Below are 57671 nucleotides of genomic sequence, written 5' to 3' on the forward strand. Positions count from 1 at the left end.
ATCCGGTGGCCAAGTCGGCAGTGGACATGGCGATCTGGGACGCCCTGGGGCAGACCCTCGACCTCCCCGTCACCGAGTTGCTCGGCGGATACACCGACCGGATGCGGGTGAGCCACATGCTCGGGTTCGATACCCCGGCTGCGATGGTCGACGAAGCCACCAGGATGCGGGAGACATACGGAATCGAGGTCTTCAAGGTCAAGGTCGGCCGTCGGCCCGTTGGCCTCGACACAGCAGTCGTACGTGCTCTGCGAGAAGGACTGGGCGACGGCGTCGAACTCTACGTGGACGGCAATCGAGGCTGGACCGCCGCCGAATCTGCGCGTGCCATGAAAGAGATGTCGGATCTGGGGCTCACTCTCGCCGAGGAACTGTGCCCGGCCGACGACGTCCTCGGCCGCCGCTGGCTCGTCCAGCAACTCGACATACCTTTCGTGGCAGACGAATCCGCGACCACCCCGGCCGAGGTCACCCGTGAAATTCTCGGTGGTTCCGCGACCGCAGTCAGCATCAAGACCGCACGCACCGGATTCACCACGTCACACCGCACGCACCACCTGTGCGAGGGCCTCGGCGTCGACGTGGTGATGGGAAACCAGATCGACGGACAACTGGGCACGGCATGCACCGTTGCCTTCGGTGCGGCCTTCGACCTGACGTCGCGTCGAGCAGGCGAGCTGTCCAATTTCCTGGACATGAGCGACGACCTCCTCACCGAGAGCCTCGAGATCCGGGACGGCACACTCAGCGTCCTGCCCGGTTCGGGACTCGGTGTGCGCATCGACCCGGACAAACTCGCCAAATACCGCACCGACCAGTGATTTTCAGCCCCCCGCAGCGCAACTTTCCTACAAGGAGTTCACGATGAGCATCGACCACGCAGCATCGACAGATCTGTCCGCCGAGGTGGCGACCGCCGCCGCGTCGGGCGCGAACGCCACCCAGCGCTTCACCTCCGACAAGCAGGCGGCTGCCGAGACCCCACCCGAGCGTGTCAGTCTTCTTGCTCGCCAGGTACTTTCGGCCGTCCACGACACGATCCGTGAACACAAGGTGACGTACGACGAGTACAACGCACTCAAGGCGTGGCTCATCAACGTGGGCCAGACCGGTGAGTGGCCGCTGTTCCTCGACGTCTGGGTCGAGCATGTCGTCGAAGAAGTGGCCGGCGAATCCCGCGAGGGCAGCAAGGGCACCATCGAAGGCCCGTACTACGTTCCCGGCGCACCGGAGTTGGGTTCGGCCGCAATCGTGCCGACACGCGACGGCGAGAAGGGCACGCCGTTGCTGTTCCAGGGTCAGGTGAAGGCCGTGGACGGCACGCCGCTGGCACATTCGGTCATCGAGATCTGGCACGCCGACGACGCCGGTTTCTACTCGCAGTTCGCCCCCGGCATCCCGGAATGGAATCTGCGCGGCACGGTGACGACCGACGATCAGGGCCAGTTCTGGATTCACACGATGAAGCCCGCGCCGTACCAGATCCCGACCGACGGGGCATGCGGCAATCTCATCTCGGCCGCCGGCTGGCATCCGTGGCGTCCGGCTCACCTGCACCTCAAGGTTGCAGCCGCCGGCTACCAGCAGATCACCACTCAGCTCTACTTCCCGGGTGACGCCCACAACGACGACGATGTCGCCAACGCCGTCAAGCCGGAACTGATGCTCGACCCGAAGGACGTCGATGGTGGTCAAGAAGTGACCTACGACTTCGTACTCGACAAGGACTGAGGCACATGCTGTTTGCCGTGAAGATGGATGTCGCGTTGCCGCAGGATCTCGACGCGGACGTACGGGCCGACACTCTCGCTCGAGAGAAGGCGTACTCGCAGGAGCTGCAGCGCGACGGTGAGTGGGTGAGCATCTGGCGGCTCGTCGGCCAGTACTCGAACCTGAGCATCTTCGATGTGCGAGACAACGAGCGACTGCACGAGATTCTGTGGAATCTGCCGCTGTTCCCGTACATGAGTATCGACGTGACTCCGCTCGCCGGGCACCCTTCGGACATCTCCGCGGGGTGAATCGTGGCGTGGCAGGGTGAGCAGTGGCGGGACGAGCTCGGCGACGTGTTCGCCGGGCTCGTACCCGAGCACATCGACGATCGTCCGTTGACCGGGTCTATCGAGGGCGTCACGCTCGGTGAGCTGGGTGCGTTCGAGGTCAACGGCTCACCCCAGACGGTCCGGCGTACCCGTGCGGCGGTCAAGAGGCTACCCACCGACGCCGTGAAAGTCTGTGTGCAACTGCAGGGTCGAGCGGTGGTGCGTCAGGGCGAGCACGAATTGGTCATTCGACCGGGGCAGCTGGGAATCTACGACACTCGGCGTGCCTACGATCTGCGGCTGGAAGGTCAGTGGCGCTGTGCGGTGATGGTGTTCCCGCCCAACGCTCTTCGCCTGCCACAGCGGTGGATCGACGGCGCGATGCAGCATGCGCACGACATCGGCTCCGGTCCCGGTGCCGTGCTCGAGTCCTTCGTCCGGGCTGCGCTGACGCAGACTGCCGACGACCCGGTCCATCCCGGCTCGGCTCTGCGCTTCGCCGATGCCGGACTCAGCCTCATCAGCAGTGCCCTCACTGCGGACGCACAGATCGTTCTCGACGAACCGGGGGAGCAGGCGAGGAAGCTGGCGGTCCTCACCTACATAGATCGACACCTCCTGGACCCCGGGCTGTGTCATCAGTCCGTTGCCACTGCTTTCGGTATGTCCGTGCGCAGTCTGGACAGGCTGTTCGGCGACGAGACATTCACTGTGACAGCAACTATTCGCGAGATGAGACTCGACGGTGCCAGGCGGGACCTGCTTGCGGATCGAACGTTGAGGTCCACTGTCGGTGCCGTTGCCGGGCGCTGGTGCTTCTCCGATGCGGCGCATTTCAGCCGGCTGTACAAGAGCAGGTTCGGACGCAGCCCGTCTACAGAACGTGCGGCGCTTCGCTGACCCTCTGGCCGCGAACGAAGTTGTTCGGCAACGGATCCGCCGATATTCGACGCGAATCGGCAAGAACCAGGACGGAAATCGTCAACTGCGACGCCTTCCCGCTCCGCACACTGGTGATCTACCGGTGTGGTGCCGGTCACTTGCGAGAGGATCGAACGAGATGGACCAAGTATTCGACTACGTGATTGTCGGTGGCGGATCCGCCGGCTGTGTACTCGCGTCACGGCTCAGTGAAAACCCCGATGCGACAGTGCTGCTGCTCGAGAGCGGTGGCCGCGACGATCATCCGGACCTCGCCGTCCCGCCGGCCTGGCCATCGCTCTGGGGCAGCAACGTGGACTACTCGTACGAGACGGTTCCGCAGCACGCAGCAGGCGGCGGTGCCCACAACTGGCCGAGGGGCCACACTCTGGGCGGCAGCAGTTCCATCAACGCGATGGTTCACCTCCGCGGTCATCGCAACGATTTCGACACCTGGGCGCAGGTCGCAGGAGAATCGTGGTCGTACGACGCGGTGCTGCCGTACTTCATGAAGTCCGAGACCGTGATCGGCGGAGACGCCAAGGTTCGCGGCGACAAGGGCCCGTTGCGCCCGGCTCCGTCGTCCTCGCCGAATCCGGTGTCACAGACATTTCTCGATGCGGCGGCCGAGGCCGGCCATCCGATCACCGACGATTTCAACGGCACCGAGCAGGAAGGCGCGGGGTGGCACGATCTGGCGATCTCGGACGGTGCCCGGCTCAGCGTGGCATCGGCGTATCTGGCGCCGGTCGAAGCGCATCGCCCCAACCTGACCGTGTCGACCGGATCGAGGGCGCAGTCCCTCGTCGTCGAGGACGGCCGCTGCGTGGCGGTGAGGTACCGCCGTGACGGCGAGCCGATGACCGCGTCGGGTCGGCACGAGATCGTTCTGAGCGCCGGAGCGGTGGACTCACCACGATTGCTGCTGCTGTCCGGAATCGGACCGGCCGAGGAGCTCCGGGAGCTGGGCATTGCCGTCGTCCGCGATCTTCCCGGTGTGGGACGGAACTTGCACGACCATCCTTTGTGCAGCGTCGTTTACGAAGCAGCGCAACCGGTTCCACCTGCGTCCACGAACCACGCCGAGGTGTCCATGCTGTGGCGCAGCGACGACGAGCTCGACGGTCCGGACATGCAACTGATGTTCATTCATGTGCCATTCCATCAACCGTCGCTTCGTGCGCCGGAGAACAGCATCACGTTCGGTGTCACCACAGTGCCCGACAGTCGCGGCAGCGTTCGACTCGCATCGGCGGATCCGGACGATCTGCCTCTGATCGACCCGGCCTATCTGACTGCGACGTCGGACGTGGATCGACTGGTCGACGCCATTGCGGTGGCCCGCACCATTGCGGCGACCGACGCTTTCGCGGAGTGGGGTCTGACAGAGGTACTCCCGGGTGTGGATGTCGATTCGGATGCAGCACTGCGGGATTACGTCGCTCGTGGCACCGGGACCTACTACCACCCCGTGGGTACCTGCGCCATGGGAACCGGGCCCGATTCCGTGGTCGGAGCCGATCTTCGGGTGCACGGGATCGACGGTCTGCGGGTGGTCGACGCGTCTGTGATCCCGCGGATCGTGTGTGTCAACACCAACGCCGCGACAGTGATGGTAGCGGAGAAGGCCGCCGATCTGATCGGTTGAGCAACAACAGATTTCCAGACCACGACGAGGAACGAAGAAAGAGGATCAGCGTGAGCAACACTCTGTTGGGTGCCGAATGGCACGGCCAGATCTACAGCGGCGGTTGGCGTACGGGTGGCGGTGGGACCACGACCACTGTGGAGCCGGCGACCGGTGCGAGTTTGGGCGAGATCGGTCTGGCGAATGCTGCCGACGTCGACGACGCAGTCGGTAGAGCGCGCGCCGCGCAACCGGCGTGGGCGGCTACGCCGGGTCACGAGCGCGCTGCAGTGATCCGGGAGATCGCGAAGTTGCTCGAGGCCAACCGCGGTGAGTTCGAGGAATGGCTCATCCGTGAGGGCGGGTCGGTGCCGGGTAAGGCTGCCTTCGAGGTCGGCCTGGTGTTGTCCGAGCTGTGGGAAGCGGCAGCGCTGCCTACCCAGCCGTACGGCCATCTGCTGCCCACCAGCGAGGCCGGGCGCTCCAGCGTCGGCCGTCGCGTGCCTATCGGCGTCGTCGGCGTCATCAGTCCGTGGAACTTTCCCCAGATCCTGTCGATGCGTGCCGTCGCACCCGCTCTGGCCCTCGGCAACGCCGTCGTACTGAAGCCGGACGTACAGACCGCGGTGTCCGGCGGTCTGTTGTTCGCCCGCCTCTTCGAGCGAGCCGGAGTGCCCGAGGGTCTCTTCCACGTGTTGCCGGGCGACTCCGAGCCCGGTGCCGCAGTTGCCGAGCATCCCGCCATCGGCATGGTGTCTTTCACGGGATCGACCGCTGTCGGTCGGAAAGTCGGTGAGGCAGCAGGACGCACGCTCAAGCGCGTCTCTCTCGAACTCGGTGGCAACAACGCGTTGATCGTGCTCGACGACGCCGACCTGGACGCGGCGAGTTCCGCGGGTGCGTGGGGCTCGTTCCTGCACCAGGGGCAGGTCTGCATGACGGCCGGCCGACACATCGTGCTCGAGTCCGTGGCGGACGAGTACCTCGATCGTCTTGCCGCTCGGGCGAAGAACCTTCCTGTGGGCGACCCTTTCACCGAACAGGTGGCGCTCGGGCCGCTGATCAACGAGACTCAGCTGAAGAATGTGGACCGCATCGTCTCCGAGACCGTTGCGGCCGGAGCGGAGGTCCGCGCCGGCGGAAAGCATCGCGAATTGTTCTACGAGCCTACGGTTCTCGCGGGTGTCACATCGTCGATGGCGGCATTCCGGGAGGAGATCTTCGGGCCGGTGGCCCCCGTCGTCGTCGTGCGCGACGAGGACGAGGCTGTTGCCGTTGCCAACGACACCGAGTACGGTCTCGTTGCCGCGATCCAGACAGGATCGGCCGATCGGGGCAGGCACCTGGCCGACCGCCTGACCACTGGAATCGTCCACGTCAACGATCAGACCCTCAACAACGACGCATACGCGCCCTTCGGGGGAACCGGGGCCTCGGGCAACGGCGCTCGATTCGGAACTCAGAGCAGTTGGGACGAGTTCACGCAGTGGCAGTGGCTCACCGTCCGCGACCACGCGCATCCGTTCCCGTTCTGACCCCCTGAGCTGAGTTCGGCGGCCACCGCGGCATCGACCCTGTCGTTCGTTACCCTGGAAGAACAGCGAGAGAACAGGGTAATTCACAGTGTCTGATATCGACGCCGCCTCGGCGCGCACGGCCGTGGCGGTGCGGGCGACCTATGCAGCGTTCATCGGGGCCGGGTTCGCCTTCGCCAGTTGGGCTTCTCGGATCCCGCAGGTGCGTGATCGCCTCGAACTCACCTCGTCTCAACTCGGAATCGTGTTGCTCGCCATCGCAGTCGGATCCCTGCTCGCGCTGCCGATGTCCGGAATTATCATCAACCGCTTCGGGTCTCGGCTCACGGTTACCGTGATGTCCCTCGTTCTCGCGGCCGGTCTGACGATCATCGCCACCGGCTATCTCGTGGGTGTAGTGCCGTTGCTCATCGGATTGTTCGTGCTCGGATTCGCCAACGGTGCTTGGGATGTCGCCATGAACGTGCACGGTGCGGTGGCGGAACGTCGGCTCGGGCGCTCGATCATGCCGCGGTTCCATGCGGGTTTCAGCGCCGGCACTGTGGTGGGAGCCTTGATCGGCACTGCGATGGTGGCGCTGAACATCTCGGTCACGGTGCATCTGCTGACGGTCGCAGCCGTGATCGCCTGCACCATTCCGTGGGGAGTGCGCCGCTTCCTGAACGAGTCCGATGCCGAACCCGATCAGCGTGCGGCCGACGCCTCGCGACCGCACGCCCTTGCGCGATGGAAGGAACCGCGCACCCTGCTGATCGGCGTCGTTGCCTTGTCGTTCGCGTTTGCCGAGGGCAGCGGAAACGATTGGCTCAACATCGCATTGATCGACGGATACGACGCGTCGGCCGTGGCCGGGACCCTCGCGTTCACCACGTTTCTGGTCGCCATGACCGCTGTGCGATGGTTCGGTAACGGACTACTCGATCGCTACGGTCGAGTCGTTGTACTCCGAGGATTGGCAGGCGTCTCGGTGGTCGGAGTGCTGCTGTTCGTGCTCAGTCCGATTGTGCCGCTGGCTTTTCTGGGCGCATTCCTGTGGGGATCGGGCGTGTCGCTCGGCTTCCCTGTTGCCATGAGCGCGGCGGCCGACGAGCCCGCCGCCGCAGCCGCGCGAGTGAGTGTGGTGGCCTCCATCGGGTACTTCGCCTTCCTGGGCGGCCCACCCCTGATCGGTTTCCTCGGCGGTCATGGAGACGTGCTCCACGCGCTGCTCGTCGTAGCGGCCCTTCTTGCGGCTTCGCTGCTCGTGATGGGAGCGCTGCGACCACTCCCGGGGTCGAACTCCCGACACTGATCCTGTGACGCGGGCGAACATGCCGTGTCATCAGCGGACTCCGCACGCCCGGGAAATCGACTCCGTAACGCTTCGGCAGCGATGCGCGCCGCACTAAGATGTCGCCATGCGAAGCGACGAGTATCGGAAGTTCGACGGGCTGGGGCTGGCGGAACTGGTCGTCACCGGCGAGGTCACGCCTCGTGAGCTTCTCGATTGCGCACTGGCGCAGGTCAAGTCGATCGATTCGCGGCTCAATTCTGTGGTGCGGGTGATGTCGGAGCAGGCCGACGACCGGTTGACGCGACCGCTGCATGGCCCGTTCGCCGGCGTGCCGTTCCTGATCAAGGATCTTTCGCAGGACTATGCAGGACTGCCCACGTCGAGTGGATCGCGTTCGTTGACGGACCTGCCGATGCCGGAACATTCCACCGTGGTGCAGCGCTGGCTCGATGCAGGCCTGGTGATCTTCGGAAAGACCAACACTCCGGAATTCGGGGCGAAGGGAATCACCGAACCGGCGGTGCACGGCGCGACTCGAAATCCCTGGGATCGCACCAGAACTCCCGGTGGATCGTCGGGTGGATCGGCCGCCGCGGTCGCGTCCGGCATCGTCCCGGTGGCGGGAGCCAACGACGGCGGCGGTTCCATTCGGATTCCGGCGTCGTGCTGTGGGCTCGTCGGGCTCAAGCCGGGACGCGGACTGGTGCCGTCGGGTCCCACGTTCGGTGAAGCGATGCACGGGGCAGCGGTGCAGGGCGTCGTGTCGAGATCGGTGCGCGATACCGCCGCGATGCTCGACGTGCTCGCGGGCGGCGAGGCGACGTCCGGCTACCTGCCCGCGCGTCCGGACGGAACGTTCCTGTCTCGAACGGACATGGACCCGAAGCCGTTGCGCATCGGCATGTATGCGGTGACATCGGTCAATCCGTCGCCCCACCCGCAGGCCGTCGCCGCGATGGAGTCGGCGGCGAAGACACTCACTGAGCTCGGACATACGGTGGAACTTCTCGACGCCCCGCCGTACGACGACGCGAACCTCAATCGCGAATTCCTGCTGGCCTGGTTCACCTACCTGGCGTGGGAAATGGACGAGGTGAAACGCAGAACCGGTTGCGGCGACGACAAATTCGAGCGGGATACCCGAATCATGGCGGCGCTGGGCAGATCCGTCAGCGGTGTCGACTACCTCGAAGCGGTGGAAGGTCGCCATGTGCACGTGCGCGCGCTGGCCACCTTCTTCGAGACCTACGACCTGCTGCTCACGCCCACTCTCGCGGAGCTGCCTCCGAAGATCGGTGCCTTCGATCTCGCGAAGCCGTTGGAACTGGCATCGGAGTTGTTGTTGCGCAGCAGAACTGCCGGGGTCCTGCGCTACACCGGCATCGTGGATCAGATGATCGACGACAACATCTCGTGGATTCCCTACACCCAGCTGGCCAACGTCACCGGGCGTCCGGCGCTGTCGCTTCCCGTGCACTGGACCCCCGAGGGTCTTCCGATGGGCGCGCACTTCACCGCGCCGCTCGGCGGCGAAGCACTGCTCGTCCAACTGGCCGGACAAATCGAACGAGCAGCACCCTGGGCGCACCACTACGCCGATATCGGTTAGCGGGTCACTCCGAGCAGCGCCTTACCGACGATGCCCGACGGTCGTTGCCGCACATGGCCGTCGACGATGTCGACGACCCCGCCTGCCCACTCGGGATCGGTGTCTGCAGCAGCCTGGGGATCGGCGTGGGCGTCGGTGCCTTCCTCGGCGGTGACGGTGATCGAACGCTCCAGGGCCTCTCGGACGCTCATCAGCGATGCGCCGGGCTCGGTGAACACATCCGTTGCGGCATTTCCTCGGCGCACCACCATGTCGTGGGTGAGGCTTTCCACCAGCGAGATCACCGTGCCGGGAGGCATGGCGGTAATGGTGGCGACGGCGCGCCCCACCAGACCGGTCGGCAACAGCGGAACCGGAATCTGTGCGCGACGCAGACCGGCAACGCTGCCGTACGCCTTCAGCAGCTCCGGGTAGCTCATCGTTTCGGTTCCGCCGATGTCGAACGTTCCCGGGCGTGCGGTGCCGCCGAGGGCACGGGCGATGATGGCGACCACGTCGACGACGGCGATGGGCTGCACCTGCCTGCGCATCCACGTGGGGATGGGCGTGAGCGGCAGACGCTCGGTCATCCGGCGCACCAACTCGAACGAGGTCGATCCCGAACCGAGGATGATCGCCGCCCGCAGCACAGTGGCGTCGACGGAGCTGTCGAGGAATGTCTCCTCGACCTGCAGGCGAGAGCGCAGATGATCGGACAACGGGGTGCCGTCGTCGGGGATGAGGCCGGAGAGGTAGACGATCCGGCGCAGGCCGTTGCGCTCCGCGGCGGCGGCCATGGACTGCGCGGCGTGGCGATCCTTCTCGACGAAGTCGCCCTCGTCCATCGAGTGCACCAGATAGACGACTGCGTCGACATCCTCGGTCGCGGTGTCGAAGGTCTCGTGATCGTCGAGGTCGAAGTGCACCGCGGTGACATGAGCACCCCATGCGAAGCGCGACTTCTTCGCGGGGTCACGCATCGCTGCGTGGACCTCGTGGCCCTGCTCGAGGAGCACGGGGATCAGCCGAGACCCGATGTATCCGGTTGCGCCGGTGACCAGTACTCGCATGATGAATCTCGTTTCTGTAGGTACATGCGATACCCGGTCGGAGCAGTCTCACTCCCCGCTGTCGGCGACTGATGACAGACTGTGCGGGTGAACGCACGAACCAGGAACAACGTCAGGGTCGTCGGGGCTGCCGACGGGCCCGTGGTGATGCTGGCTCACGGTTTCGGTTGCGACCAGACGCTGTGGCGTTCGGTGACCGATATCCTGGCTCCGGATTTCTCGGTCGTGCTCTTCGATCACGTCGGGTCCGGAGCGTCGGATCCCTCTGCCTGGGATGCCGACAAGTACGCGCCGCTGGACGCCTACGCCCGCGACATCGTCGACATTGCCGAGGAACTCGATCTTCGTGACGTGACGTTCGTCGGTCACTCGGTGGCGTCGATGATGGGTGTTCTCGCGGTCCAGGCGGCTCCCGAGCGATTCAGCAAGCTCTTTCTCCTGACGCCGTCCCCCCGGTACATCGACGACGGCGACTACTGCGGTGGGTTCAGCCGTGAGGACATCGACGAGTTGCTCGAGTCGTTGGACAGCAACTATCTCGGCTGGTCCGCATCGATGGCACCGATCGTGGTGAATGCGCCGGATCGACCGGATCTCGAGAACATGTGGACCGCGAGCTTCTGCCGAACCGATCCTGAGTGCGCACGGGTGTTCGCCCGCACCACGTTTCTGTCCGACAATCGCGCGGATCTGGCCGGGGTAGCCCTGCCCACGATGATCGTCGACTGTGCGCGGGATTCGCTGGCACCGCCTCAGGTCGGTAGATACGTCCACGAACACATCGCCGGCAGCACTCTGAAGACCCTCGACGCCAGCGGGCACTGCCCGCACGTCACCGAACCCGAGCAGACCGCCGAGGCGATTGCGACCTTCGTGAGATCGTCGTGATCAACGACCTCGACATAGAGGATCTCTACGAGAACGCGCCGTGCGGTTACCTGTCGGTCTTTCCCGACATGCGGATCGCGAGACTCAACGCGACGCTGGCGGGTTGGCTCGGTTTCGACGTCGACGCGTTGATCGGCATGGATTTCACCGAGCTGCTCACCGCTGGTGGACGCATTCACTACGAGACGCACTTCGGCCCCATTCTGCGTATGTACGGCCAGCTCGACGGGATTGCGTTGGATTTCGTGACGTCGGATCGTCGTCGGCTACCGGTGTTCATGACCGCGAACGTCAAGACCGACGAGTCCGGCACGCCGGTGCTGATCCGTATCACTGCGCTCGATGCCCGGGATCGACGCACCTACGAGCGGGAACTGCTCGAATCCCGCACGCGGGCAGAACTACTCGCGAAAACACTGCAGCGGTCGCTGTTGCCGCCGAGTCTGCTACCGCCGTCGGGAATGACCGCAGCTGCTCACTACCACGCGGCGTCGAGCGACGAGGTGGGCGGCGATTTCTACGATCTGTTTCCGCTCTCGGACGACCGGTGGGGATTCTTCCTCGGTGACGTGTGCGGCAAGGGTGCATCGGCCGCAGCCGTCACATCGCTGACGCGGTACACGTTGCGCGCAGCGGCGGTATACGACCACGATCCGGTGGCAGTGCTGCAGAACCTGGATTCGGTTCTGCGTCAAGAATTTCGCGAGAGCAACGCGCAGTTCTGTACGGCGGTGTTCGGTGTTCTCAGCCGTTCGGCCGAGGGATTCGAAGTGTGCATGGCCAGTGGCGGCCATCCGCCGCCGTTGGTGATTCGGGCCGATGGCAGCGCGCACTACGTACTCATGACCGGCGGTCAGCTGGTGGGAATACTCCGCAACGCGCGCTTCGTGCCTGCCACCGTGACATTGAGCGCAGGCGACACCCTGATGCTCTACACCGACGGCCTCACCGAGGCCCGGGTGGACACGGGTCGTTACGACGACGACGGCGCACTGCTGGATTTCGCGACCGAGCATGCTCCCGCAGCGCCGGCCGTCCTGATCGACCATTTGCGGAAACTGCTCGACAGCTTCGGCGACGGTCTGGTCGACGACGCGGCGGTCATGGCATTGGGAGTCTCGTCAGTCGAGAGCAGCGCGCGCTGACGCCAGGTCGGCATGCAGTGCGAATTCCTGGTCCAGGCCCATCAGTTTGATCGGACGGCTGGTGGTCGGTCCGTCGGCGACGACCGAGAATGCCACGGTGTCTCCGTGATCTTGCTGCGTCGTTGCCAGCACGGTCATCGCGGCCGAGGCCAGGAACGAGACGGCGGACAGATCGATGATCAAGGCCGAGGGCGTGGACTCGATCTGCCCTTGGATGGCGGTGGCGAGAGCCGGTGCGGTGGTGATGTCGAGTTCGCCGGACACCGCAACGACGGCTACTCGGCCATCGTTGCTGGACTGAATCGAGAACCCGGCGTTCGTATCGGCAGACATATGTACTCCTGAATCGTTACCCGCCGCGCTCGTCGACGGGGTTGCGGACCATTCAATCAGTAGGTCCTATTGGAACGTGACCTGCGTTCCTCTGAGTGCGGGAGCGCCGACCGTCGTCGTCCAGGACGGCACTGCGTCGGGCTCGATCCCCGTGGCCCCGCCGTAGACGACGGCCAAGGTCTGCTGTTCGGCGACCGAGTTCGCGTACGAGGCGGGCACGGGGGAGAGCTGCGGAACCGGAAGTGACGGAATGTCCTGTTCTCCGGGGTTTCTCGACGGCACCTGGTACGAGCCGTCGTTGGGGGAGCCGCCCGGGTACTGCGGAAAGTATTCGCCCGCCGAGCGGTCGAGGGGGGAGTAGCAGGTCGGTCCGCGGTCCTGCTCGAACAATCGCGGCTCGTCCTGGTTCGGTAGGTACCGACCCTTCGGGTTGACGAACGGCATCGAGACGTTGATGCCGGGGTACTCGTCGCCGTCGCCGAGCAGGATCTTGCCGCGTCTGGCACCCTCGGCGAATTGGGCGACGGTGCAGCCGACGGCCGGCGAGAACTCGGCGAGCACCTCGAGTGCTTCGCGGGAATTCGCGGCCAGCCCGATGAGATCGGCAGAGTTGGCATCGAGGAAGTCGGCAGTCGTACCCGAAGCCGACGTCAACGACGAGTACAGGGATTCGAGGGCAGGCCGCTTCTCGACGACGGTATTGCCGGTGGTCCGCAGGTTGTCCAGTGCGTTGATCAACTCGGGAGCCGCATCGGAGTAGGTCTGCGAGAAGTCGGCGAGCCCGCGCAGGTCCTCCTGGATTGCGGGCAACTCGGTGTTGAGCCCGGCAAAGATGTTCTCGAGTCTGTCGATCGAGAGTCCGAGTTCCTCACCGCGACCGCTCAGACCCTGCGCCAGTGCGCCGAGGGTGTTCGACAGGTCCTCCGGCGGTACGGCCTGGAGCAGCGGCAACAGGCCGTCGAGCACCTGTCCGACCTCGATGGCGTTGCCGCTGCGATCTTGCTTCAACACCGAGCCCTCGGTGATCGGCGACCCGGGCCTGCCGTTCGGCAACACCAACGCGACGTACCGCTCGCCGAACAGTGTCTTCGGCAGCAGTCGCGCGGTGGCGTTCGACGGAATCATCTCGGCCATGTCCGGTTCGATGGCCAACTCCGAGGTGACGACGCCACCGGCCGTCGTCGCCGATCGCACTTCGCCGACGATCAGGCCGCGTACCTTGACGTCTGCATTGCGGGGAAGTGCGTTGCCGACGCTGTCGGTCTCGAGGGAGACTGTCACCACGTCCTTGAACGTCTTGTTGTACGAGGTGACGCTCCACCCGACGAACACGACGATGAGTACGACGAGACCGATCCCGAGGAGTCGGTTCTGCACCGGCGAGGGGGAGCCGGTCATGGAAAAGTCACAACGACAACAGCAGTCATGTCGCGAACCTTAGTGGTACACAACGTCACACTTACTACTGAAGATTGCTTTGTGAGATGGACCTAGCACTTCGGCAACAATGTGACGGGAACCACTATTTTCAGTCGGCGATCAGCTGAGGCGCATGGAACCAACCGCCCTGCCCGCCTTCGCGCTGCCGACCGATGACGTATGTCCCCGGCGCGATTCCGGTGGCTCCGTGTTCGGGATGAATGAGGTACGCCGTCTGCGAGTTGGTCAGGATGCCGAGGGCGAGACCTCGGACGTCGTGCACGGGACTGGCCCACGAGCAGATGCCGCCGTCGGCCACCAGGCTGTGCGGGTTGCCGCCTGCTGCGCTGCGCAGTAGTTCGATTCCCGTCAGTGGCACGTTCTCGCGCCGGGTCTGTTCGGTGGGGACGACTATGCCGTCCAGCAGTACGTACGGTACGACGATCAGATCGCCTTGGGCTTGCAGGCCGTCGATGACGGGCACGGAGATCTCCTTGTCGAGATAGTCGAATACGTCGAGGCCGGTGAGGTCGGTCAGTGCGGACAGGGTGATGTTCGAGTTCATGTGGGTCACCTTGGGTGTGTTGTCGGGGTGTGTTGTCGAGGTGTGGTGTCAGGTTCTGCGGAGTAGTCGGCCGTAGTCGGCTCCGGCCAGACCGTAGGTCCAGCCCGCGGCGTCCACCGCGGACGAGAACGCGCCGGGGACACGAAGCCCGTAGCGTCGGCGCTCGCCGTCCCGTTCGCGAGAGCCGTTGACGGCAAGCAGTATTCGACCCTCGTCTCCCCAGCCTGCGGGTGTTGCGAACAGCTGGAGGGTGCAGCCGGGATTGCCCGGATCGTCGTCGGTGTCGACCAGTCTCAAACCGGCTCGGTCCAAATAGGTATCCCAGCCGATTCGTTCGATGGCGCTTCGTCGGATCTCGACGTTGCGTTCGACGGTGATGCGTTCGACCGTCGGATCGTGGATCACCCAGTGGGGAACCACGGTCCCGTTCAGGACGTGGACACCGCTGCCGTCGCCGAACTCGACCGCTGGAGAGGACGAATTGTGCAGTCGCACTTCACCGTGCACCGGATCGGGTATCGGTTCGGTGTGCAGAGCCGTCGGCCGTTCGGACATCACTGCGAGGTCGTCGAACGCCCACCACCATCCCGTCGACTCGATGAGGGCCGATTGAACATCGAGAAGTTCGGTGTCCTCGGGCCCGAACTCGAGCAGGTCGAAGTGTCGAAAGACGTCGTAATAGGCGACGCGATGAGCCTCCTGTTGGCCGTACCAGGTGATACTGCCGAAGGGGCGCGGCGTGAGGGATCGGACAGCCGTGGCTACGCCGTCGAAAAGGCTGGTGTGCAACGACTTCCGGACGGTTCGGCGGATGATCGGATCCGGACTGATGCCGGCGCGGGCCGCGTCTGTCGGTGAGCGGCGTGCGACGGCGACACGCGCTTCCAGATCGCGCTGTGCATTGCGGTCGGAATAATAGTACTGCTGCGGCCATTCGATCTTTCGTCGATCGATTCGTCGGTCCATCCGGTGCCGGGAATCGGACAGAATGGTAGCGATTCGGGCTGGCACGCCTGCATTCTTCGCCAATTGTCGGGCGGTGATCAATGCTGCTGCGGCCGGAGGAGAGGGCACCCAGACGAACTTCGGCTCCTGGTATCCCGATCGCCGATATAGTTGTGCCACTGCGAATTCCGCGGTAGTTCTATCGGAGGGGCCGGCCTTCAGGCCGTAGCCGAGCCATCGATCGCGCTGCGCGCAGACCGCACGAATGCTCTCGGCGTATTCATCGGGGTTGTCACTGAATGTGCCGCGACGGGGAAATGTCGACGGCATCGGCACGGCGCTCACGTGAGGGAGGCGGTGTCCGCCTTTCCGGTTGTCATGAAGAAAAGAGTGACACGAGAATCGGATGAGCGCAAGAGGGTCAGCCACGCGAGCGAAGGATCAACTGGGCCGCGCTGATGTCGTCGATGACGAGGTCGGTGATCAATCCGCCGCGCAGCGCGGCGGTGAGGGCATCGAGTTTGGATGCTCCCGCGACGATGCAGACTCGGCGCGGTACCGCCTTGAGACGATCCAGACCAGGTCCACTCGATCTGTCGTTCAACGCAATTCGGTCGTGGCTGCCGTCGGAGCGCAGGAACACGGTGGCGATGTCTCCGACGACGCCGTCGCGTTGGAGTTCGGCTCGATCCTCGCGCTCGAGGTAGCCGGCGCTGTAGACGTGACTCGGAACGGCACCGCTCATGACGCCGATGCTGAACACGGCAAGGTTCATCCGATCCTGCAGTTCGAGTACTCGCTTGATGCTGCGTTCGCGCCACAGGTGTCGGCGGGTTTCGGGGTAGTCGAAGAATGCGGGCACCGGAAATCCCTGCGCAACAGCACCGTAGGCGTCGGCGAAGGTTCGGACGATGTCGGTGGCGTAGGAGACTCCGGTGGTGCGGGTGTTCGCTGCGCCGTTGAGCTGCACCACGGTCGAGTTGTGGGTTCGCTTGGGTGCGAGCTTGCGGCTGACGGCGCTGACGGTGGTTCCCCAGGCGACGCCCATCACCATGTCGGACTCGAAGAACGATGTCAGCAATCTTCCCGCGAAGGTGGCGACGCGATCGAGGCGCTGCAGTTCGTCGACGGTTTCCGACACGGGGACGACATGTGCACGAATGTCGTACAGATCGGCGAATGCACGCTCGATTCGTGGTGCCTGGCCGAGGGGGGTGGAGATCTTGATTTCCACCAGTCCCGATGCCCGCGCGAACGTGATGAGTCGTGAGACTGTCGAACGAGATACGCCCAGCTCACGGCCGATCGCCGCCATCGTCATGTCCTGGAAGTAGTAGAGGCGCGCTGCCTGGGTGGCATGGCCGGTCCGCAGATCCGATTCGGGCGCAATGCGTTGGTCGGTCACCGTCGCAGTGTACGACCGTTTTGCACATATGTGCATCAGCTGTGCAACGCAGTGCAGGCCGTCTACCGTGGCAAACAGCACGCAATGTGGCGTGCATCACCAACTTTGCGGAGGCTACACAATGGCTCGTAAGGAACCGGAATGGGGACTGCCGGCGCACATGGCTGCCGAGTTCGCCGGAACCATGATTCTCATTCTGTTCGGCGTCGGCGTCGTCGCCCAGGTGGTCTCAGGCGGTGAATCGGGAAGTCTCGGAGACCACGACTCGATCGCCTGGGCATGGGGGCTGGGCGTGATGTTCGGCATCTACGTCGCGGGCCGCATCACCGGAGCGCATCTCAATCCCGCGGTGACGATCACGTTCGCACTCTTCCGCGGATTCAGCTGGAAGATGGTCGCGCCCTACATCCTCGCGCAGACCGCAGGGGCCTTCGTGGCCGCGCTGCTGGTGCGCTGGAACTACAACGACATGATCAACGCAGTGGACCCCGGGCACACCACCGCCACCCAGACGATCTTCTCGACGCTTCCCGGTAACGGAACCCTGCCGGTCAGCGTGTCCTCGGCCCTGATCGACCAGATCATCGGCACCGCGATCCTGCTGTTCCTCATTGTGGCAGTGACTGATTCGATGGGGACCGCGCCGATGGCCAACATGGCTCCGCTGATCGTCGGCCTCATCGTCGTCGCCATCGGCTTCGCCTGGGCCACCAACGCCGGATACGCGATCAATCCGGCCCGAGATTTCGGACCTCGCCTGGCGTCGTACATCACCGGATACGGTGGAGCCTGGCGAGACCAATACGGCGGCCTCTACTTCTGGGTCCCGATCGTCGGACCTCTCGTAGGCGGACCGATAGGAGTGCTCCTGTACGACCTGCTCATCGGTAAGAACCTACGCAAACAAGAAGGTTCGACGCCCGAGACGCCATCTCGACTCCCAGCAGACACCCAGACCACAGGAGAGAAGTCATGACCGAGACCGCAGGTAAGTACATCGCCGCGATCGATCAGGGAACCACGTCGACGCGGTGCATGATCTTCGACCACGCGGGCACCGTCGTCGCGGTCGACCAGAAGGAACACACGCAGATATTCCCCCAGGCCGGATGGGTCGAGCACGACGCGTCGGAGATCTGGGACAACGTGCGGGCCGTCGCGGCCGGTGCCATGGCGGCAGCAGATCTGACGCGCGAGGACATCGCCGCAGTCGGTATCACCAACCAGCGTGAGACGGCGCTGGTGTGGGATCGCGAGACGGGCAAGCCGATCTACAACGCCATCGTCTGGCAGGACACTCGAACCGACCGCATTGCCACCGCTCTGGGCGGGGGAGACGCCAACAAGTACACCGCCAAGACCGGTCTGCCGTTGGCGACCTACTTCTCCGGCCCGAAGATCAAGTGGATCCTCGACAACGTCGACGGCGCGCGGGCCAAAGCCGAAGCGGGAGAGTTGTGTTTCGGCAACATGGACACGTGGGTTCTGTGGAACATGACCGGCGGTACCGACGGCGGGTTGCACTACACCGATCCGACCAACGCCTCGCGCACCCTGCTGATGGATCTCGACAGCCTGCAGTGGGACGAGAGTATCTGTGCAGACATGGACATCCCGATGTCGATGATGCCCGAGATCCGCTCGAGCTCCGAGGTGTACGGCACCGGCCGTGAGCGCGGACCGTTCAGTGGAGTGCCGATTGCCGGCATCCTCGGCGATCAGCAGGCAGCGACCTTCGGGCAGGCTTGCTTGTCTCCCGGTGAGGCCAAGAACACTTACGGCACAGGTAATTTCGTGCTGCTCAACACCGGCACCGAAAAAGTCATGAGCAAGAACGGCCTGCTGACCACGGTCTGCTACAAGATCGGTGACCAGCCGACGGTGTACGCGCTGGAAGGTTCCATCGCTGTGACGGGCTCGCTGGTGCAGTGGCTGCGCGACAACCTGGGCATGATCTCCTCGGCCGCAGACATCGAGACCGACGCACGGTCGGTCGACGACAACGGTGGCGCGTACTTCGTACCGGCATTCTCCGGACTCTTCGCCCCGCACTGGCGATCCGATGCCCGCGGTGCCATCGTGGGTCTGACGCGCTTCGTCAACAAGGGGCATCTCGCTCGCGCCGTTCTCGAAGCCACTGCGTACCAGACGCGTGAGGTCATCGAGGCTATGAACGCCGACTCCGGCGTCGATCTCGAGGTGCTCAAGGTCGACGGCGGCATGGTGGTCAACGAGCTGTTGATGCAGTTCCAGTCCGACATCTTGAACGTCGACGTCGTTCGGCCCGTCGTCGCCGAAACCACCGCTCTCGGAGCGGCATACGCGGCCGGCCTTGCCGTCGGGTACTGGGAGAGCGAGGACGACATCCGTCAGAACTGGGCCGAGGACAAGACATGGACACCGTCCATGGACGAAGACCAGCGGGCGAAGCTCTACGCCGGTTGGAAGAAGGCAGTAACACGTACTCTCGATTGGGTTGATGAAGAATGAGTTCCACCACAACGGCTTTGAGTCCACAGGCACGCGCAGATGCGCTGTCGCGGATGGAAGCCGAAGAGCTCGACATCCTGGTGATCGGCGGTGGCGTCGTCGGGGCCGGCACCGCACTCGACGCCGTCACGCGCGGACTGAAGGTCGGTCTGCTCGAAGCGCGTGACTACGCGGCCGGCACGTCCAGCCGCTCGAGCAAGCTGTTCCACGGCGGTCTTCGCTACCTCGAGCAGTTCAACTTCGCGTTGGTGTTCGAGGCGCTCAAGGAGCGTTCGCTGGTACTGAACAAGCTGTGCCCGCACCTCGCTCGCCCGGTGCCGTTCATCTATCCGCTCGAGAAGGTGATCGACCGCCCGTACGTCGGACTCGGCATCGGCGTGTACGACGTCATGGGTGCCGGACGCGGCGTCCCGAGTCATCACAAGCACCTCGGCAAGAAGAAGACACTCGAGTCCTTCCCGTCCGGCAAGCGTTCGGCGATCCGCGGTGCGGTGAAGTTCTACGAGGGTCAGGTGGACGACGCGCGGCACACGATGATGCTCGCGCGTACCGCGGCTGCCTACGGTGCGTTGTGCGCCAACAGCACTCGCGTCACGGGCTTCCTGCGGGAGGACGACAAGGTCGTCGGCGTCGTGGCGAGCGACCTCGAGACGGGCCGGTCCTTCGAGGTTCGGGCCAAGCAGGTCATCAACGCGGCCGGTGTCTGGACCGACGAGGTGCAGCAGATGGTCGGTGGCCGTGGGCAGTTCCAGGTTCGCGCGTCCAAGGGCGTGCACCTGGTGGTGCCGCGCAATCGCATCAACAGCGCCACCGGCATCATCACGCGCACCGAGAAGAGTCTGCTGTTCGTCATCCCCTGGGGTAGTCACTGGATCATCGGTACAACCGATACCGACTGGAAGCTCGACCTGGCTCATCCGGCCGCGAGCCAGAGCGACATCGACTACATCCTGGGCCACGTGAACAAGCTGTTGGCCGATCCGTTGGACCGCACCGACGTCGTCGGTGTGTACGCGGGACTGCGACCGTTGCTGTTCGGAGAATCGGACTCCACCAGCACGCTCTCCCGTGAGCATGCGGTGTCCAGCCCGGTCCGCGGACTGACCGTCATCGCCGGTGGCAAGTACACCACCTACCGTGTGATGGCCAAGGACGCAGTCGATGCTGCAGTGCACGGACTCGAACGCACCGTACCGAAGTGCGTCACCGAGGACATTCCGCTCGTCGGTGCCGACGGCTATCTCGGCGCGTTCAACTCCCGTGCTCTGACGGCCGAGCGCACCGGCATGCGCGTCTCACGCATCGAGCATCTGCTCGGTCGGTACGGCACTCTGATGGGTGAGCTGTTGGACTTGATCGAGAACGATCCCGAGCTCGGTAAGCCACTCGAGGGTGCATCGGACTACCTCAAGGCAGAGGTGGTCTACGCCGCCAGTCACGAAGGCGCACAACATCTCGACGACATTCTGACCCGTCGTACGCGCATCTCCATCGAGGTCCCCGACCGCGGTGAGGCAGCGGCCGAGGAAGTGGCGCATCTCGTCGCACCGATCCTCGGATGGGATGCGCAACACGTGACCGAGGAAATCGAGCACTACCGGCTACGCGTTCTCGCAGAACGAGATTCGCAGGAGCAGCCCGACGACGACACCGCCGATGCGGCTCGCCTCGGAGCGCCGGACGTTCGCCTCGGGGTGAGCTGAGCTTTTCGGTCACAAAGGTTCGGTGAGGTAGCGGCGCAGGGTCGGGCTCGGTGGGTGTCTTTCCGATTCTGCGGCCGCGTTCCTCATCGCACTGCGCGACGAGCTGCCGCTGAACTCGTCTGTCTTCCTGAGCGCTACGAGCCGTTCATTTCGATGCTGGACGGTGAACGGCATGCAGCTCAACCGTCGATCCCTCCTGAGATATGCCGCTCTCGGTGCCGCTGCCACGCCTGTGCTGGCGTGCAGCCCGGCGTTGGTTCGCACCCGGCCGATACTGACACACGGAGTCGCCAGCGGTGATGTGCGTGCCGACGGAGCGCTGGTGTGGGCACGTTCCGATACTCCGGCGACGATGATCGTCGACACGTCCGCGACGGACTCGTTCTCCTCGGTGTCGACGATGCGCGGGCCATTGCTGACCCCGCAGTCCGACGGCACTGGAGTGCTGCGCCTCACCGGATTGCCTGCGGGACAGAAGGTTCACTATCGCGTCACGCTCGAGGGCGAAGACGGTGCGACGTCGGAACCCGTCACCGGAATGTTCTCCACAGCTCCCGACGGCCCATCCGACATCCGCTTGTTGTGGGGTGGCGACACCGCAGGCCAGGGCTATGGCATCAACCCTGACATCGGCGGTATGACCATCTTCTCGACGATGGCCGACAGGCAGCCGGATCTGTTCCTGCACAGTGGCGATGTCATCTATGCGGACGGTCCGCTCGAGGAGCGCGTGACACTTCCCGACGGCCGTATCTGGCGAAACACCATGAGCGAGGCCAAGTCCAAGGTCGCCGAGACGCTCGACGAGTATCGCGGCCAATACGCCTACAATCTCACCGACGACAACTACCGCCGCTTCAATTCGTCTGTCGCCCAAATGGTCCAGTGGGACGATCACGAAACCGTCAACAACTGGTACCCCGGTGAGATCCTCGACCTCGAGCAATACATGGTGAAAGATGTGGACCTGCTGTCTCAGAGAGCTTTGCAGGCGTTTCACGAGTGGTTGCCCATCGCGCCCACGGAAGCCGTCGACGGCCGGGTGTACCGCAAGATCGCGTACGGGCCGTTGCTCGACGTCTTCGTCCTCGACATGCGCACGTACAAGGACTCGAACGGTGCGAACACCGCTGCGTCAGGGGAGATCCTCGGCTCGGTGCAGCGTCAGTGGTTGATCGACGAGCTGTCCCGCTCCACCGCAACGTGGAAGATCATCGCAAACGACCTGCCCCTCGGACTCGTCGTGCCTGATGGGAAGGACGCGCAGGAAGGCGTCGGCAACGGCGACCCCGGTGCGCCGCTGGGGCGTGAGACCGACATCGCGCAGGTGCTCACCGCGATCGACCGGAACGACGTCACCGGCACCGTCTGGCTCACCGCCGACGTGCATTACACAGCAGCGCATCACTATTCGCCGGAACGCGCCGCCTACCAGGAATTCCGCGAGTTCTGGGAATTCGTCAGCGGGCCGCTCAACGCCGGCGCGTTCGGCCCCAACGACTTGGACGGCACCTTCGGCCCGGAGGCAGTGTTCGTGCACGCGCCACCGGAGCCGAACGCGTCGCCGCTCGACGCGTTTCAGCATTTCGGTGAGGTGCTCATCGACGGGGACTCGCGCAATCTCACCGTCAACCTGTGCGACGGGACTGGGGCTGTGCTGTTCACGAAGGTACTGCCTGCCTCCTGATCGGTCGGGTCCGTCAGTGCGTCGGGGTCAGGTCGACGACGCGCGGCACGATGATGATCGCTCGTACCGCGGCAGCCCACGGTGCGCTGTGCGCCATCAGCCGTCGGTTACAGAGGTTCGGTGAGGTAGCGGCGGAGGGTCGGCCCCATCCACCGAACCAACTGATTGTGGCTCATGCCAACCAGTGGTGGAATTTTCAGCACGTATCGAGCGAAGACCAGACCGAGTATTTGAGATCCGACGAGCGCCGCGCGCTCGTCGTGCCGGTCCACCGCGACTGCGGCCAGAGCGGGCGCTACCTGAGTGGCGAACACCTGCTGCATCGCCGCCGCGGCGGCGGCGTTTGTGGCTGCGGCGCGCATCAAGGCAAGGAAAGTCCCGTCCTCCTCCCAGACCTGAAAGAACCTGGGCATCAACACTTCTGCGAATTTCTCGGGTGCGACACCGCTGAGATCCGGAATGTCGAGCACGAACGTGGCGGCTTCGGCGAACAGGGTTTCCTTGGTTTTGAAGTATCGGACGACCATGGCCGCGTCGACGCCCGCAGTGCCGGCGACGGACCGCATGGTGGTGCGGTCGTACCCGTCGGCGGCGAATTGTGCTCTGGCGGCATCGAGAATGCGTGCCCGAGTGGCGGTCGCGGATCGAGGTTGTCGTTCGGCCATCTCCGTAGCTTAAGTCAACAGCTGTTGACGAGTCCGCTCGGCGGGTCTATCTTCGAAAGTCAACAAGCGTTGACCAAGAATTCGCGGACCACAGTGGGAGACCGTCATGAACCGTTCGGACGTGATCATCGTCGGTGCAGGCCCGGCGGGCTGCATGCTGGCGGGGGAACTCGCGCGTGCCGGCCGCTCGGTTACCGTGCTCGAGAAACACGATGCACCGTCGCCGTTGTCGCGGGCCTTCGGAGTGCACGCCCGCACGCTCGAAGTTCTCGACAGCCGTGGACTGGCCGAGGACCTGCTCACTACCGGAGTGCACGCGTCGGGATTGAAACTCTGGAACGGGCTGGCTCTCGACCTCGGGGTACTACCGTCAGCCTTCCCGTTTCTGCTGGTCACGCCGCAGAGCAACGTGGACGAACTGCTCGAATCGCACGCACGGAAGAGCGGTGCCCGGATTCTGCGGGGAGTGACGGTCACCAGCCTCGTGCAGCACGCCGACGGTGTCGTGGTGCGCGGGCACGCGGCCGACGGCGTCGAGCAAGAATGGACGGCGTCGTACGCGGCCGGCACCGACGGGGTGCACAGTATCGTCCGCACATCGATAGGACTCGATTTCCCCGGCAAGGAAGTGCTGCGGTCGATCATACTCGCGGACGTTCGGTTGACTGATCCGCCGAACGGGCTGATCAATATCGGCGCAGGCAAGGACTGCTTTGCGTTCGTGGCGCCCTTCGGTGACGGGTGGTTCCGAGTGATTGCTTGGGACCGTACCGACGATGCCGATGCAGCGGCATCCGTCGAAGAGACGCGACTTCGTGACGTGGTGCGGCGCGCAGTCGGAACCGACTACGGCTGGACCGACGTGCGATGGAGTTCGCGGTTTTCCTGCGACGAGAGACAGGTTCGACGCTATCGAGTGGGGCGCGTGTTCCTGGCAGGCGATGCGGCACACGTGCATTCGCCTGCCGGCGGACAGGGCATGAACACCGGAATCCAGGACGCAATGAACCTCGGCTGGAAGCTGGCCGCCGTCCTCGGCGGTGCCGATGAGCAGATCCTCGACACCTATCACGACGAGCGGCATCCGGTGGGCGAGCTGGTGCTACGCAGCAGTGGTGCAACGATCCGAATGTTGTTGCTGCGGTCGTTGATCGCGCAAAAACTGCGTAATGTCGTGTCCGCTCGGGTGCTTCGTAGTGAACGTGCGGTGAGCACGATTGCGGGCATGTTCTCGGGGGTGGGAATTTCTTACGCCCGCGCACGCGGCGACCACGCCCTGGTGGGAACCCGCGCGGTGCGGATTCCGCTGAACCGGGGCACGTTCACCGAACAGCTGCGCACCCATGGCTTCGTTCTGATCGGCGAGAAGGACTGCACGAGAGCCGATATCGCGCATCGAACCGACGATGGACCAGCTGTTCTCGTCCGGCCCGACGGCTATGTCGCGTGGGCCGGACGCTCCGAATCAGGAGAGTGGCAGCAGGTTCTTCAACAATGGACCGGTCAGCCTTGCAGCAACGTGAACGAATGCTCGCGGATCAGAATCGACGGCCCGCCTGCCTCGTACGCCTGATCCGGGTCGCTCGATGTCGACTGACTCCACTGTCCCTGGGGCAGCGTGAAGTCCACGGGCGACGGGGAGGCATTGACCATCCACGCGAACGACGCATCACCCTCACCGGCGCGCATCAACACCAGGATGCTGTGCGCGTTGCCGTCGGACCAGTCCTCGTCGGCCAGCTTCTCGCCGTCGGCGCGGTAGAAGTCGACGGTGTCCGGGCCGGCTCCCTCCTCCTCGGAATCGCTGTCGTGTCGGAACCACGTGGGACGCAGGGCCGCGTGCTCGGTGCGAAGCGCGATGAGATGGGTGGTGAAGTCGATGAGGTCCTGATCGGCTGTGCTCCAGTCGAACCAGGAGACCTCGTTGTCCTGGCAGTAGGCGTTGTTGTTGCCGTTCTGCGTTCGGCCGAGCTCGTCGCCGCCGAGGATCATCGGAACTCCTGCCGAGAGCAGCAGCGTGGCCAGGTGGTTGCGTTGCTGGCGGGCCCGCAGCGCGTTGACGCCCTCGTCGTCGGTCGGGCCCTCGGCTCCGCAGCCCCACGAGCGATTGTCGGACTCACCGTCCTGGCTGTCCTCGCCGTTCTCCTCGTTGTGCTTGTCGTCGTAGGAATTCAAGTCGGCCAACGTGAAACCGTCGTGTGCGGTGATGAAGTTGACGCTGGCCAACGTGGGTCGACGGGTGCTTTCGTAGACGTCCGGGCTGCCGGTGACGCGCTGAGCCAGTGCGGGAAGCGCGCCGCTCTCGCCGCGCCAGAAGTCGCGGACGTCGTCGCGGAACTTACCGTTCCACTCCGACCAGCGGGCCGGGAAGCCGCCCACCTGGTAGCCCTGGGTGTCCCACGGTTCGGCGATGAGCTTGACCGGGGCCAGCGTCGGGTCCTGGTGCACGAGGCTCAGAAATGCGCTGTGCACGTTCAGGTCCGAGTCCTGACGCGTCAGAGTGCTGGCGAGGTCGAAGCGGAAGCCGTCGACGTGCATCTCGGTCACCCAGTACCGCAGTGAGTCCAGAATGAGTGCCAGGGCCGCGGGATGGCCGACGTTGAGGCTGTTGCCGGTGCCGGTGGTGTCGTAGTACGCGCTCCGGTCGTCGTCGACCAGTCGGTAGTGCGAGCCGTTGTCGATTCCCTTGAGCGAGAGCGTCGGTCCGAGGTGATTGCCCTCGGCGGTGTGGTTGTAGACGACGTCGAGAATGACCTCGATGCCATTCTCGTGCATGGCCTTGACCAGTGCCTTGAACTCGTCCACCTGGCCGCCGGTGTCACCGGTGCTGCTGTACTCGTTGTGGGGGGCGAAGAATCCGATGGAGTTGTATCCCCAGTAGTTCCGTCGGCCCTCTTCGAGCAGGTGCGAATCCTGGACGAACTGGTGGATCGGCAGCAACTCCACTGCAGTGACGCCGATGCGCTTGAGATGCGCGATCGCGGCGGGGTGCGCCAGGCCGGCGTAGGTGCCGCGAATGTCCTCGGGTACATCAGGATTGGTGGCGGTGAATCCCTTCACGTGCACCTCGTAGACGACCGTCTTGTCCAAGGGCGTGTGCGGTGACTCGTCGCCGGACCAATCGAAGTTCGACTGCACGGCAACGGAATACGGCATGTATGGGCCCGAGTCCTCGTCGTTGCGGGTCTCCGGCTCGGTATGCAGATGCGAGAAGACGGACTCGTCCCAATCGACCTGACCGGTGATGGCGGTGGCGTACGGGTCGAGGAGCAACTTCGCCGAGTTGTGCCGCAGTCCCGACGCGGGATCCCACGGGCCGTCGACGCGCAGTCCGTAGCGGGCACCCGGCGTGACATCGGGAACCAGATCGTGAAAGACGTGGCCGGTGAGCTGCGTCAAAGGCGTTGTACTGCGCTCTGTTCCGTCGTCGTTCAGGACGACCACGGACACCGAGTCCGCTGTTTCGGAATAGACGGCAAGGTTGGCGCCGTCGTTCGACAGACGCGAGACGCCCAGGGGATACGGGAGACTGGATGAAAAGGGCATGCTCGCGGCAGTACCCCCGTGGGGCATGAGCGAAACGCCTGCTTAACGGTGGTTCGGCTAGTATCGACGGCTAGGTTGCGCCCGCCGGACACCGGCGGCTGCAAGTGACGAAGGGCGATGCGATGACTTCCCTACGACCCGACGACGCTTCCGCCCGGTTGGACGAGCTGTTTCCGGGTGACAACGCCACCGATGCTCGATTCCGGGCGATCGATTGGGCGGCGACCGAGCTGGGTCCGGTGGAGTACTGGCCGCAGGAACTGGTCGCAGCACTGCGCACGGTCATCCCGTCGACCATTCCGATGTTGATCTGGTGGGGCCCGCAGCTGGTCCAGCTGTTCAACCACTCGTACACCCATTTTCTCGGCGACAAGTTTCCTGCCGCTGCAGGCCAGCCTGCGAGTAGATGCTGGACGGAGATATGGGACGTTGCCGGGCCCATGGCGCGGCAGGTGGTGGAGAACGGCGAGGCCGTAGATCGGGCCAATCACATGTTCATGATGGACCGGTACGGCTTTCTCGAGGAGACCTACTGGACTTTCTCGTTCAGCCCTATCCGCGGACCGGGGAAGACTGTCCTCGGGGTCTTCGTCGCCACTGCGGACGTCACTGCTCAGGTTCTCGGAGAACGTCGCATGCACGCGTTGCTCGGTCTGGGTTCGCTCGGTGGCAACGACAGCGACGGTCCGGCCGGAGTGTGCCGCGCCGCCGTGGAGGTGCTCGGCACGGAAGCGCGCGAGTTCCCCCTCGTTGCGGCCTATCTTCGCGACGACCTGGCCGAGAACGGCCGGTTGAGGCTCATCTCGACGAGCGGCGACGTGGGCTTCGATGCCTCCACGTGGGAGTGCGCAGACGTCCGGCGGGTGGTCGACGGATCGGTGCGCTGCGAGGTTGCGAAGGTCGTCGGAAACGTCCCGCAGGCGGTCGTGATGCCGTTGACGATGGCGGGACGGATCGAACCGGTCGGGGCACTGTTGATCGGCGTCAGCGGTCATCGAGTGGTGGACGAGTCGATCGTCTCGTTCTGCGGGGTGGTCGCCGAACGCGTGTCCACTGCGCTGACGGCCTCGCAGGCCTTCGAGATGGAGCGGCGACGGGTCGAGGCTCTGGCCGAGGCCGACGAGGCGAAGACGCGGCTACTCGAAACTGTGGGGCACGAATTCCGAACGCCGCTGACCTTGCTCGCCGGGCCATTGGATTCGGTGCGCGAGAGTGTCGACTCGACGCTGACCGACGTCGATCGTGAGTCCCTGGACGTCGTTCACCGCGCGTCGACTCGATTGCGGCGACTTGTCGACGATCTCTTGGACGTGGTCAGCGCCGATGCCGGGCAACTCGTCGCGTACCCCGAGCCCACCGACCTCACCGCGGTGACACGCGAGTGCGCGTCCATGTTCGCGGCGGTGGCGTCGAACAAGGGGCTGGAGCTCGTGGTCGACGTGGCCGATGATGTCGTGGTCCTCACCGACGGTGAGATGTGGTCGAAGATCGTGTTCAACCTCGTCGCGAACGCCGTCAAATACACCCCCGCAGGCTGCATCTCGGTACGCCTGACCACCGACAGTGACACTGTCCGGCTGGTCGTGGCCGATAGTGGACTGGGAATACCCGCAGACGATCTCCCCCGAATTTTCGAGCGATTCCACCGAGTCGAGCGGTCCGGTGCCCACAGCATCGAGGGGTCCGGGATCGGGCTCGCCCTCGTATCGGACCTGCTTGCGGTCTTGCAGGGACGCATCGACGTCGACAGCGAGGTGGGTGGCGGCAGCACCTTCACCGTCGCTGTACCGCGCCTACCCGCCGAGGCCGCGGTCGCGGTCGCGGTCGAACGGCCCGCCACCCGCGCCGATTCGGTGTCGGCGATCTTTGCCTCGCCCGACTCGGCGACGGTGACCGCCGACCGAGCGGACATCCTGCTCGTGGAAGACAACGTCGATTTGCGCAACTATCTCGTGCGCTTGCTGGTTGCCGAAGGGTGGTCCGTCACCACCGCAGGAGACATCGACACCGCTCTCGATCGGGCGCGATCGACGAAGCCGGGGCTCGTGCTGTCCGACGTGATGCTTCCCGGCCGCAGCGGACTGGAACTGGTCGACGACATACGGCGTGATGACATGCTGAAGCGGGTACCGGTCATCCTGTTGACCGCCCGGGCCGGAACCGACTTCGTGCTCGACGGCCTGGGACGAGGCGCAGAGGACTACATCGTCAAACCGTTCCACGATCGGGAACTCGTGGCCCGAGTGCGCGTTCATCTCGAACTGTCCCGCATGCGTGAACAACTGATCGACGAAAGCGACAACCAGGCGTCGACGCTTCGCTCGGCCCTCGACACCCGCGGAACGATCGGCCGCGCAGTCGGAATCCTGATGTCGGTGTATCGCATCGACGCCGACGCTGCCTTCGCCCAACTGACCGAGCTGTCGCAGAACACCAACCGCAAGACCCGCGACCTGGCAACGATGATCGCCGACGACTTCATCGCCGGGCTCAGCCGAGAGCGTCAGTGATTGCGGCGGTAGTTCTCTCGCTCGCGTTCGATTTCGGCCATCTTCTTCTCACTCTTCAGGTCGGCCGGTAGCCCATGGATTTCGAGGCGTCGGGCGCGGTTCTGATCCATGTAGGCGGCGGTGTAGAACAGCGCGAGCAGCAAACTGAGCAACACCATCGAGGCGCGTAGCCAGATCGCTCCTGGGAAGAGGACGAAGAATCCGATGAAGATCGGCAGGAACGGAATCATCGACCGCAGGATGTGACGCGGTGTCGCTCCTGGGCCGACGAGGTCGCGTCGAACCCACTCCTGCATTGAATCAGGGAGTTTGTGGCCGAGGACGGCGTAGCCCAGCCATTGGCCGAGGGACGGACGGGTGCGGGTCGGGCGCGTGTTCACGACAGTGCTCCTGCGGCGATGGCCGCGTCGTTGACGCGGGTGAGGACGCGTCGCAGTTCGTCGAGCTCGGCGAGTGACGCGCCGAGCTTCGCCACGACGGCGGGTGGGATTTTTTCGGCCTTCTTGCGGAGCGCGGCCCCGGCCGGGGTGAGCGCGACGAGCAGAACGCGCTCGTCCTCGGCGCTTCGATTGCGGGTGAGCAACCCCATCGATTCCAGACGCTTGAGAAGCGGCGAGAGGGTGGGGGAGTCGAGTTGCAGGGCCGATCCGATGGCTTTGACCGACATCGGCGACTCGCCCCACAACGCCAGCATCACCAGATACTGCGGATGCGTCAGTCCCATCGGCTCGAGCAGTGGCCGATACACCGACAGCACGGCACGGTTGGCGACGGCGAGCGCGAAGCAGACCTGACGATCGAGCGCGAGTGGATCCTCGGTCGTTGTCACGGGGCCCAGGCTACCAGGATTAGTTAGTGCACTAATCATTAGTGGGCGATGCGATACCGGAAGTAGCAACTCGATGCCCGAAAGATGTTGCAAAGAAGGGCAAATGCTCGTGCAGTGAGGTGTTGTCAGAGTCCCGGTCGGTCCGAATCGGATGGATTTTCGTTCGGCATTCCATCCGGTCGGTTGCTGTGCAATGCTCCATGCAATTCGCCATTTCTTGTGACAAATCCCGCCCGCCCTGTGACAAATCCCGAGAGGATCGCCATGCGTCGTCGACGCATCTTCACCCCGTTCGTCGTCGCCGCAGTGCTGTCCATGTCCTCGGTCGGCGTCGCGACGGCCGATCCCGTCGGGCCGGTCGCTCGGATCGTCGACACGTCGATCGTGTCCGACACCCTACGAACTCTGAGCGTGGAATCGGCCGCGATGGGGGCCGTCGTCGAGGTCCAGGTGCTCACCCCGGCCGTGAATACCGGCCCACGTCCGACGCTGTACATGCTCAGCGGCATCGGCGAGGAAGACCCGCGCAACAGCATGTGGCTGCGCAAAGGTGGTGCGGCCGAGTTCTTCGCCGACAAGAACGTCAATGTCGTGCTGCCGCTGGCCGGTCCCGGCAGCTTCTACACCGATTGGCAGCGCGATGATCCGAAGCTGGGTCGGTATCAGTGGGAGACGTTCCTGACCCAGGAGCTTCCGCCGCTGATCGACGCAGCCGTGGACGGCAACGGCCGCAACGCAATTGCCGGACTGTCGATGGGAGCGCAGTCGGCCATGATGCTGGCCGCACGTAACCCGGATGTCTACTCCGGGGTGGCGTCGTACAGTGGGTGCTTCGCGTCTTCGGAGCCGTTGGGCCAGGCAAGCATTCGGGCCATCGTCGGAGCCTTCGGTGGAAACGCCGACAACATGTGGGGCGGACCTCTCGATCCTGCCTGGGCGGAGCACGATTCGGTCGTCAACGCAGAGAGTCTGCGCGGCACCGACGTCTACGTGTCGGTGGGAACCGGGGCTCCAGGTCCGCACGAAAGTTTCGACAGTGCAGCAGCATTGGATGTCGTGGTGGTCGGCGGCCTCATCGAGGTGGGCGCGAACTACTGCACCCACCGGCTTGCGGACCGACTCGGTCAGTTGAACATCCCGGCGATATTCGACTTCACCGAGACCGGAACCCATTCGTGGCCGTACTGGGTGGAACAGTTGCCCAAGAGTTGGCCGACCCTGTCCGGTTCGCTCGGCATCTGATCGCGTCCGGTCACTCGCCGAAAGCTCAGGTGTTGCGTCCTCGGGCGGCGACGCGCCAGCGGTTCACGATCACACCGCCGCTCGTCACGGTGACATCGTCGACCAGGTTGACGGCGACGCACACGTGATTGGGCACGACGCGCAGGCGACTGCCCAACTCGGGTAGGGCGCTGTCGTGTGGCCATACGACGGTGGCATGGTGTTCGGACAGCGCGGTCACGCGAGCGTCCGGGTGATCGAGGAGTCGTCCGAATCCTGTTGTCCACGCTGGTCGGTCGCCGCCGAGGATCTTGCTGCCTGCGTCGACGACAAGTCTCCGCCGCATCCCGCCCGTCCCATCGTGCCGGCTCACCACGGTCGCGGCAACGGTCAGGGCGATGTCTTCGGTTGTGCACCGGCCCAGTTCGAGCTGTTGCGCGTCGTTGAACACGTACACGCCTGGCCGGACTTCGGTGCATGCGGACGGATCGGTGAGTGCGGCCGTGGGGGTGGAACCACCACTGCGATGGATGATCTCGAAGCCGGCCTCGTGCATCAGGTTTGCCGCCGTGGTCAAGGCCAGCTGCTAGTCGTGCGCGGCCTTCTCGGGCATACCCGGTGCGTAGCCGTGGCCGGGGAAGGTGAAGACACCGGTGACGTGAAGACCGGCGTCGGTGGCTACCCGTGCCACGCCGACCGTGGCCTCGGGTGCGATCCCGCTGCGGTGATGGCCGCTGTCGATCTCGAGCAGAATCTCGATGTCCCCGGCCGCGTCACCCAGTGCGGCAGCCATGTTGACGGCGCCCTCCGGCGAATCCACGCCGACGGCGATCCGGGCGCGGGTGATCATCGTGCGTAGTCGGTTGGCCCCGCGGGGTCCGATCCACAGGGGGTATGCGATGAAGACGTCCTGCGCGCCGTGCTCGACGAAGACCTCGGCTTCGCCGATGGTGGCCACAGTCGATCCGACGGCTCCGGCTTTCAGTTGCAGCGCAGCGATTTCAGGGATCTTGTGCGTCTTGACGTGCGGCCTGAGCTGGAGGCCCTTGGCGCGGGCCATCGTCGCCATTCGGGTGATGTTGCGCGACAGCACATCCACGTCGACGATGATGGCCGGTGTGTCGACCTCGTTCGGAATCGGGTGCATCGGTTCCCTTCACACAGCGGGCACGGCCACGGCGGACAGCTCGGGCTTACGCCGGTAAAATCCCGTCGACTCTTCGAAGGCATGCGCGACTCGGAGGAGGAGTCGATCGGCACGGTCGGCGGCGACGATCTGAAGTCCGACGGGAAGACCGGACGAGCTGAAGCCGCCGGGAACCGACAGCGACGGCAACCCGGTTGCCGAGATCAAGCAGGCCGCCCGCATCCAGTCGAGATAGTTACCCATAGGGGTGCCGTCGATCACCGTGGGATATTCCTCGACGGCCGGGAAGGGAAGTACTTGGACGGCCGGGGCGATCAGCACGTCGTACGTCGAGAAGAAACTGCGGGTGGCGGCGTCGAGTCGGCGTCGAGCCGCATTGGCCGAGAACAACTCTGGGGTGGTCAGGGACATTCCCTTATCGACATTCCACTGCACGGCGTCTTTCATTCGGTGCCGGTGATCGGCCATCAGGTGACCGTAGTTGGTCGCGAAGTCGAACGCTCGCGTGGTCTGGAAGACCTCGTCCGAGTCGGACAGATCCGGGCAGGCGACCTCGACGGTGGCCCCGAGCTCCTCGAATACGTGCAGTCGACGGGTGAGTACCTCGATCACCTCGCGCTCCACGGGTACACCGAGCCCGAAGTCGGCGGTCCATGCGACCCGAAGGCCGCGCAGGTTGCCCGGCTCTTCGGAGACGTAGGAATCGTCGAACGGCAGGCTGTGGGGGCTGGATGCGTCCGGGCCTGCGATGGAGCGCATCAGGAACCGCACGTCCTCGACGTCGTGGGCCAATACACCCTGCCGAGCGATCCAGGCCCACGGGTTGCGTGCGGGAAGCATCGGGATCCGTCCGAGCGAGGGACGGTAACCCACGAGGTTGCAGAACGATCCAGGTGTGCGCAGGGATCCGCCCATGTCGGAGCCGTCGCCTGCCGGTTGCACACCCGCGGCGATCGCCGCCGCCGCTCCGCCACTGCTACCGCCCGCACTGCGGGTCGGATCGTAAGGGTTGGTCGTGGTCCCGAACAGCGGGTTGAAGGTGTGGGAGCCGGCGGCGAACTCCGGGACATTCGACTTGCCCGTGGTGTTGACGCCCGCACGCTTGAGCCGAGCGATGATCCCGCTGTCCTCGGTGGGGATGTTGTCCGCCATGACGGGGGACCCGAAGGTCGTTCGCATACCCGCGGTCAGGTGATTGTCCTTGTGCGTCATCGGCACGCCGTGCAGCGGCGGAAGTACGGCGCCCGAGGCTGCCTCGTTGTCGGCGTCCATCGCGCGCTGTTCTGCGGTCTCGACGTCCAGCGTGACGATGGCGTTGATGACGGGATTGACCTCGTCTATCCGCGTCAAATGCGATGCGAGAGCTTCCCGAGCCGAGATGTCGCGTCGTCGGATGCTGCTTGCCAGCTCACGCAAGGACAGGGCCTGAATATCGCTCATGGATTCTCCTCGCTTCGGTTCGACAACGCCGGAATCGTTGTCGGAGGCCTGTTTACACAGTGCACTCCCACACTGCACCCGAAGAACCATCCTCCGTGTAATGAGCGTTTTCGCCCCTCCGATGGCGGATTCGCGCATCCGGCCGGAAAAAACACGCAAGCAACATATCGGCAACGTCGAGCGAGTTGAGTCGGCAACACAGTCGTCAGTGAGTACCGAGTCACGATCTCGTAGGTCCGCGAAGGAGAATCATCGATGTCCAGTCAAATCGATCGTCCGCCGGTAACTGCCGACGCGCCCGACGAGAGTCTGCCCAGAGGGTTGAAGACACTGTTCAAAGCGGTGTCCGGGATCGAGCGGGTGGGGAACAAGCTGCCCCATCCCTTCCTGCTCTTCTGGATCCTCGCAGCGATACTGGCCGTGGTCAGTGCTGTTCTCGCGGCTTTCGGCACCAGTGTCGTGCTTCCCAGCACCGGAGAGGTCTCGGCGGTGCGGAGCCTGCTGAGCAGCGACGGTGTGGCGATGATCTTCGGAACGGCTCTGGACAACTTCGCCGCCTTCGGCCCACTCCCGATCATCGTGACCGTCATTCTCGGTGTGTCGGTAGCCGAACATTCGGGGGTGTTGACGACACTGCTGCGGACCACCATCGTCCGGCTCCCTGCCAAGTGGGTGACGTTCTCGGTTGCGTTTGCGGGCACCATGTCTCACGTCATGTTCGATGCGGCGTTCATCGTCGTCCTGCCGTTGGCGGCCCTGGCGTTCAAGGCCGCCGGTCGAAGCCCCGTACTGGGCATGATGGTCGCGTTCGTGGCCATTTCGGGTGGCTACAACGCATCACCACTGATCACGCCGAGTGATGCGATCCTGTCCTCCCTGACGACGTCGGCAGCTCGGATCGTCGACGCCGAATACGTCGTGACACCGGTCGACAACTACTTCTTCAGTCTCGCATCGTCGTTGGTGATCTCGGTGTTCATCACCCTCGTCGTCGAACTTGTGATGGCCAAGCACATGAACTTCGAGCCGGACGACGGTGTGCAGGACGGTGCCGAGAACTTGAAGTTGGATCTCGAACCCGCCGAGCGAAAGGGATTGCGCCGCGCCGGATTTGCCTTGCTGGGGTACGTAGTGGTCGTAGTCGCTGCGCTGTTGCCTGCGTCGTCGCCACTGCGCGGCGAGAACGGTGGATTCGTCCAGTCCATCGTCATGGAGAACATCGCGTTCTTCATCGCGATCGCCTTCGTGCTGACCGGCTGGGTCTACGGCCGAACCACCGGCAGTCTGAGGCGGGCACGGGAGATCCCCGAGTCCATGGCGGTGGGCATCAGAACGCTGGCTCCGATCCTGGTGCTGTTCTTCGCCATCTCCCAATTTCTGGCGTACTTCAAGTGGACGGGGATCGGTAACGTCGTCGCCGTGAACGGGGCCGACCTGCTCAAAGCGGGAGGACTGCATCCACTGGTCGTGTTCCTCATGATGCTGGTGCTGATCTCGATCATGAACCTGCTCATCACCAGCGGATCCGCCATGTGGTCCATGCTCGCCCCGGTACTGGTACCGATGCTGATGTACATCGACGTCAGCCCGGAAACCACGCAGGCCGTGTACCGCATCGCGGACTCGTGCACCAATGCGATGAGTCCCATGTCCGCGTACTTCGTGCTCACCCTCGGTCTCATACAGCGGTACAAGAAGAACGCCGGCATCGGCACTCTCGCATCGTTCACCATTCCCGTCGCTCTCGGCATGCTGATCGTGTGGGGCGCACTGTTCGCCGTCTGGTACCTGCTCGGTATCCCGCTCGGACCGGGCGCGCCCATTCGCTGACCCGCCCGAACCGCCGAAGCACCCCGGTCAGGACACCCGAGTGTGTCCCGGCCGGGGTGCTTCGGTCAGTAGAGGTACGACGCGGATCCGGCAGCGAACAGCCGATTTCCGCTGCGCTTGGTGGCTCGAAGCACCGATACCACCGAGATCGAGTCGGCGAGTGCCGCCCACTCGGTGTGCGTCGTGATCTGGTGTAGTGCCACTCGATCTCGGCATGCGAAGTTGATCAGCAGACTGTCGGCACCCGCGATGGCCACGGCGTACCGCACCTCGGAATGTTGCAGCAGAAGCGACACCAGGTTCTTGTGCTCACGAGGAGGAACCCGGACCCACACCAACGCCTCCGCGGTGTACCCGAGAAGCTCCGGCTCGACGACGACCCGCAGGCGGGATTTGTTGGTTTGCTCCAGGGTCTCCATGTGTCGTCGGACCGTGTTCTCGGTAGCGCCGACGACTCGCGCGATCTCCGACGTCGGAGTGCGGGCGTCCTCGGCCAGAACGCGCAGGATGCTGCGATGGAGAACCGAAATCTCCGAGCCGGTACGGCCATCCGGCTGATAGTCCTCGTGCGCCGGAGGGGTCAGGGCGGCAACCTGTGCCGGCCGGAGGATGCTCGGCCGCCATTCCCGCACCGATCGGTAGACACGCGTGATCGGATCGACCTGGATCCGCCGAATACCGGTGATGCTCGGTAGATCGTCGAGCATCAGATCGGCCAGATGAGCATCGTCGACGAGGACTTCTGCCACGCATTCCTCGTGCCCGGACGTCGCGTAGACGAACATCGTGTCGTCGCGACGGGCCAGTCCGACGGACACCGCGCGCGCCATTCCCACGTGGCAGCGTGCCCGCAGAATGACGGCACCCGTCGCTCCGATGACACCGACCACACGGACGTTGCCCGATTCCAGCAGCTCTCGCCCGCGGCGAGTGACCGTTCTCTCCGGCTCGCCGAGCGCGTCGGCGATACTCGCCCACGAGGCGCGCGGATTGACCTGTAGCGCGGCTGTGATCCGACAACGCAACGGATCCAACGCTTCTCGCTTCTCGCTCATCCATCCACCTCCGATAGGCGACGGCTCACAGAGTCGTCGGATTCGACGTTCGCTGCCGACCGCGCCGGCTAGGCGCGCCCCACCACGCAGAAGAGCCCGGGGCCGGGATCGGATCGCGATCGAGGCCCCGGGCTGTCGAGTATCGCCGACGTCAGAAGATTCCACTGTAGGCGTTCAGGGCGGGTTGGCCGCCGAGGTGTGCGTAGAGGACGTTCGAGTCCTTGCCGATCTCGCCCTGCTGAACCAGGTCGATCAGGCCTGCCATCGACTTTCCCTCGTACACAGGGTCGATGATGACGCCCTCGAGACGGCCCGTCAGTTTGATGGCCTCGATGGTGGACTCGACGGGGATGCCGTAGTAATCGCCGGCCCAGCCGTCGAGCACGGTGATCTCGTCGTCGCGCAGGGGGCGGTCCAAGCCGATGAGCTCGGCGGTGTTCCTGGCGATTCGCTCGACCTGGTCGCGGGTCTGCTTTATCTTCGCCGACGCGTCGATACCGATGACGCGACGCGGACGGTCCTGGCCCGCGAAGCCGGCGATCATGCCGGCGTGGGTCGAACCGGTCACGCTGCAGACGACGATCGTGTCGAAGAAGACGCCGAGCTCCGCTTCTTGCTTCTGCACCTCGTAGGCCCAGTTCGCGAAGCCGAGGCCGCCGAGTTTGTGGTCGGAGCCGCCCGCGGGGATCGCGTACGGCTTGCCGCCCGCGCGCTCGACGTCGGCAATGGCGTTCTGCCAGCTGTCCTTGAACTCGATACCGAAGCCCGACGGGTCGAGTCGGACGTCCGCGCCCATGATCCGGGAGAGGAGAATATTGCCCACCTTGTCGTTGACCGAATCCGGCCAATCGACCCATTTCTCCTGTACCAGAACGGCTTTGAGGCCAAGCTTCGCAGCGACGGCAGCGACCTGGCGGGTGTGGTTCGACTGCACGCCGCCGATCGACACGAGCGTGTCCGCGCCCTGTGCGAGGGCGTCGGGAACGATGTATTCCAACTTGCGGGTCTTGTTGCCGCCGTACGCCAGTCCCGCGTTGACGTCCTCGCGCTTTGCCCAGATCTTGGCACCGCCGAGGTGAGCGGTGAGCCGCTCCATCGGATGAACGGGGCTCGGGCCGAATGTGAGCGGATAACGTTCGAAGTCTTCGATCGCCACGTGGGTCTCCTGGGGTGGGGTTCGGGGTCGGTCGTCTCACCGAGGCGCAGTTGATCGTCCTGCTTCGGCAGTGTGCAATATATTGCATCCCGAATGCTGCATCCTGTCAAGGTGAAGGATGGTGGGCTACGATATTTTGCATGCCGGTCCCCGTCGAACTCGGAAAGCACAAGCGCTCGCTACTTCGCGAGAATGCTTACGTCTCGATCCGGGACGCGATCGTCGACGGCACCTTGGCCCCGGGTGAGAGGCTGCGCGACTCCGAGCTCGAGCAGTGGCTCGGCGTCTCGCGTACCCCGATCCGCGATGCCATCGCACGGCTGGAACAGGCCGGCCTCGTGCACACGCAACCGGGTCGCTCCACGATCGTGTCCACCATCGAACGCAAGACCGTCCTCGACGCGCAGGCAGTCGCCTCGTCCATGCATGCGCTCGCGGTCCGCACGGCAGTCCCGCTCATGCGCACACACGACATCACCCGCATGCAACAGGCGAACAAGGAATTCGCGTCGGCCTTCGGACGGGGCGATGTGGACGTCGCGATGGCGAGCGACGACGCTTTCCACAACGTTGCCGTCGAAGTGAGCCAGAATCACGTCGTGGTGTCGGTGCTGGATCAAGTGACGCCGAGTCTGCGTCGCCTCGAACGCCTACGCTTCGCATCCCTCGTCGGCCGCGATTCGATTGCACAACACGAACGGATCATCGAGCTGTGCAGCGACGGGGACGTGGACGGTGCTGCCATGGCGGTGCAGCAGAACTGGGAATCGCTGTCGCTGCTGGTCGATCACGAGGACTTCGCCGTCGGCGACAAGCCCGGGACCTGACCCGCCTTGATCGTGTTCTCCTCGGCGGCGACGGTGCGCGTCTGTCGCACAATGTGTGCGCGCTCACACAAGACCTTCTCGTAGGCGCGGGCGCAATCTAGAGCAGACACGCCACAGGTGCCGCGATCGGCACCCGAGAAGGAGCCAAGAAACATGACTGCAGTACAGGAATCGGCCGCACCGACGTTGCCGACCGGCACCGCCACCGAGCTCTACATCGCGGGGCAGTGGCACGGCGCATCCGACGGAGGCACCTTCACCGACATCAACCCTACGACGGAACAGCCACTGGCCGAGGTTGCTGCGGCCACCGCGTCGGACGTCGATGCAGCGGTGCGCGCGGCCCGTGCCCAGCTCGGTGGTGAGTGGGGCGCGACTCCTGGAGCAGTCCGCGGGAAGCTGCTCAACCGGATTGCCGATCTCATCGAGCGCGACGGCGACCTGCTCGCTCGACTCGAGGCCCTCGACGTCGGCAAGCCGGTGGGTCAACCGGCGATGCTCGACATTCCCAATGCTGCAGCCACGTTCCGGCACTTCGCCGGCTGGGCCGACAAGATCACCGGCAGCTCCATTCCTACTGCGGGATACTTCGGGCAGCCGACGCACTCGTACACCGTCCGTGAGCCGGTGGGCGTCATCGGCATGATCGTTCCCTGGAACACCCCGCTGATGATTGCCGCATGGAAGCTCGCGCCCGCGTTGGCCACCGGAAACACCGTGGTCGTCAAGCCGCCGGAGGACGCGCCGTTGTCCATCCTGCATCTGGCTCGTCTGATCGACGAGGCGGGCGTACCTGCCGGAGTGGTCAATGTTGTTCCAGGACTGGGAGAGGTGACCGGCGACGCGTTGGTCGGGCATCCTGACGTCGACAAGATCAGCTTCACCGGAAGCCCTCGGGTCGGCAAGCTCATCGCGAAGAAAGCTGCCGACACGTTCAAGCGGACGACGCTCGAGCTCGGCGGCAAGTCCCCGCAGATCATTCTCGAGGACGCGGATCTCGAGGCGGCGATCAACGGAACCGCGATGGGACTGTTCTTCAATCAGGGCCAGGTCTGCGCCGCGGGGACGCGAGTGCTGGTGCACCGCTCGCTGTACTCGCAGGTGGTCGACGGTTTGGCCGCTGCGGCGTCGGCTCAGGTTCTGGGCGATCCGTTCGATCCGTCGACGACGATGGGGGCACTGGTCAACGCGAAGCAGCGCGATAGCGTGCTGGGGTACATCCAGGCCGGACGCGACGGTGGAGCGCGAGTGGCGGCCGGCGGCGGACGCCCCGACGGTGCAGGCTATTTCGTCGAGCCGACGATCTTCGCCGATGCCGACAACGACATGAAGATCGCGCAGGAGGAGATCTTCGGCCCCGTCGGAACGGTGATTCCGTTCGACACCGCCGACGAGGCCATCGCCATCGCCAACGGCACGGTGTACGGACTGGCCGCGAGCATCTGGACGCGTGACGTATCCCGGGCACATACCCTCGCGGCACGGGTGCGCTCCGGTGCGGTGTGGGTGAACGGTTGGGCCGCAATCGATCCCGCGCTCCCCTGGGGCGGTATGAAATCCAGTGGCACGGGCCGTGAGCTCGGGTGGGCCGGCATCGAGGCCAACACCGAGGAGAAGGTCGTCACGATCGTTCTCTAGAGCTGACGCAGGTGAACGGAACTTCGACCCCTGCTACGAAGTTCCGCTCACCTGGGGTAACGCGGTGTTTACCGAAGGAAGCACGATTCGTAACGAGCAGGTCGCAAGATTTAGTTCAACGGACGTAGAACAACGGCCGAACGGATCGGAAGGCGATGATGACGATGCCCGAACCCTAGGTCCGAGCAGGGAGCCGCTACCGTAGGGCTGTGCCGAAGCTCGTGGATCACGACGAACGCCGCCGCGCGATCACCGCGGCAACCTGGCGTTTGATCGCCGCAAAGGGGATCGATGCCGCGAACATGCGGGACATCGCGACCGAGGCGGGATACACGAACGGTGCGCTGAGCCACTACTTCGCGGGCAAGGACGAGATTCTCCGAACCGCATTCGAGCACGTCTTCGAGGCAACCAACCGCCGCATCGACGAAGCCCTCGGCGATGCAACGGGATTCGATGCCCTCCGCATCTTCTGTAGAGAAGTGATGCCGACGACCGAAGAGACTCTGCTCGAGGCGAGAATTGCAGTCTCGCTGTGGCAGCGTGCGATGTACGACGAGCACATGGACGACACCAACCGTCGATCCCTGGTGTCGTGGCGGGCGCGCATGGCGGAGTTTCTCGAGCAGGCTCGCGCGGAAGGCGACGCCGGCGACTTCGACGTCGATCTCGCCGTCGAAATGTTGCTCAACATGATGATCGGCATGCAGATTCTCGGCGTGCTCACCCCCGACGACACCACTGCCCACCGGCAGTTCGAGATGCTCGACCGGTTCATAGCTCAGCTGTAGCCACCCTGTGTGCGGGCGACTCGTGTCTCCACGCATGCCTTCGTTATTCAACGTCTGTAGAACCAACACCCGACCTCGAGGAACACCCATGCCAACCCTCACGCCCCACGCAATCGACCACGCCTTGTCGTTGCCCACCGAAGACGAGATCGCACAGGTTCGAGACATCGTCGACGCCGCCGGATTCGTCACCGCCGCAACCAGGTTCGTCTACGTCGGACTGGACGAACCGGACAAGGCCGAGTTGTACGTCGCCGAACCGACCACCCGCCGCACCTTCCGGGTGCTCTTGCACGACATCTCGACACCCGATGCCGTCGACCTTCTCGTCTCTCTCGACGAGCGTCAGGTGATCGGCTCCACCCGGCTCGACGCGATCCGCGACGGCCAGATGCCGGTGCTCGACGAGGAGTTCGAGCTCGTCGAGAGTGTGCTCTCCACCGACCCGGACTGGCTCGCCGCACTGGCCGCGCGCGGACTGGACGTAGCCGACGTTCGAGTGGCACCCCTGTCGGCAGGTGTGTTCGACTACCCGGGCGAGCACGGTCGACGCATACTGCGCGGCTTGGCTTTTCGGCAGGACTACCCTGCCGATCACGCATGGGCCCATCCCATCGACGGGTTGGTCGCGTTCGTGGACGTGATGAATCGGACGGTGGACAAGGTCGTCGACCTGGGTGTGGTGCCCATCCCGGAGGAGTCGGGAAACTTCGACGATCTGTCCGTCACCGGCCCGCTGCGCACCACGCAGAAGCCGATCGAGATCATTCAACCCGAGGGTCCGAGCTTCACGGTGCGCGGCAATCGCGTCGACTGGGAGAAGTGGTCCTTCCGAGTCGGCTTCGATGTGCGTGAAGGTCTGGTGCTGCACCAGATCGGGTTCGAGGACGGCGGTACCGTCCGGCCGATCATCCACCGCGCTTCGATCGCGGAAATGGTTGTCCCCTATGGTGATCCATCGCCCGTGCGATCGTGGCAGAACTACTTCGACACCGGTGAGTATCTGGTGGGACGGTACGCGAACTCACTCGAACTAGGGTGCGACTGCGTCGGAGACATCACGTACTTCGACGCCGTGATCGCCGACGAATTCGGCAACCCGAAAACTCTGACCAACGCCGTGTGCATGCACGAGGAGGATTTCGGGGTGCTGTGGAAGCACACCGATCTGTGGTCGGGATCGCAGGAGACCCGTCGTCAGCGCAGACTCGTGATCTCCTTCTTCACCACCATCGGCAACTACGACTACGGATTCTTCTGGTACCTCTACCTCGACGGCACCATCGAATTCGAGGTCAAGGCAACAGGAATCGTGTTCACCTCGGGTCATCCCGGCGGCGACTACCCGTACGCGACGCAGATCGCCCCCGGACTCGGAGCGCCGTGCCACCAGCACCTGTTCAGTGCGCGACTCGACATGATGGTCGACGGCATCGGCAACTCCGTCGAGGAGATCGAGACCCGCCGGGTGCCGATGGGCCCGGACAACCTGCACGGCAATGCTTTTGCTCTGCAACACACCCCGCTGGCCGCGGAATCCGAGGCGCAACGCATCGCCGACGGCACGGTCGGCCGCGTCTGGCACGTCACCAATCCGACCTCGCTGAGCCGGCTCGGAAAGCCCGTCGGATACACGCTGCACCCCGAGGGGCAGCCGCTGCTTCTCGCCGACGACAACTCGTCGATCGCGCGACGCGCCACGTTCGCCACCAAGCATCTCTGGGTGACGCAGTTCGATCGAAACGAGCGTTATGCCGCAGGTGATTTCGTCAACCAGCACCACGGTGGAGCCGGTCTGCCCGCGTTCGTCCGAGCAGACCGCAGCCTCGTCGACGAGGACATCGTGCTGTGGCACACCTTCGGGCTCACTCACTTCCCGAGACCCGAGGACTGGCCGATCATGCCGGTGGACTACACCGGTTTCAAATTGAAGCCCGCAGGATTCTTCGATCGCAACCCCACCCTCGATGTGCCGAGAACGACCTCCACGCACTGCGCCTCCTCGAGCTGCGAGAGCGGTGAGCAGAATGTCTGAGAACCAATCGAATTCGACGGCCGGCGCGCTCCGCGGTTCCATCGGCGTCGTCGGGATCGTATTCCTGGTCATCGCCGCTGCAGCGCCGTTGACCGCCATCGGTGGGGCCCTGCCGGTCATGATCGCGACAGGCAACGGAGCTGGCGCTCCGCTCGCCTACATCGTCGCGGCAGTCGTCCTGCTGATCTTCAGCGTCGGGTACGCGGCCATGAGCCGACACATGGTCGACACCGGCGCGTTCTACGCCTACGTGGAGAAGGGGCTCGGGAGAACCATGGGCCTCGGCGCCGCGGGCCTGGCGCTGTTGACGTACACCGCCATTCAAGCGGGCATCTACGGTCTCGCCGCATCGACCGTCGACAGCCTGGTCGTGAAGTACGGCGGACCCGACCTGCCGTGGTGGTTGTGGGCGCTCGGTCTCGTCGCGATCGTGGCGCTGCTCGGCTACCGCAGCATCGATCTCGGTGCCAAGGTGCTCGGAGTACTGCTGGTGCTCGAGATCGGCATCATCGTGATCCTGTCGGTCGCGGTGTTCGCCAAAGGTGGTGCCGCGGGCATCGACGTCGAATCGTTCACTCCCTCGGCCTTCTTCAGCGGATCGCCAGGAATCGCCCTGATGTTCGCGATCGCCTCGTTCATCGGTTTCGAGGCCACCGCGATCTACGGCGAGGAAGCGCGTAACCCCACCCGGACCGTTCCGATCGCGACCTACGCCGCTGTCGTCACCATCGGACTGGTGTACGCGGTGTCGAGTTGGGCCGTGGTGCTCGCCTTCGGCAGTGCATCCGTCGCGCAGGCCGCTGCCGACGACACGGCGGGATTGACCTTTGTCGCTGCCGCCCAGTACTTGGGCCCGATGTCGGCGGACATCATGGAAATCATGTTGGTGACCAGCCTCTTCGCCGCCCTGCTCGCGTTCCACAACGCAATCGGACGGTACGTGTTCGCACTGGCCCGAAAGGGCGTCGCCCCGTCGATGTTGGCGCGCACCCACTCTCGGCACGGCTCCCCGCACATGGGATCACTGTTCCAGACCGCCTCGGCAGCAGTGGTTCTCGTGATCTTCGCGGCAGCGGGCGCAGACCCGGTGTTGCAACTGTTCACGTGGATGTCTGGACTGGCCACCGTGAGCATCCTGGTTCTGATGATCCTCACTGGCGGCGCGATCATCGCGTTCTTCCGTAGATCGACCGTGGATACACGCACCTGGCACACCGTTGTGGCCCCGGCACTCGGAACCGTAGGGCTGGTGGCGATTCTCGGCCTCGTGCTGGACAACTTCACGCTGCTCATCGGGGGTTCGGGAGTGCTCGCCGCCCTGCTGTTGATCGTCGTCGCGGCGTTCTTCGCGGGAGGAACAGCGACGGCACGAGTGACTCGGCATCGAACTCTCGAACCGACGGGCTGATACCGATGGTCATGACGGTGCTGATGGCGGTGGGTGCGGTGGGTGCTGTGCTTCCCCTGATCGGACGCCGCAACCACACGGGGCGGGTCCGGTGGGCTCACCTGTGCATGGGCACCGTCATGGCCGCCATGGTGGTGTTCGGCACTGACCCATCGGTGGCGCTGATATCGATACTCGCTCTCGTCGCGGCTGCCGTACACGTCACCGCAGACCGGCTCAACAGAACGCGATCGATTCCGTGTGCGGTGGACCTGACCTGCATGGCCGTGCTGCTCATGATGCTGCCGCCCATGCACTCCCACGCGGAACCGCAGGCGTCGACGCAGCACCGGCACGGAGTCGAGGCGGATCCGAGGATCATCGCCGCGCTGCTCCTGGTGGGGTGGATGGCCGTGACGATTCACCTGCTGCGCACCAACCCGACCGGACGACGAGTGACCGCAGGTTCCGCACTGATGATCCTGGGAATGGCACCGATGGCCTTCTGATGGAGGCTCCCCACACTTGGTCGCTCCTGCAGGCTCCGCTCCCGGTGCGCATCTGACCCAGAATGTGTGCGCGCAGCGACATGTTTGTGCTCGCGGATTCGGCCACTGTTGTGTCGACGGTCACAACAGAAAGAGGCAGCGCATGTCGACGGATTACATCGTAGTGGGAGCAGGGTCAGCAGGAAGTGTCATCGCCAGGAGGCTTCTCGACGCGGGACACACCGTGCACGTGATCGAGGCCGGGCCCGTGGATACCGACCCGGCGATTCACTCCCCGCAGGGTTGGCCGACGCTGTTGGGCGGGTCTCAGGACTGGGGACTGTTCACCACCCCGCAGAAGCACGCCAACGATCGGCGAATCTTCTGGCCACGCGGGCGCGTACTCGGTGGCAGCTCGTCCCTCAACGGAATGATCTACGTGCGTGGTCATTCCAGCGACTACGACGGGTGGGCGACGGCCACCGGTGACACCGGATGGTCGTGGGAGAACGTGCTGCCACTGTTCAAGCGTTCGGAGTCACACGAGCTCGGTGCCAACGAGTTCCACGGCGGCGACGGCCCGCTGCCGGTATCGATCATGGGTACCCCGCACCCGCTGGCAGCGGCGTTCGTCGACGCGGCCGTCGAGCACGGGCACAAGCTGATCGACGACTTCAACGCCGACGAGATGGTGGGTGCCGGCTACAACCACACCACCACTCGCGACGGTGAACGGATGAGCGCGTGGAAGAGCTTCGTCGGCCCGGTACTGAACAATCCCGACCTGACCGTCACCACCGGAGCGCTCGTACACAAGGTGGTGCTCGAGAACGGCCGCGCGGTGGGAATCGAGTACAGCCGCGGCGGTTCCGAGCTGGAGCGATCGTTCGCCGATCACGAGGTGATCCTGTGCGGCGGAGCTATCGGCTCGCCGAAGACGTTGATGCTCAGCGGAATCGGACCGTCCGATCATCTGGGTGCACACGGGATCGGCACCCTGGTCGACTTGCCCGGGGTCGGCGAGAATCTGCACGATCACCTGCTGCTCAGCAACATCTACGAGTCCCTCGAGCCGCTCGCAGCCGGTACGAACAACCTGCTCGAGGCGCAGTTGTATGCCCGCAGCACCGGATGGGCCGGCGCTGCACCCGATCTGCAGCCCCTGTTCATGCACATTCCCTATCCCGCAGACGGATACCCGGTGCCCGAGAACGGCTACACGATCGCGCCGGGAATCGTGGCTCCGCGTTCGCGTGGAACGCTGCGGTTGGCGTCCTCGGACCCGAGCGAACTGCCGATGGCAGATCCGAACATTCTGGCCGATCCGTACGACCTCGAAGCCATGGTCGACGCGGTGGAGATCTGCCGCGAGATCGGTGCCTCCGACGCGTTCGCGCCGTGGCGCAAGGCGGAGGTGGTTCCGGGACCGAGCGCGCGCACCCGCGACGACCTGCGGGCCTACGTCCGACAGACCGCCGGTACGTACCACCACCAGGTCGGCACCTGCAAGATGGGCACCGAATCGGACGTCGATGCTGTTGTCGGATCAGACCTTCGGGTACGCGGCATCGAGGGGCTGCGGGTCGCGGATGCGTCGATCATGCCCACGATTCCGTCGGGCAACACCAACGCACCGTCCATCATGGTGGGCGAGCGGGCCTCGGATCTGATCCTGGGAAGCTAGGGGAACGGACAGGGGTGTTGCACCCGCGAAACGTGGAGGTGACGTCACCGAAGTGCGGTGACGTCACCATGGACGGTGCATGCCTCGTGCGGAGGTCATCGGTATTCGAGCGGAGTCGACATGGTCGTGCACGATTTGTCCACCCACCGTCGAAGCGATCGATTCGAGGTGTGGCGGGAGGTGATCTGCCGTGAGTTCACTCCACTCACACCCGAGACCGCGTCGATCGTCGACGGCGGTTTCGATGCCCGCGTCGAATTGAGGCCACTCGGGTCGACCAATCGCGCCGTGCTCCAGTCCGTAGGGCAACGCATCGCGCACGGAGAGACAGAAGTAGCGCACACCGGTGAAGGCGTCTACTTCGTGAACATTCAATTGGCGGGTACCTGTCGGGTTCGCACGGAATCTGCAGGTGCCGTCAATGTCGTGCCCGGTCAATTCACTGTTGTGGACACCACTCGTCCGTACTGGTTCGACTACGAGGGTCCGTGGCGCGTCATGTCCTACCAGGTCCCGCACAGCTGCCTGGCGCAGTCGGACCTAGCGCAGGCACCGACGATCGGGCGATCGCTGGATACGGGCGCGGGTACCGGCCTGGCACTGACGTCGATAATGAAAGCTCTGTGGGAGCTCACTCCGGATGAGTCGACATCGTCGGGCGTACATCTCGAGCGCGCCTTCTACGCCACGGTGGCGGCAGTTCTCGGTGAAACGTGGGGAACTGCCGCAGATTCGTCGAGCTCGATCACCGCGGCGGCGACCGAATACATCCGTACACATCTGGGCGACCCCGACTTGTCCGTGTCGGTCGTCGCGCGCGCGTTGTCCGTGTCGCCGCGGACCGTCCACTACGCATTTTCCAAGGGAGCGTCGTTCGCCACGGTGGTGCGTGAGCATCGACTGGCTGCGATCGCCGCTGTGCTGCGAGATCCGAACAACTCGGCCGGCATCTCGCGTATTGCGCTGCGCCACGGCATGATCGATGCGAGCTCGTTCAGTAGAGCCTTCCGGCAGAAGTACTCGATGTCTGCACGTGACTATCGGGCACAGGCACGCGTCTAGGCGTGAGGACACGGGGGACGTTGCGCACCCGGCACAGAGTCTTGCGCTGCACAGCAAGACCATAGGCTCCCTCCGGCGGTGAGATGGGAGTCTGCAACTCGCCGACTGGAAGAGGACGCCCCATGCCCATCAGTTTCGATCTCACCGACCAGCAGGAAGCACTGAAGAAGGGCGCGCGTCAGTTCGCCGACACCTATCTCCATGACCTGGCTGCACAGGTGCGATCCACGCCGGACCCGCTGGAACGCGCTCTGTTGGCCCGACCGGTATTCGAGAAAGCGGTGGAAGCGGGATTTCTGAAAGGCTTGATTCCGATACCCTTCGGTGGACTCGCTTCCAGCGGTGTGGACGCAGCGCTGTTCGTCGAGGAATTCGCCTCTGCGAGTCCAGATTTCACGATCAGTCTGGCAGGTCCCCTGATAGCTCTTGCTCCGGTGTACGAGGCCGGGACCCCGGAGCAGATCACCCGTTTCGTCGCGCCGTTTCTGGTCGATTCCGGCAGCCCGGTGGCGGCCATGGCGTACAGCGAGCCCGGTGGCAGTGCCAATTTCGACGCGCCGCCGCCTGCCGAAGGGACCCGGACAACCGCAATCCTCGACGGCGATCACTGGGTTCTCAACGGCGAGAAGGTCTGGGCGTCACATCTGGGAGGGTGGGACGGATTGGGACCGGACATCATGTCGGTCGTGTGTCGGACTCCAGGTGGCGTCTCGATCATCGTCGTCGAGCGCGAACAGCTCTCGACCGGATTCTCGGTGGAAGAGGTGTACGACCTACCCGGCCTTAAGGGATGCCTGACCTCGCGCGTCAGATTCGACAACGTCCGCATCCCGAAGTCCAACCTGATCGGCGCGGAAGGGCAGGGAGTGCACCTGACTCGCAACGCATTCTTGGCGAGCGGTGCATCGATCGGAACGTTCTCCGTCGCCGCCATGCGCCAGGCCTTCGCTGCGGCATTTGCATTCGCCACGTCGGAGAAGAGGGGCGGGGCGGTGCCGATCATCGATCATCAAGCGGTTGCCGACGTGCTCACGGACGCGAAAGGCAAGATCGAAGCGGTTCGACTGCTGTCGTGGCGCGCGCTCGATGCAGTGATGTCGCAACATCCGAGCGCACTCGAAATGGCGTTGCACGCCAAGATCTTCGGATCCGAGACAGCAGTCGCGGTGATCAACGACCTGGTCAAGATCGTGGGCGTCGAAGCATACAATCCGAGCTTTCCGATACTGCGGTATCTCGCGGACGCCACTGCATACCCGATCATCGAAGGAAGCAATACAGGTGTACGTCGCCGGCAGATGCACGATCTGATGCGGACTGCGGGATGGGATCCACTCGCTGCGTCCGGGATGGCGTGAGGCCTCCCGCTCACCCGGCGCGGTATGCGCGCGGCGACATACCGTACGTCTCCTTGAACAGCTTCGAGAAATTCGAGGAATCGATCAAACCGTGACGCGCACAGATGGTTCCGATGCTGTCCACGGCGAAACGGGGGTCTCGGAGATCGCGGTGACAGCGATCGAGACGCCTGGATCTGATCCAGCCGGCCACCGTACGACCGTCGGACTCGAAGAGCTTCTGCAGGTAGCGCACCGAAATATGCATGCGCGCAGCGAGAGACGCGGTGGACAGCGTCGGGTCGTCGAGATGTGACTCGACGAGACTCTTGGCCTCGATCAGTAGCGTGGAACCGGGCGCATCGTGGGGAGCGGCGTCGTCGAGGGCTGCGCAGAGCAGATCGAGGACGGCGTTCTCCAGCATCGGCGTCGTCGGCAGAGTTCCGTCGGCGGCGTTGCGGCGCAAATTGAACAAAAACGGCGACACCAACGCGCCGACGCCGTGATCGCCCTCGATGCGACGCGCGGCGACGGTCGTCAACTCACGGGAATCGATGCGGAGCGCGTCGCGCGGGAACATCACCACGAACATCTCGAAGTCTCCGACGAAATGCAGATCGTACGGGGCACTGGTGTCGTATACCGCGAAGTCGCCCGGCTCCAGCACGGCCTCCCGATCGTTCTGTACCAGCGTTCCGCGGCCGGCCACTTGCAGGCCGACCTTGATCAAGCCCGGGTCGGCACGTTTGATGGTGGCCCGAGTGCGTCGGACATCGACCTCACGGCCCGCGACCTCACTCAGTTGCAACGATCCCAGAGTCGACGACACCAGCGTGCCCTCGAACGACGACGGCCCGGTGGACACAGCGTCGAGCGGCACGAACGCCGTCGAGACGTTCTCGCGCCATTGCTCGAAATCCTGTGCCACCGGGCTCATGTCATACCGTCGGACGGTTGTCGATCAGACGGCGGGCCTTACCGATGGAACGCTCGAGGGCGGCCGGTGCGACGACGTCGACCGCAACGCTGACGCCGATGCGATCCTTGACCAGCTTCTTCAGCGTTGCCGCCGCGATCGGATGCGTATCGAGCGCAGCGTCGGGCCGGGCTTCGACGAGGACGGTCAGCGTATCCATGCGTCCGGCGCGTTCGAGTACACACTGGAACTGCGGTGCCAGCACGGGCACGGTGAGGATCAGCTCCTCGATCTGCGTCGGAAAGAGATTGACTCCGCGCAGAATGATCATGTCGTCGGTGCGGCCGGTGACCTTCTGCATCCGACGCATCGTGCGGGCCGTGCCGGGCAGCAGACGAGTCAGGTCGCGGGTGCGGTAGCGGATGATCGGCATCGCCTCCTTGGACAGCGACGTGAACACCAGTTCACCCTCCTCGCCGTCGGGCAGGACTTCGCCGGTCACCGGGTCGATGACCTCCGGGTAGAAATGATCCTCCCAGATGTGCAGTCCGTCCTTGGTTTCGACGCATTCCATCGCGACGCCCGGTCCCATGACCTCGGAGAGGCCGTAGATGTCGACGGCGTCCATGTCCAGAGTCTTCTCGATCTCCTTGCGCATCTCCTCGGTCCAGGGTTCCGCACCGAAGACTCCGGTTTTCAGCGAGGTCTTGGCCGGATCGATGCCCTTCTTCACCATCGCATCCACGATCGTGAGCATGTAGGACGGCGTGACCATGATCGCGTCGGGCTCGAAGTCCTCGATGAGCTGGATTTGACGATCGGTCATGCCACCGGACATCGGAATCACCGTGCAGCCCAGTCGTTCTGCGCCGTAGTGCGCGCCGAGGCCGCCGGTGAAGAGCCCGTAGCCGTAGGCGACGTGCACCTTGTCCGACGGCTTGACGCCACCCGCGCGCAGGCTACGGGCGATGAGGTCGGCCCAGTTGCTGATGTCGTTCGCGGTGTAGCCGACGACCGTGGCTTTGCCGGTCGTTCCCGAGGACGCGTGGATACGCGAGACCTTGTCCTGCGGAACCGCGAACATCCCGAACGGATAGTTCTCGCGGAGATCCTTCTTCGCGGTGAAGGGGAACTTCGCAAGGTCCGACAGGTCCTTCAGATCGGTTGGGTGCACCCCTGCGTCGTCGAAGGCCTTCTTGTAGTGCGCAACGTTGTCGTACGCGTGTTGCAGCGACCACTGGAGTCGTTCGAGTTGAAGGGACTCGATGCGGTCCCGGGAGGCGAACTCGATGTCGGGGGTGTCAGTGGGGGTGGACAAGACGCTGGTCATGGCAGTCTCCGGGGGATCAGGCGTCGAAGTCGACGGTCACGGTGTCGCTGAGGGGGAAGGTCTGGCAGGTGAGCACGAAGCCGGCAGCGACCTCGTTGTCCTCGAGGGCGTAGTTGCGCCGCATGTCCACGTCACCGCTCGTCACCTTCGCGCGGCAGGTGCCGCACACGCCGCCCTTGCAGGCGAAGGGAAGGTCGGAGCGCAACTGCTCGCCGGAATCGAGGATCGACTCGTCCTGGGGGAGAGCGCCCGTCACAGAGCGGCCGTCGAGGGTGATCGTGACCTCGCTGCTCGGTCCGGTCACGCCGGGTTCGCGATGCTTTTCCTGTGGTGGCGGAACATCGTCGACGTAGAAGAGTTCGTGGTGAATGTTGGTCTTGGAGACGCCGAGTTCTTTCAGGACGTCCTGCGCGTCGTTCACCATCCCGAACGGACCGCACAGCCAGAAGTGGTCGATGTCCGGCGTCGGGACGACGGTGTCGAGGATCGCGCGTAGTCGCTCTGCGTCGAGCCGGCCGCTGAACAGCTCGACCTCGCGGGGCTCGCGGGAGAGCACATGGATGACGTCGAATCGACTGCCGTACTGATCTTTCAGGTCGGCGATCTCCTCGGCGAACATCACCGTGCGCGTCCGGCGATTGCCATACAGCAGAACAACTTCGGCACCCGGGTTGGCAAGGACGGAGGCTGCGATCGAGAGCATCGGCGTGATTCCGGAGCCGGCTGCGATCAGAACGTGCCTGCCCGCCTCGGCCGGGTCCGCATGAAAGTTGCCGGTCGGGCCTTGGACGTCGATACGGTCGCCCGCCTTGACCTCGTGGACGAGCCATGACGAGAACAGACCGTCGGTCACCTCGCGAACGCCGACGCGCGGTCGCGTGCCTGCGGCCGCGCAGATCGAGTACGAACGGCGATGTTCGACGCCATCCACGGTCCGACTGAGCATCAGGGATTGCCCTGGTCGAAAGTCGAATTCGTCCGTGAGGTGTTCGGGCACGTCGAACGTGACGGCGACGGCGTCGTCGCAGAGGGATTCGACGTCGGCAACCGTCAGGGTGTGAAAGGGCTTGTTGCGCAGGTTCTTCAGTTCCGGCTCTGCGGTGACGGTCATCAGATTTCCTTCACGTGGTCGAAGGGTTCGAGGCAGTCGTCGCACCGGTACTGGGCTTTGCACAGCGTTGCGCCGAATTCGGATGTGAGACGCGTGTTCGCAGAACCGCACTGAGGACAGTCGATTCGGCGTGGCTTCACGGTCAGGGTCAACGGAACCGGGCCCGATGCGCGGGCAGGAGCCGGTCCTGGTGTGGAGTAACCGGTCTCGCGAAGCTTGCGCAGGCCCTCCTCGGAGATCCAGTCGGTACTCCACGCGGGGGAGAGGCTGGTGACGATCTCGACATCCGCGTAACCGTGATCCTGGAGTTTGTGAGCGATGTCGTCACGCATCGTCGCCATCGCGGGGCATCCGGAGTACGTCGGAGTGATCGTGACGAGCACACTGCCGTTCTCGCGTACCTCGACGTCGCGTAGGACGCCGAGATCGTCGAGAGTGAGCAGTGGCATCTCGGGATCCAATACGGTGGCGGCGATCTCGCGTGCGGTTTTCTCGAGTGTGGTCACCAGACCCCCTCCGGATGCGCTCTCGCCACGACCTGCATCTCGGCGATCATTGACCCGAACGCTTCGGTGTGGATTCCGCGTCGGCCTCCGCGGCCGCCGATGGTGCCGACGGACTTGCCCTCGGGCGCTTCCAATTCTGCTGCATGCAGCACCTGTGCGAGAACGGAATCGAACTCCTCGCGAACAGTGCGAGGATCGACGGCGACCCCGACCTTGTCGAGTGCGATCTCCTCGTCCGTCGGGATGAACAGTTCCGAGACGTACGGCCAGATTCTGGTCACCGCCTCGCGAACTCGTCGCTTCGATTCGTCGGTTCCACAGCCGAGGGTGACGACCCAGCGTGCCGCGTAGTCACGATGGTAGGTCAGCTCTTTGACACCCTTGTTCGCCACGGCGGCCAGCACCGGATCACGGGAATCCTGCAGACGAGTGAAGACGGCGAGACGCCACGTCGCGAATACCAGCAGGCGGACCTGGGATTTCGCGAAGTCTCCGTTGTCGAGCTCGGTGAGTCGCACGTTCCGGAAGTCGGCCTCGTCGCGGAAGAACGAGAGCGCATCCTCGGCCGGTGCGGGCGAGGTATCGGAGATGAACGGCACGACCGTCGGATCGGCCTTGGCGGCGCGGGCAAGGAGCAACCGGGCCTGACCGAGAAGATCGAGACCGACGTTGGCCAGTGCGACTTCCTCTTCGAGTTCCGGTGCGCGAGTGCTCCACTCGGCCAGACGCTGCGAGCTGATCAGCGCATCGTCGCCGAGCATGAGGCAGTACGCGGCAAGGGCTTTCGGGTCGACGTTCTCGGGGACGGTGGTATCGACACCGGCGAGCGGGTCGTCGAAACTAGTCCCGAATGCCCACTGCCCGTGCGAATCCTCGTCGACGAGGCCCTCGTAGGCGTTGTCGTGATCAGTCATGAGTGCGTGTCCTCTTGAAGTGTGGGTCTCACATGTGGGGAACGTTGTCGGGGATCTCGTAGAACGTCGGGTGGCGGTACACCTTGTCGCCACTCGGTGCGAAGAACGGATCCTTCTCCAACGGAGAGGATGCGACGATCGAGTTGGACGGAACCACCCAGATGCTGACGCCTTCGTTGCGGCGGGTGTAGACGTCGCGAGCGTGCCGCAGGGCCATGTGGTCGTCAGCGGCATGGAGTGATCCGACATGCACGTGGTTCAGGCCGCGCTTGCCGCGCAGGAACACCTCGTACAGCGGCCAATCAGCCTTGACCGCTTCTCGTTTCGGCTCTACCGGAACACCCTCGGTAGGCACTGCTCCGTGGCCGCCCTCGGCGGTGAACTCGCTCATGATGCTGCGTTCCTTTCGGCGAATGCGGTCGCGGCCTCGCGGACCCAGGCTCCGCCGTCGTGGGCTGCTCGACGGTTCGCGATGCGCTCGACGTTGGAGGCACCGTTGCCCTTGATCACCTGCATGAACTCGGACCAGTCGGGCTCACCGAAATCGTGCGACTTGCGCTCCTCGTTCCACTTCAGATCCGGGTCCGGGAACGTGACGCCCAGTGCCTTCGCCTGCGGGATGGACATGTCGACGAAGCGTTGGCGCAGTTCGTCGTTGGTGTGGCGCTTGATGCCCCACTTCATGGACTGCTCGGTGTTGGGAGACTCGTCGTCCGGCGGGCCGAACATCATCAGTGCCGGCCACCACCAGCGGTTCACCGATTCCTGAACCATGGCGCGCTGTTCGTCGGTGCCGCGCATCATCGTGGCGAGCAGCTCGTAGCCCTGTCGCTGATGGAACGACTCCTCCTTGCAGACGCGGATCATCGCGCGTGCGTACGGGCCGAAACTGCTGCGGCACAGGGGAACCTGGTTGCAGATCGCTGCGCCGTCGACGAGCCAGCCGATGGTGCCCACGTCGGCGTAGGTGAGGGTGGGGTAGTTGAAGATCGAGGAGTACTTCTGTTTGCCCTCGATGAGCTTGACCGTCAGGTCGGCTCGGTCCGCTCCCAGAGTTTCGGCGGCGGAGTAGAGGTAGAGACCGTGGCCGGCTTCGTCCTGCACCTTGGCCATCAGGATCGCCTTGCGGCGCAGCGACGGTGCGCGGGTGAGCCAGTTTCCCTCCGGCTGCATTCCGATGATCTCGGAGTGCGCGTGCTGAGCGATCTGGCGGATGAGCGACTTGCGATAGCCGTCGGGCATCCAGTCGCGAGGCTCGACGCGCTGCTCGTGGGCAATGGTCTCGTCGAACCCGTCCTGCAGCGTCTCGGCGGACAGGGTGTGTGACGTGGTCATAAGTCCTACTTTCATTACCGAATGATCGGTTGGTAACCAGTATGCCTCGAGTGGCGCTCCGCGCACAAGAGCGGCTTCGCCGCATGTGCGCGGAACTTCGTAGCAGGGGTCGAACTTCCGCTCACATGCCGACGAAGGAGGCTCTCGTCTTGGCCAGGAACGCGTCGACGGCTGCCTTGTGGTCCGCCGTCTGCCCGAGGGTGGTCTGTGCTTGGGCTTCGCGGTCCAGTGCGTCGGACAGTCCGGATCGCGCGATCAGTGACTTAACCTGCTTGTAGGCCTGGGTGGGACCGGCTGCGAGGGTCGTGGCCAGCGTGCGTGCGGTCTCGAGGACGTCTCCGTCGTCGACGACGCGGTGCACCAGACCCCAGTCGAGGGCCTGGGCTGCGGTGACCTTGTCGCCGAGCAACATCAGACCCGCTGCCCGGCTCGATCCCAGCGCCTCGACCAACGCGTAGCTCAAGCCCGAGTCGCTCGCCAGACCGATGCCGGTGAATGCCGTCGCGAACGAGGACTTGGTGCCCGCGACCCGGATGTCTCCGGCCAGCGCGATCCCGAGTCCCGCGCCGACGCACGCACCGGGGATGGCGACGACGATCGGGACCTCGAGCGCAGCGAGTCCTCGGATCAGCGGGTTGTAGTGCTCGCCGACGGTATCCATCGCCGTGGCCGGGTCGGATTCGAGCGCGGTGACGTGCTCACCGAGGTCCTGGCCGACGCAGAAGTTCTTGCCCTCGGCGGTGATCAATACGGCACGCACCTCGGGTCCAGCGGCGCTCTGGACCGCCTCCGCCAACGCGACCTTCGTCGTCACGTCGAGCGCGTTGTGTGCTTCCGGGCGCGCGAGGGTGATGGTCGCCAAGCCGTCGGCGACGTCGAACCGTACGGTCATGTGTTCGTCCAATCGTGAAAGCCGCGACCGGACTTGCGTCCGATGTCGCCGCGAGCAACCATGTCTCGCAACAACTGCGGGGGAGTGAATCTGTCGCCGAGGGTCGACGCCAGGTGTTCTGCGATCGCGAGCCGAACGTCCAACCCGACGAGGTCGGTCGACCGCAACGGGCCCATCGGGTGCTTGTACCCGAGTTCCATAGCGCGGTCGATGGATTCGGCGTCGGCGACGCCTTCCTCCAACATACGAATGGCTTCCAGCCCGAGGCAGACGCCGAGCCGGGAGGTCGCGAAGCCGGGGGAGTCGTTGACGAGCACCTCGGTCTTGCCGAGTAGCGACACCCACTGCTGTACTCGCTCCACCACATCCGGGGAGGTGGCCGGGGCACGCACGATCTCGACGAGAGTCGACGCCGGAACCGGGTTGAAGAAGTGCATCCCGATGAAGCGGCTCGGATCGGAAAGTGCCGCACCGAGTTCGGCGATGGAAATCGAGCTCGTGTTCGACGCGATGACCGTCTGAGCCCCGGCGATCTTGTCGACGAGAGTAAGCACCTCGACCTTGAGGGACGGGATCTCGGGAACCGCTTCGACGACCAGGTCGAGGTCGGCAGGGAGATCGGCGGGCCCCGCGACGGTGGAGACCCGGGCGAGAATCGCCGACGGGTCCTCGCTGAGCTTGCCGCGCTCGTGCGCCCGATCCAACCCAGTCGAGACTCGGCCGAGGGCGGCCTGCTGATCGGCCGCTTCGGCGATGACGACGGTCGAGCCGAGGGCTGCGAATACCTGGGCAATCCCTGCACCCATGCGGCCGCCACCCACGACACCTACTGTGCGAGGAGCTGTCATTTCTTCTTCTCCAGAAATGCCGTCATCCGGCGTTGTTTGTCTTCGGTCTCGAACAGAACAGCCTGCGCGATGTCGTCGGCCCACGGGTGTGAACCGGGCGCATCGAGGATCTTTTTGGTGAGCGTCAGTGCCAGAGGTGCTTGCTTGGCAATGCGATCCGCGAGTGCGTGCGCTGCGGCCAACGGCTGGTCGACGACATCCAGCACCAGGCCGGAGCGGAGTGCGGCATCGGCGTCGAGTGTTCGGCCGCCGAGGAGAACCTGCTTCGCGACGGACACTCCCACCAGTGTCGGTAGCCGGTAGCTGGCGCCGGCAGCGGCCATGATGCCCAGTCCCGGTTCGGGATTGCCGAACACGGCCGTCGGCGACGCGATGCGGATGTCACAGGCGTAGGACAGTTCGGCTCCACCGCCGAGGGCGTAGCCGCGGACCGCGGCGATCGTCGGCAGGGGCAGTGCGGCGATGCGGTCGAACAGGTTTCGGTTGATGCCGCGCAATGCATCGTCGCGGGTGCGGGCGCGCAATTGATTGATGT

At 64.4% G+C, this 57671-nt stretch carries 50 protein-coding genes and 1 pseudogene (2 of these 51 only partly in view); 27 read left to right on the top strand and 24 right to left on the bottom strand.

The features are described from left to right. The 8 genes from R4P57_RS07330 to R4P57_RS07365 all read left to right on the top strand — a co-directional run. Window positions 1-821 carry the 3' portion of a mandelate racemase/muconate lactonizing enzyme family protein gene (locus R4P57_RS07330; protein ID WP_317802174.1) on the top strand. 283 nt of this gene lie to the left of the window's left edge, so only the last 821 of its 1104 coding nucleotides appear in the window; the start codon falls outside the window, past its left edge; its stop codon occupies window positions 819-821. A gap of 43 nt (window positions 822-864) precedes the next feature. After that, complete coding sequence (gene catA, locus R4P57_RS07335; RefSeq protein WP_317802175.1) at window positions 865-1731, top strand: catechol 1,2-dioxygenase; 867 nt, start codon at window positions 865-867, stop codon at window positions 1729-1731. 5 nt (window positions 1732-1736) lie between these two features. Beyond that, complete coding sequence (gene catC / locus R4P57_RS07340) at window positions 1737-2021, top strand: muconolactone Delta-isomerase (RefSeq protein ID WP_317802176.1); 285 nt, start codon at window positions 1737-1739, stop codon at window positions 2019-2021. Between the two features lie 3 nt (window positions 2022-2024). After that, entirely contained in the window at window positions 2025-2942 is a 918-nt protein-coding gene (locus tag R4P57_RS07345; RefSeq protein ID WP_317802177.1) for a helix-turn-helix domain-containing protein, read from the top strand. A 160-nt stretch (window positions 2943-3102) separates the two neighbouring features. Further along, complete coding sequence (locus R4P57_RS07350) at window positions 3103-4611, top strand: GMC family oxidoreductase (protein WP_317802178.1); 1509 nt, start codon at window positions 3103-3105, stop codon at window positions 4609-4611. A gap of 50 nt (window positions 4612-4661) precedes the next feature. Further along, window positions 4662-6125 (top strand): benzaldehyde dehydrogenase, encoded by a 1464-nt coding sequence (locus R4P57_RS07355; protein WP_317802179.1) that lies wholly within the window; start codon window positions 4662-4664, stop codon window positions 6123-6125. Between the two features lie 88 nt (window positions 6126-6213). Further along, window positions 6214-7416 carry an MFS transporter gene (locus tag R4P57_RS07360; protein ID WP_317802180.1) on the top strand — a complete coding sequence of 401 codons (1203 nt, stop codon included), beginning with the start codon at window positions 6214-6216 and terminating at the stop codon, window positions 7414-7416. A gap of 106 nt (window positions 7417-7522) precedes the next feature. Beyond that, window positions 7523-9007 (top strand): amidase, encoded by a 1485-nt coding sequence (locus R4P57_RS07365; RefSeq protein WP_317802181.1) that lies wholly within the window; start codon window positions 7523-7525, stop codon window positions 9005-9007. Here R4P57_RS07365 and R4P57_RS07370 read toward each other — a convergent pair. After that, window positions 9004-10056: an NAD(P)H-binding protein gene (locus tag R4P57_RS07370; protein ID WP_317802182.1), complete on the bottom strand. Its 1053-nt coding sequence runs from the start codon at window positions 10054-10056 to the stop codon at window positions 9004-9006. The two genes, R4P57_RS07365 and R4P57_RS07370, sit on opposite strands and share 4 nt — an antisense overlap. Before the next feature lie 87 nt (window positions 10057-10143). Here R4P57_RS07370 and R4P57_RS07375 point away from each other — a divergent pair, with 87 nt between their 5' ends. Beyond that, a complete protein-coding gene (locus R4P57_RS07375) occupies window positions 10144-10944 on the top strand; it encodes an alpha/beta hydrolase (protein WP_317802183.1) in 801 nt (266 codons plus the stop codon). After that, window positions 10944-12089, top strand: coding sequence for a PP2C family protein-serine/threonine phosphatase (locus tag R4P57_RS07380; protein WP_411742324.1), 1146 nt, complete (start codon window positions 10944-10946; stop codon window positions 12087-12089). The genes R4P57_RS07375 and R4P57_RS07380 overlap by 1 nt, the downstream gene beginning before the upstream one ends. On the opposite strand, the gene R4P57_RS07385 is transcribed toward R4P57_RS07380, so the two are convergent. The 5 genes from R4P57_RS07385 to R4P57_RS07405 all read right to left on the bottom strand — a co-directional run bounded on the left by R4P57_RS07385 (window position 12066) and on the right by R4P57_RS07405 (window position 16756). Beyond that, window positions 12066-12422: an STAS domain-containing protein gene (locus tag R4P57_RS07385; protein ID WP_283273247.1), complete on the bottom strand. Its 357-nt coding sequence runs from the start codon at window positions 12420-12422 to the stop codon at window positions 12066-12068. The genes R4P57_RS07380 and R4P57_RS07385 overlap by 24 nt on opposite strands. Before the next feature lie 66 nt (window positions 12423-12488). Then, window positions 12489-13820 carry an MCE family protein gene (locus R4P57_RS07390; RefSeq protein ID WP_317802185.1) on the bottom strand — a complete coding sequence of 444 codons (1332 nt, stop codon included), beginning with the start codon at window positions 13818-13820 and terminating at the stop codon, window positions 12489-12491. 130 nt (window positions 13821-13950) lie between these two features. After that, window positions 13951-14406, bottom strand: coding sequence for a hypothetical protein (locus R4P57_RS07395; RefSeq protein ID WP_317802186.1), 456 nt, complete (start codon window positions 14404-14406; stop codon window positions 13951-13953). A gap of 48 nt (window positions 14407-14454) precedes the next feature. Beyond that, on the bottom strand, window positions 14455-15696 hold the full coding sequence (locus R4P57_RS07400; protein WP_411742317.1) for a DUF6745 domain-containing protein: 1242 nt from the start codon (window positions 15694-15696) through the stop codon (window positions 14455-14457). Between the two features lie 76 nt (window positions 15697-15772). Continuing rightward, window positions 15773-16756 (bottom strand): sugar-binding transcriptional regulator, encoded by a 984-nt coding sequence (locus tag R4P57_RS07405; RefSeq protein WP_317802187.1) that lies wholly within the window; start codon window positions 16754-16756, stop codon window positions 15773-15775. 121 nt (window positions 16757-16877) lie between these two features. On the opposite strand from R4P57_RS07405, the gene R4P57_RS07410 reads away from it, so the two are divergent. The 4 genes from R4P57_RS07410 to R4P57_RS07425 all read left to right on the top strand — a co-directional run bounded on the left by R4P57_RS07410 (window position 16878) and on the right by R4P57_RS07425 (window position 22636). Next, window positions 16878-17732 carry an MIP/aquaporin family protein gene (locus R4P57_RS07410; RefSeq protein ID WP_317802188.1) on the top strand — a complete coding sequence of 285 codons (855 nt, stop codon included), beginning with the start codon at window positions 16878-16880 and terminating at the stop codon, window positions 17730-17732. Beyond that, window positions 17729-19246 carry a glycerol kinase GlpK gene (glpK, locus tag R4P57_RS07415; RefSeq protein WP_317802189.1) on the top strand — a complete coding sequence of 506 codons (1518 nt, stop codon included), beginning with the start codon at window positions 17729-17731 and terminating at the stop codon, window positions 19244-19246. The genes R4P57_RS07410 and glpK overlap by 4 nt, the downstream gene beginning before the upstream one ends. Then, the gene (locus R4P57_RS07420) at window positions 19243-20949 is read left to right on the top strand and encodes a glycerol-3-phosphate dehydrogenase/oxidase (RefSeq protein WP_317802190.1); all 1707 of its coding nucleotides are present in this window, start codon (window positions 19243-19245) and stop codon (window positions 20947-20949) included. Before glpK ends, R4P57_RS07420 begins: the two co-directional genes overlap by 4 nt. Before the next feature lie 172 nt (window positions 20950-21121). Further along, window positions 21122-22636 (top strand): alkaline phosphatase D family protein, encoded by a 1515-nt coding sequence (locus R4P57_RS07425; RefSeq protein WP_317802191.1) that lies wholly within the window; start codon window positions 21122-21124, stop codon window positions 22634-22636. A 107-nt stretch (window positions 22637-22743) separates the two neighbouring features. Here R4P57_RS07425 and R4P57_RS07430 read toward each other — a convergent pair whose 3' ends face one another. After that, on the bottom strand, window positions 22744-23301 hold the full coding sequence (locus tag R4P57_RS07430; RefSeq protein WP_317802192.1) for a TetR/AcrR family transcriptional regulator: 558 nt from the start codon (window positions 23299-23301) through the stop codon (window positions 22744-22746). Window positions 23302-23407: 106 nt separating this feature from the next. On the opposite strand from R4P57_RS07430, the gene R4P57_RS07435 reads away from it, so the two are divergent. After that, the gene (locus tag R4P57_RS07435) at window positions 23408-24874 is read left to right on the top strand and encodes an FAD-dependent oxidoreductase (RefSeq protein ID WP_317802193.1); all 1467 of its coding nucleotides are present in this window, start codon (window positions 23408-23410) and stop codon (window positions 24872-24874) included. Here R4P57_RS07435 and glgX read toward each other — a convergent pair. Then, window positions 24805-26847, bottom strand: a complete 2043-nt coding sequence (gene glgX / locus R4P57_RS07440) for a glycogen debranching protein GlgX (RefSeq protein ID WP_317802194.1) — start codon at window positions 26845-26847, stop codon at window positions 24805-24807. The genes R4P57_RS07435 and glgX overlap by 70 nt on opposite strands. Before the next feature lie 122 nt (window positions 26848-26969). Between glgX and R4P57_RS07445 the strand changes: the two genes are divergently transcribed. Beyond that, window positions 26970-29357, top strand: a complete 2388-nt coding sequence (locus R4P57_RS07445; protein ID WP_317802195.1) for an ATP-binding protein — start codon at window positions 26970-26972, stop codon at window positions 29355-29357. Here R4P57_RS07445 and R4P57_RS07450 read toward each other — a convergent pair. Continuing rightward, window positions 29351-29737: a DUF5313 family protein gene (locus R4P57_RS07450; RefSeq protein ID WP_317802196.1), complete on the bottom strand. Its 387-nt coding sequence runs from the start codon at window positions 29735-29737 to the stop codon at window positions 29351-29353. The two genes, R4P57_RS07445 and R4P57_RS07450, sit on opposite strands and share 7 nt — an antisense overlap. After that, window positions 29734-30225, bottom strand: a complete 492-nt coding sequence (locus tag R4P57_RS07455; RefSeq protein ID WP_411742318.1) for a MarR family winged helix-turn-helix transcriptional regulator — start codon at window positions 30223-30225, stop codon at window positions 29734-29736. Before R4P57_RS07455 ends, R4P57_RS07450 begins: the two co-directional genes overlap by 4 nt. A gap of 225 nt (window positions 30226-30450) precedes the next feature. Between R4P57_RS07455 and R4P57_RS07460 the strand changes: the two genes are divergently transcribed. Next, window positions 30451-31428 carry an alpha/beta hydrolase family protein gene (locus R4P57_RS07460; RefSeq protein ID WP_317802198.1) on the top strand — a complete coding sequence of 326 codons (978 nt, stop codon included), beginning with the start codon at window positions 30451-30453 and terminating at the stop codon, window positions 31426-31428. A 25-nt stretch (window positions 31429-31453) separates the two neighbouring features. On the opposite strand, the pseudogene R4P57_RS07465 reads toward R4P57_RS07460, so the two are convergent. Together R4P57_RS07465 and R4P57_RS07470 are read right to left on the bottom strand one after the other, a co-directional pair. Further along, window positions 31454-32554, bottom strand: a pseudogene (locus R4P57_RS07465) (alanine racemase). 9 nt (window positions 32555-32563) lie between these two features. Next, a complete protein-coding gene (locus tag R4P57_RS07470) occupies window positions 32564-33994 on the bottom strand; it encodes an amidase (RefSeq protein ID WP_317802199.1) in 1431 nt (476 codons plus the stop codon). 255 nt (window positions 33995-34249) lie between these two features. Between R4P57_RS07470 and R4P57_RS07475 the strand changes: the two genes are divergently transcribed. Continuing rightward, a complete protein-coding gene (locus R4P57_RS07475; RefSeq protein WP_317802200.1) occupies window positions 34250-35824 on the top strand; it encodes an AbgT family transporter in 1575 nt (524 codons plus the stop codon). Window positions 35825-35889: 65 nt separating this feature from the next. Here R4P57_RS07475 and R4P57_RS07480 read toward each other — a convergent pair whose 3' ends face one another. Then, window positions 35890-36879 carry an Lrp/AsnC family transcriptional regulator gene (locus tag R4P57_RS07480; RefSeq protein WP_317802201.1) on the bottom strand — a complete coding sequence of 330 codons (990 nt, stop codon included), beginning with the start codon at window positions 36877-36879 and terminating at the stop codon, window positions 35890-35892. Between the two features lie 151 nt (window positions 36880-37030). Next, window positions 37031-38035: a 1-aminocyclopropane-1-carboxylate deaminase gene (locus R4P57_RS07485; RefSeq protein WP_317802202.1), complete on the bottom strand. Its 1005-nt coding sequence runs from the start codon at window positions 38033-38035 to the stop codon at window positions 37031-37033. Between the two features lie 140 nt (window positions 38036-38175). Between R4P57_RS07485 and R4P57_RS07490 the strand changes: the two genes are divergently transcribed. From R4P57_RS07490 to R4P57_RS07530, 9 genes are all read left to right on the top strand, one after another. Next, window positions 38176-38862 carry a GntR family transcriptional regulator gene (locus tag R4P57_RS07490; RefSeq protein WP_317802203.1) on the top strand — a complete coding sequence of 229 codons (687 nt, stop codon included), beginning with the start codon at window positions 38176-38178 and terminating at the stop codon, window positions 38860-38862. Between the two features lie 153 nt (window positions 38863-39015). Further along, window positions 39016-40500, top strand: coding sequence for a phenylacetaldehyde dehydrogenase StyD (gene styD, locus R4P57_RS07495; RefSeq protein ID WP_317802204.1), 1485 nt, complete (start codon window positions 39016-39018; stop codon window positions 40498-40500). A 221-nt stretch (window positions 40501-40721) separates the two neighbouring features. Next, window positions 40722-41291, top strand: coding sequence for a TetR/AcrR family transcriptional regulator (locus tag R4P57_RS07500; protein WP_317802328.1), 570 nt, complete (start codon window positions 40722-40724; stop codon window positions 41289-41291). 88 nt (window positions 41292-41379) lie between these two features. Then, on the top strand, window positions 41380-43326 hold the full coding sequence (locus tag R4P57_RS07505) for a primary-amine oxidase (protein WP_317802205.1): 1947 nt from the start codon (window positions 41380-41382) through the stop codon (window positions 43324-43326). Next, complete coding sequence (locus R4P57_RS07510) at window positions 43319-44734, top strand: APC family permease (protein ID WP_317802206.1); 1416 nt, start codon at window positions 43319-43321, stop codon at window positions 44732-44734. Before R4P57_RS07505 ends, R4P57_RS07510 begins: the two co-directional genes overlap by 8 nt. A gap of 11 nt (window positions 44735-44745) precedes the next feature. Further along, a complete protein-coding gene (locus R4P57_RS07515) occupies window positions 44746-45222 on the top strand; it encodes a DUF5134 domain-containing protein (RefSeq protein ID WP_317802207.1) in 477 nt (158 codons plus the stop codon). Window positions 45223-45364: 142 nt separating this feature from the next. Beyond that, the gene (locus R4P57_RS07520) at window positions 45365-46885 is read left to right on the top strand and encodes a GMC family oxidoreductase (protein WP_317802208.1); all 1521 of its coding nucleotides are present in this window, start codon (window positions 45365-45367) and stop codon (window positions 46883-46885) included. Window positions 46886-47005: 120 nt separating this feature from the next. Next, on the top strand, window positions 47006-47947 hold the full coding sequence (locus R4P57_RS07525; protein WP_317802209.1) for a helix-turn-helix domain-containing protein: 942 nt from the start codon (window positions 47006-47008) through the stop codon (window positions 47945-47947). Between the two features lie 122 nt (window positions 47948-48069). Further along, entirely contained in the window at window positions 48070-49305 is a 1236-nt protein-coding gene (locus R4P57_RS07530) for an acyl-CoA dehydrogenase family protein (protein WP_317802210.1), read from the top strand. Between the two features lie 10 nt (window positions 49306-49315). Here R4P57_RS07530 and R4P57_RS07535 read toward each other — a convergent pair whose 3' ends face one another. The 10 genes from R4P57_RS07535 to R4P57_RS07580 form a co-directional block, all read right to left on the bottom strand. After that, entirely contained in the window at window positions 49316-50221 is a 906-nt protein-coding gene (locus R4P57_RS07535; protein ID WP_317802211.1) for a helix-turn-helix domain-containing protein, read from the bottom strand. 1 nt (window position 50222) lies between these two features. Continuing rightward, window positions 50223-51530 (bottom strand): phenylacetate--CoA ligase PaaK, encoded by a 1308-nt coding sequence (paaK, locus tag R4P57_RS07540; protein ID WP_317802212.1) that lies wholly within the window; start codon window positions 51528-51530, stop codon window positions 50223-50225. A gap of 16 nt (window positions 51531-51546) precedes the next feature. After that, the gene (gene paaE, locus R4P57_RS07545; RefSeq protein WP_317802213.1) at window positions 51547-52641 is read right to left on the bottom strand and encodes a 1,2-phenylacetyl-CoA epoxidase subunit PaaE; all 1095 of its coding nucleotides are present in this window, start codon (window positions 52639-52641) and stop codon (window positions 51547-51549) included. After that, window positions 52641-53150, bottom strand: a complete 510-nt coding sequence (paaD, locus tag R4P57_RS07550; protein WP_411742325.1) for a 1,2-phenylacetyl-CoA epoxidase subunit PaaD — start codon at window positions 53148-53150, stop codon at window positions 52641-52643. The genes paaE and paaD overlap by 1 nt, the downstream gene beginning before the upstream one ends. Beyond that, complete coding sequence (paaC, locus tag R4P57_RS07555) at window positions 53144-54061, bottom strand: 1,2-phenylacetyl-CoA epoxidase subunit PaaC (protein WP_317802215.1); 918 nt, start codon at window positions 54059-54061, stop codon at window positions 53144-53146. Before paaC ends, paaD begins: the two co-directional genes overlap by 7 nt. A gap of 28 nt (window positions 54062-54089) precedes the next feature. Beyond that, window positions 54090-54452, bottom strand: coding sequence for a 1,2-phenylacetyl-CoA epoxidase subunit PaaB (paaB, locus tag R4P57_RS07560; protein WP_317802216.1), 363 nt, complete (start codon window positions 54450-54452; stop codon window positions 54090-54092). Continuing rightward, window positions 54449-55396, bottom strand: a complete 948-nt coding sequence (gene paaA / locus R4P57_RS07565; RefSeq protein WP_317802217.1) for a 1,2-phenylacetyl-CoA epoxidase subunit PaaA — start codon at window positions 55394-55396, stop codon at window positions 54449-54451. The genes paaB and paaA overlap by 4 nt, the downstream gene beginning before the upstream one ends. A gap of 121 nt (window positions 55397-55517) precedes the next feature. Then, window positions 55518-56288 carry an enoyl-CoA hydratase/isomerase family protein gene (locus R4P57_RS07570; protein ID WP_317802218.1) on the bottom strand — a complete coding sequence of 257 codons (771 nt, stop codon included), beginning with the start codon at window positions 56286-56288 and terminating at the stop codon, window positions 55518-55520. Beyond that, window positions 56285-57136, bottom strand: a complete 852-nt coding sequence (locus tag R4P57_RS07575; RefSeq protein WP_317802219.1) for a 3-hydroxyacyl-CoA dehydrogenase family protein — start codon at window positions 57134-57136, stop codon at window positions 56285-56287. Before R4P57_RS07575 ends, R4P57_RS07570 begins: the two co-directional genes overlap by 4 nt. Continuing rightward, on the bottom strand, window positions 57133-57671 hold the 3' portion of the coding sequence (locus R4P57_RS07580) for an enoyl-CoA hydratase/isomerase family protein (RefSeq protein WP_317802220.1). It continues 184 nt past the right edge of the window; only the last 539 of its 723 coding nucleotides appear in the window; its start codon lies beyond the right edge, outside the window; it ends in the stop codon at window positions 57133-57135. The genes R4P57_RS07575 and R4P57_RS07580 overlap by 4 nt, the downstream gene beginning before the upstream one ends.

It is taken from the genome of Rhodococcus sp. IEGM 1330 (assembly GCF_033142445.1).
Taxonomy (GTDB): Bacteria; Actinomycetota; Actinomycetes; order Mycobacteriales; family Mycobacteriaceae; genus Rhodococcoides.

Excerpts from the sequence above, each read along its gene's own strand:
- R4P57_RS07480 (WP_317802201.1), bottom strand. The coding sequence starts at position 36,879 with ATGAGCGAGAAGCGAGAAGCGTTGGATCCGTTGCGTTGTCGGATCACA.
- R4P57_RS07570 (WP_317802218.1), bottom strand. The coding sequence starts at position 56,288 with ATGACCGTACGGTTCGACGTCGCCGACGGCTTGGCGACCATCACCCTC.
- R4P57_RS07435 (WP_317802193.1), top strand. The coding sequence starts at position 23,408 with ATGAACCGTTCGGACGTGATCATCGTCGGTGCAGGCCCGGCGGGCTGC.
- R4P57_RS07505 (WP_317802205.1), top strand. The coding sequence starts at position 41,380 with ATGCCAACCCTCACGCCCCACGCAATCGACCACGCCTTGTCGTTGCCC.
- glgX (WP_317802194.1), bottom strand. The coding sequence starts at position 26,847 with ATGCCCTTTTCATCCAGTCTCCCGTATCCCCTGGGCGTCTCGCGTCTG.
- R4P57_RS07425 (WP_317802191.1), top strand. The coding sequence starts at position 21,122 with ATGCAGCTCAACCGTCGATCCCTCCTGAGATATGCCGCTCTCGGTGCC.
- R4P57_RS07460 (WP_317802198.1), top strand. The coding sequence starts at position 30,451 with ATGCGTCGTCGACGCATCTTCACCCCGTTCGTCGTCGCCGCAGTGCTG.
- paaK (WP_317802212.1), bottom strand. The coding sequence starts at position 51,530 with ATGACCAGCGTCTTGTCCACCCCCACTGACACCCCCGACATCGAGTTC.
- R4P57_RS07445 (WP_317802195.1), top strand. The coding sequence starts at position 26,970 with ATGACTTCCCTACGACCCGACGACGCTTCCGCCCGGTTGGACGAGCTG.
- R4P57_RS07475 (WP_317802200.1), top strand. The coding sequence starts at position 34,250 with ATGTCCAGTCAAATCGATCGTCCGCCGGTAACTGCCGACGCGCCCGAC.
- R4P57_RS07520 (WP_317802208.1), top strand. The coding sequence starts at position 45,365 with ATGTCGACGGATTACATCGTAGTGGGAGCAGGGTCAGCAGGAAGTGTC.
- R4P57_RS07390 (WP_317802185.1), bottom strand. The coding sequence starts at position 13,820 with ATGACCGGCTCCCCCTCGCCGGTGCAGAACCGACTCCTCGGGATCGGT.
- styD (WP_317802204.1), top strand. The coding sequence starts at position 39,016 with ATGACTGCAGTACAGGAATCGGCCGCACCGACGTTGCCGACCGGCACC.
- paaA (WP_317802217.1), bottom strand. The coding sequence starts at position 55,396 with ATGACCACGTCACACACCCTGTCCGCCGAGACGCTGCAGGACGGGTTC.
- R4P57_RS07395 (WP_317802186.1), bottom strand. The coding sequence starts at position 14,406 with ATGAACTCGAACATCACCCTGTCCGCACTGACCGACCTCACCGGCCTC.
- R4P57_RS07470 (WP_317802199.1), bottom strand. The coding sequence starts at position 33,994 with ATGAGCGATATTCAGGCCCTGTCCTTGCGTGAGCTGGCAAGCAGCATC.
- R4P57_RS07515 (WP_317802207.1), top strand. The coding sequence starts at position 44,746 with ATGACGGTGCTGATGGCGGTGGGTGCGGTGGGTGCTGTGCTTCCCCTG.
- paaE (WP_317802213.1), bottom strand. The coding sequence starts at position 52,641 with ATGACCGTCACCGCAGAGCCGGAACTGAAGAACCTGCGCAACAAGCCC.
- R4P57_RS07455 (WP_411742318.1), bottom strand. The coding sequence starts at position 30,225 with ATGATTAGTGCACTAACTAATCCTGGTAGCCTGGGCCCCGTGACAACG.
- R4P57_RS07535 (WP_317802211.1), bottom strand. The coding sequence starts at position 50,221 with ATGAGCCCGGTGGCACAGGATTTCGAGCAATGGCGCGAGAACGTCTCG.
- R4P57_RS07385 (WP_283273247.1), bottom strand. The coding sequence starts at position 12,422 with ATGTCTGCCGATACGAACGCCGGGTTCTCGATTCAGTCCAGCAACGAT.
- catC (WP_317802176.1), top strand. The coding sequence starts at position 1,737 with ATGCTGTTTGCCGTGAAGATGGATGTCGCGTTGCCGCAGGATCTCGAC.
- R4P57_RS07525 (WP_317802209.1), top strand. The coding sequence starts at position 47,006 with ATGGTCGTGCACGATTTGTCCACCCACCGTCGAAGCGATCGATTCGAG.
- glpK (WP_317802189.1), top strand. The coding sequence starts at position 17,729 with ATGACCGAGACCGCAGGTAAGTACATCGCCGCGATCGATCAGGGAACC.
- R4P57_RS07350 (WP_317802178.1), top strand. The coding sequence starts at position 3,103 with ATGGACCAAGTATTCGACTACGTGATTGTCGGTGGCGGATCCGCCGGC.
- R4P57_RS07575 (WP_317802219.1), bottom strand. The coding sequence starts at position 57,136 with ATGACAGCTCCTCGCACAGTAGGTGTCGTGGGTGGCGGCCGCATGGGT.
- R4P57_RS07530 (WP_317802210.1), top strand. The coding sequence starts at position 48,070 with ATGCCCATCAGTTTCGATCTCACCGACCAGCAGGAAGCACTGAAGAAG.
- R4P57_RS07420 (WP_317802190.1), top strand. The coding sequence starts at position 19,243 with ATGAGTTCCACCACAACGGCTTTGAGTCCACAGGCACGCGCAGATGCG.
- R4P57_RS07410 (WP_317802188.1), top strand. The coding sequence starts at position 16,878 with ATGGCTCGTAAGGAACCGGAATGGGGACTGCCGGCGCACATGGCTGCC.
- paaC (WP_317802215.1), bottom strand. The coding sequence starts at position 54,061 with ATGACTGATCACGACAACGCCTACGAGGGCCTCGTCGACGAGGATTCG.
- R4P57_RS07365 (WP_317802181.1), top strand. The coding sequence starts at position 7,523 with ATGCGAAGCGACGAGTATCGGAAGTTCGACGGGCTGGGGCTGGCGGAA.
- R4P57_RS07490 (WP_317802203.1), top strand. The coding sequence starts at position 38,176 with ATGCCGGTCCCCGTCGAACTCGGAAAGCACAAGCGCTCGCTACTTCGC.
- catA (WP_317802175.1), top strand. The coding sequence starts at position 865 with ATGAGCATCGACCACGCAGCATCGACAGATCTGTCCGCCGAGGTGGCG.
- R4P57_RS07430 (WP_317802192.1), bottom strand. The coding sequence starts at position 23,301 with ATGGCCGAACGACAACCTCGATCCGCGACCGCCACTCGGGCACGCATT.
- R4P57_RS07510 (WP_317802206.1), top strand. The coding sequence starts at position 43,319 with ATGTCTGAGAACCAATCGAATTCGACGGCCGGCGCGCTCCGCGGTTCC.
- paaB (WP_317802216.1), bottom strand. The coding sequence starts at position 54,452 with ATGAGCGAGTTCACCGCCGAGGGCGGCCACGGAGCAGTGCCTACCGAG.
- R4P57_RS07370 (WP_317802182.1), bottom strand. The coding sequence starts at position 10,056 with ATGCGAGTACTGGTCACCGGCGCAACCGGATACATCGGGTCTCGGCTG.